Consider the following 57,671-nt stretch of genomic DNA (forward strand, 5'->3'; position numbering starts at 1 on the left):
AAGAATTGGGCTGCAGTTTTGTAAGACAATTTTAAATCTGACTTTAAAACAAAAAAAAATCCATAGAGAGAATTAAAAAAGGTACTTTCTATGGAATTCTATTATTATAAATCTACTAAAACGTTCAGCGCTCCGGGCAGTATTTTAATGTTTAATTTATTTGTTTTTAAATTATGCTGTTCTCCGTCAATTTGAGAATCGATAAAGATTTTTGACGGCATTTCAATTTGAATTTCTTTTACTAAAAAGTGTTGTGCTTTTTTGAATTTTTCAATTGAATTTCGAAGAACATTAAACCCCAGCATTATTTTTTCTAAAAAAGATAATTTCGGAATTACAATCATATCCAATAGTCCATCCTGAAGACTTGCTTTTGGTGTAAGGCTCATATTGTAACCCATCTCATTAGAATTGGATATAAACAACATCAGCGGATTTATTTCTAGAGTTTTATTGTCAAAATGTACAATCGTTTTTTGGGGTTTAAATTCTAAACTCGAAGACATTGCTGCTTTGATATAAGCCGGAAGTGTTCTTTTTCCTGCTCGTTCGTATTTTTTGATAATAAGCGCATCGATGCCAATTCCCATATTGCTAAAAAAGTATTTGTCATTTACTTGCCCCACATCCATTGCTGTCGCATGCCCTTTTTTAATAATAGCAATTGCTTTGTCAAAATCTCTTGGAATATTCAAATTAGAGGCTAATCCGTTTCCTGAACCTACAGGAACAATTCCTAATTTTATGGAAGTTCCTATAAGCGAAGAAGCGACTTCATTTATAGTTCCGTCACCGCCGCATGCAATTATATAATCCGGGTTTTGTGCAATAGCCGCTTTTGTGAGTTCTATTGCGTGTTTTTTTTGATTTGTATAATCAACCTCAATTTTATATTTATTTTTAGGAAATTGACTTAAAATATAAGACGCAGACAAATTGTGTTTGCCGCTTCCGGAAATGGGGTTGATTATAAAATGAATGTAAATCATTATTGTAAAAGTTTATTGGTAAAAAGGAAATCGGCGGTTTGATACCACGAAATTGTTTCTTCTAAAAAAGACTGATCTATCGGAAGTGATTTCAAACTATTGTCTTCTTTATTCCAGGAATAAAACGCCTGTTTTTTCTGATCAGATAAAATCATTACTTTATCTTTTTTCATCAAAACTAATTTTCGATAAGTTCCCATTAAAGCACGTTGTTCAAATTGAGAATCCAAAACATTTTTTCCAAAAAAATCAGATTCGTAATCCCAATGAAACAGCGAAAAAAGCGTAGGCCATAAATCAATTTGAGAGCATTGCTGCGCAATTTTCTGATTTTGATTTTCGGGAAAGTTAACAATAAAGGCAGGAATATGATAGTTGGCCACATCAATTTCATCTTTTCCGGCACTGCTCGCACAATGATCTGCAATTATTACAAAAACAGTATTTTTAAACCAAGGTTTTATCTGGGCTTTTCTGAATAATTCTTTCAGTGCAAAATCAGTATATTTTACAGCACCTTCACGACTTGTTCCAGAAGGAATATCAATTTTTCCCGAAGGATAAGTAAATGGTCTGTGATTAGATGTTGTCATTACAAAATTGAAAAACGGTTTTCCGGTTTTGTATTGTGAATCGGCTACCTTTAGCATTTTATTAAAAATGTCTTCGTCGCAAATTCCCCACGCATTTTCAAAAGTTACTTCATTATCGTTGATATTATTACGAACCGTTTTAATCTCATCACTCAATACACTGCCGCGTCCGCGATCGTAAATATTAAAACCGTTTCCTCCAAAATACGCATTCATATTATCAAAATAACCGTCGCCGCCGTAGAAAAAATTACAATCGTATTTTCTGGATTTGAAAACGCTGCAAACCGTATACAAATTTTGATTATCAGGTCTTTTTACAATACTTTGACCCGGCGTAGGCGGAATACACAAAGTCACGGCTTCCATTCCTCTAACAGTTCTGGTTCCTGTGGCATATAAATTTTCAAAGAAGATACTCTTTTGAGCAAGACTGTCCAGAAAAGGAGTGATGTTTTCTTTATTTCCAAATTCTTTCAAAAAACTTCCGCTCAGACTTTCTACCAAAACAAAGACAACATTTTTATTTTCAAGAGAAGGAATACGGTCTGTAATTTTTCTATGAATAGAATAATCGTTTCTGGAATAAACAGAATTAGGACTGGTTAATTTTTTTCTAATAATACCAAAAGCTTTATCATTAGGAATCGAAGTATAGAAATCAACATATTTCATTTGGTTGTTTCTAAAGGCTGCAAAAAAGGAATAAATACCGGATTTTGATATTTCTGAATTGTATCTGTTTTGAGACCATTCTGCCTGATTATTGGTAATAAAGAAACCAAAAAATAAGGCAATGCCAATAGTAGATAACAAAACTGAAAGTCTCGTTTTTAAATTTGCTTTAGACGAAAAAGTAGTTGTAAAAGCGCCTCTTTTATAAAAAATAAACAGAAATACAAAAGTAAGCAGTAATACACCGCCAATTAAAATGGGCAGGGGATAGGACTGTTGAATGTTAGCTACAACTTCATGCGTATATATAAGATAATCAACGGCTATGAAATTAAATCTGGTTTTAAATTCATCCCAAAATGTCAATTCGGCAAAAAAGGTAAAAACAAGAATAAAAACGGTTAAGGATGTAAAAAAGTAAATTAAGATTTTATCTAAAAAAGAACCTACCCATTTATTTGGCATTACAGTATAATATAATACACTGCAAATGGAAATGAATGCAACGGTACCAAAATCAAAGAAAAGACCTGTTAGCAGGGTTCTTAAAAGATCGATAATATTCCACGAAACTTCGCTATACTGCCAAAGGAAAAAGGAAATTCTTAAAAATTGAGATAGTATTAAAAACCAAAAAATAAAATGCATCAACAGTGAATATCTGCCGAACTTTGAAGATAATTTGTTCATAATTATTATTTAACATTCGTTTGCAAATTTTATAATGCAATTCTGAATTAATTTTGAATTTCATTTTGAATTTCATTTTAGGTTTCCTTAAAACTTGTAGCTGTACCCAAAACGAACGACTTGTGTTTCATAATAATCCTTGCTCGTATAGCGGAATCCTTCGCCTTGAATTTCTTTTTTGATTACCAGCGTATTGAAGATGTCTGTGGCATTTAAAAAGATTTCGCCTTTTCCTTTTTGGACGATCTTTTTTACACCCAAATCTGTAGAAAAGCGTGAATCCATTTTTCCCTGCGGAATTATATCGGGTGCGAGATATACCATAGAAACCTGCCCGGAAAGTGTTTTATTGAACAAAAAGGTATTGTTCCATTTTACATTTCCCGAAGTTATTTCCTGAAGACTGCTCGTATAAGTTGATGGAACTGGATATAAATTGGTGACCGTAAAGGCGTCTATTGTATTTTTATATATGTTTCCATTGATGTTGAAAGAGTACCACGAATTGATTTCTTTTGCGTACACAATCTCGACACCAAAAGAGGAACTTTCCAGAGCATTTTGAAATACGTTATAAATCAACGAACTGCCGGGAACTGTAGTCGCAATTCTGGTAATAGTTCCGTTGATAACGCGGTAATACAAAGAAGTTAAAAAATAGCCTTTATTAAAATCGGTTTTATAACCAACTTCAAAGGCACTTGTGTATTGAGGGCGAAGGGCAGGGTTTCCTACTTTAATAATTTCGGCATCATCGTATTTCGGAAAAATTCGGATATCGACTTCATTTGGCCTGTCGACACGGCGGTTATAAAAAGCAGTGAATTTGTTTTTATCATCGATTTTATAAGCCAGTTTAACGCTTGGAAAAGGTTCTGTATAATTATATCCGTTGCTTTTATAAGTAGGATGATTTGGATTGACATCGTACTTAAGATCAACATATTCATAACGAAGTCCCAGTTCTGCTTCAATTCTTTCACTTTCATAAATATAACTGCCGTAAACAGCCGGAATTATTTCTTTATAAGTAGCCCAGCCTCCGGCATTTGCATCTATTGGAGAGTTTTCTCCCGGAAAAAACTGCATATTGGTCGGAATCTCTCTGTTTCTAAATTTAATTCCGGTTTCAAAGCGTCCATATTTTAATGGCTGTACGTAATCTAAATTAAGGTCGATTACTTTTTCATCAGAAAGCAGTTTAAAAGCGTCCCTTCCTGTAGAGGCTGGAAGGATATTATCAAAGAAATATTTTTCATCTTCCTGATGATACGTATAATTAATTCCGGCATTTAATTTACGTCCAGCCTGTTTGAATTTATGCTGATAAGAACCGCTTACCATAACGGTTGTTTTAAGCTCGTCTTCTAAAAACTGCCACAAACGCAAACGCTCCGAATTATCCTGATTAAAGAAGGGTTCGTCTCCGTGATCGATAATTTTTTCACGGCCATAAAGACCAGAAAAAGAAAAAGTATTTCGGTCATTATAATTCCAGTCAATTCCGGTTTTAAGCGTAGTAAAATGCGTATCCCGATTTCGCTTTGTCTGCTGATTGATTACGTTGCCGTCATCATAAGTTCTGGTAACAAATTCATTTTTGTTAAGTGTTTCTGTATAAAGATAATCGGCTTGTAAATAAGCATTTATTTTATCTTTTCTGTAGTTTAGCGAAAGGCTCGGATTAATTTTAGGCGTCACTTTATATTGAGGTCTTATCGTTGGCAAATTCGCCTGACGCTCCCATAAAGCTCCGTATCCCGAACTAATTCCTATTTTTCCGTTTAATCCGTCTTGTTTGTTTTTTTTGTAAATAATATTGATGATTCCGGCATTTCCGTTTGCATCATATTTAGAAGATGGATTGTTTATAATTTCAATTTTTTCGATAGCAGAAGCCGGAATGTTATCGAGTCCGGACTGATTTCCAAATCCGGTCAAAGCGGTTTGTTTGCCGTCAATTAAAATGGTTACTTTATCATTTCCTCTTAATTGTACTTTTCCGTTTTGAACGGTAACGCCCGGTAAATTTTGCATGGATTGCAAAACAGAGCCTCCACTTTGCGTAATATTATCAGCAACAGCAAAAACTTTTTTATCTAATGTTACGGGATTTTGCTGTGTTTTTGAACTCACAACGACTTCAGATAAAGTATTGATATCTTCCTGAATTTCGATGTTTCCAAGATCTAAATAATCAGAAAGACTGCCTACAAATAAGTTTTGTGATTTGTTTTTAAAACCAATAACGCTTACTTCTAAAATGTAGTTTCCAGAATTGACAGCTGCAATTGTAAAACGACCATCTTCGCCGCTTACAGTGCCAAAGAAAATTTTAGAATCTTTAGAAGACTTTAAAACCACGTTAGCATAAGGTATTGCAGTTTTAGAATTACTGTCTTTTACGGTTCCGGAAATGGTTACCGATTTTTTTTGGGCGGATAACTGCAGTACCATTATCAATAGAAAAGATAATAGCAGTATTGTTTTTGATTTCATTTGTACTATTTAAAAAAAGAATAGCACAAAGCTCATAACCGATTCTGTAGGAAGTTTGAATTTTTAAAATTTCACCTCGAAAATATGCAGATTATCATTAAAAAAATAATGAATTTCCCAGTGATTGATTTCGCATATCTTTTTAATGATCGCCAATCCGAGTCCATTTCCCTGCGAAGAAGGATTTACTTTAGAAAAACGATTGAAAATATTTTCTGCTGCTAAGGCTGTTTCCTGACCTGTGTTTGTGAATCGAAGTGTATTGTTTTCTATTTGAATTTCTATTCTGCCATCCTTTTTATTATGACGAATAGCATTTAGAAATAAATTATTTAATAACACTTCTGCTAATGCGGTATTTCCCTGAACGCTTAAATCCTGTTTAAAATCAGTTTGAATGGTTAGGTTTTTAGCTTTGGCTTGCTCTGTGAAAAAGTCAAGATGTTTCTCAAAATACTCATTTAAACTAATCGTATTTTTTTCGAGATAACTTTCATTGTCAATTTTAGAAAGTAATAAAAGGTTTTTATTCAATCTGTTAAGCCTGGATACATCTTTATTTAGAGAACCAACTAAAGTTGATTGTTCTTCGTTTAATTCTAATTGCTGCAGGATGTCAATTTTGGTTTGAAATAATGCCAATGGAGTTTGAAGTTCATGCGCTGCATTTTCTACAAATTCGCGCTGGCTTTTATAAATGGCCGTATTTTTTTCGATTAAACTTTCGAGACTTTTATTTAATCGCGCAAATTCGTCGATATCGGTTGGAATAAAATGAGGCGGATTATTTTTATCAATTTCAAAATCTTCTATCTGACTTAATGTGTTGTAAAAAGGTTTCCAGATTATTTTTGCTGATCTTTTTGAAATCCAGATTATTCCGGTAAGTAAAATGATGATGATAAACAGAAACATAACGGCTACACTAAAAACCATTCCTTCCATTTCAACCAAATTTCGCTTTTCTATATAGGTGTATCTTTTTCCGTTTATATCAACCGGAGCATACAATATTCTAAACGGTTCTTTTTCATTGGCTAAAGCTTCAAAGATCATTTTGCCCACAATAGAATCTTTTGTTACACCCATATCTTTAACAATAGATATATTAGGATTGTATTTGTTCCAGGCGGCAATATCATTAGCAGTGTAATTGTTGTGGCTTTCGTTTACAAAAGCGCCTTTATGAAAAAGCAGTACTTCATCGGTTTCATAAACATACAGCCACTGACAGATATAATAAAATACCGGTGCAGCTATCAATAGTATGATAACGGCATATAAAAGAAAGCTGTTTGTTGTTTTGCGAAGTAGTTTTTTGTTATTCATTTTCCCATTTATAACCTAAACCGTACACTGTTTTGATATAATCGCCACTTCCGGCCTGTGTGAGTTTCTTTTTTAGGTTTTTAATATGTGCATATATAAAATCATGATTGTCAAGCATGTCTGCCATATCGCCAGAAAGATGTTCTGCAATTGACGATTTAGATAATACCTTATTTTCGTTGCCAATTAAAAAGAGGAGTAAATCCAGTTCTTTTTTGGTAATATCCAGTTTTATATCATTTACAAAAACGGTCTTTGAGAAAATTTCGATGACAATTTCATTGAATGTGATACTGTTACTTCCTTTAAAATTCTTGCGGCGAATAAGCGCCTGCATTCTCACCAAAAGTTCAGCAAGATGAAAAGGTTTGGTAAGATAATCATCTGCGCCGAGATTAAATCCTTCTAAACGTGTTTCCAGATTTTCTTTTGCCGAAATGATAATAACACCTTCTGTTTTATTCTTCGCTTTTAGTTCTTTTAATATATCAAATCCGTCACCATCAGTCAGCATTAAATCCAGCAGAATACAATCGTAATCATAGCTGTCGATTTTGCTGAGTGCCAAATCATAATTTTCGGCTGTTTCGCATTGAACGCCATTCGTTTTAAAGTACTCTTTGATACTTTGTGCAATTTCTTGCTCATCTTCAATAATAAGAATTTTCATGCCGCAATTTACAAATGAATTTTGAAGAAAATCTGAATATTAGTATCCTGTATACCTAAAATGTTTTGAAATAGCAGATTGTCAAATTTCTGCCATCATAAGATGGAGTTATAAAAGACATTGATTTTTTGTGTTCACCATGCCATAATTTTCTTGTAATATAGGGATTTACCCAATAGGCGATTTTGGTACTCAAAATTCCAATTCCGGCACCTGCGGCAACATCTGTAAGCCAGTGTCTGTTATTGTACATACGAAATATTCCGGTTCCAGTTGCAATGGCATAACCGGCAACGCCGTACCATATTGATTTGTCTTTATATTCCTGATATAAAAATTCTGCGCCTGCAAAAGCAATTGCGGTATGACCTGAAGGAAATGAATTGTTTGAAGTTCCATCCGGACGCTCCACATTACTGAGTGATTTTAAAGCAAAAACAGTTCCCACATTTATAATCGTTGAAGTGATTAAAATTACTGAACGGTCGCGCATATTATTTTTTCCTTCAACACCAAACGCGTTGAGTGCGTAAACAGAAACTGCAGGAACATATCGAGAAAAATCATCTATCGAAACTTTACGGTCAATATCCTCTGTAAATTCGTCGCGTATTTGATTATTGAAACTTTTTATCTGTCCGCTTTCATTTCCCCAAAACCCATATCCAATTAAAATTCCGGGAATGATAAGCTGTTTGTAATTGAAACGAATGTTTTTTACGGTGTCAGTTATTATAGAATCCTTTGGCGCAGTATTTTGCCCAAAGACAGAACAAGTCAAAAACGGCAACAGAACTAAAAGAATAATTTTCCTCATTAAAATGATTTATTTAGGATTATTATAAAGATAATGTTTCGGTTTTATTGAAAATTTGGATATTCTTTTAGGCTCTCTAATGTTTTCCAATCAATATATTTAATGTCTTTTGCTTTTTGCTTAAGATTTTCGATTCCCAGATTTTCGATCCAATTTTCAATTTTTTCTTCAATTTCAGAATAATTTAAATCTATTGTTTCTATTAAATCTTCTTTAGTTCGGATTCCGATTGCAGGATATTTTTGCCCTAAAAAATTAGAAAAAGAGACTAAAAAAACGTCAATGTTATCGCTATCAATATTTAAAATGGTTGGAATCTCAGTTCGAATATATTCTAAACAAGATACAATACAATCATAATCCCAATTTAATTGATCATAAATATCTGGTTCAATTGGTGTATAACCTTTTATGTTGTTTTCATTTAATTCCATAATCTCTGTTTTTAACTCAATTTCCCTTCAATAAATTAATACTAACTGTAGCAATATCAGCTTCCGGAAAACGCTTGAAAATGGCTTTATCGGGAAATAATCCGGCTTCTGAAGCAACATCATTAAAAACATCAATTTCAATAATATATTGATCCGAAAAACCATGAGTCGCGTCGTAAGCTGTTGCAGGCGTTTTTCCTAAATTTTGGGCTGCCAGTTTTGTATTTATGGTATGTAATTCAATCAAAAGCAAACCAAATTTGCGTACATAAGGTGACCACTTTTGTAAATGTTCCAGGAGATTATCTTCGACTAAATTGTTGCTGATTCTTTTTCCTCTGTAAGCAAATGCTCCGGTAGATTTACTGACTCTGTTTTCGTCAACGTGCTGCGGATCTTTCCAAATTCGGTTGTGATCTAAAAAAGTCCTTACGTTAAGTAAATCTTTTAAATCGATATTGTAATTCTCTCTTAAATCATCCGAAAGAACATCAGGGCGTCCAATATCTCCCCAAATTACTTTTGCCCAAATATCTGCTTTTATAAGATTGGCTCTCGTGACTTTCAGTGCAGCCTGATTATAATCGGCACCAACAAGAAATAGGGGATATTCATCGAGCATTTCGCCTCGTAAAGTCTGTCTGTCGATTACTTCAAAAATATGTTCTAAGAAAGCACCATTACCGCAGCCCATATCAAGAATTCCTTTTGGCTGCTGTTCAATTGGCAGGTTAAAAAGTTTAATGATAATCTCATCAACGACTTTAAAATACGTGTCGTGAGCGCCGCCGCTTCCCCAAACATTCATTTCACGATCCACATGAATTTCATTTTCGCCATCGGCAATCATTCTTAAAACGGCCGGGTCGCCAAAAATTAATTCTTCAATTTTGGCAAATGTCGGCAGGTAAGAAACCGTAACGCCGTAAGCGCTGGCTCTTTTTGCAAAAAACAAACCTGTTTCGGTAAATTGATAATTTCCGTTTTTTTCCAGAAACCATCCAAGATGCACAAAAAAGTCTAATATTTTTTTGAAATTTTCAGGAGATTTATGAAACTCTTCGGGCCTGAAAGAAGTCTCCATAAAATATTTATGAAACATTCCGTTCATCGCCAAACGCACAATTGTCGGTCCGATTAAATAGCCTTCAACATGTTTTAAAATTTGTTCCTGAATACTATTTTTCAACGGATTATCAGAAGATTCGATTCCGTAATTCTTTTTATACTTTTCAAAAATAAGATTGAGTTTTTCAAACGGTACATCTTCAAAAAGACGGGGATGAAACTGAATGGAAAACTGAAGCAGATCGACAACATCTTCATAAAGATAAAACAGCGAAAAAGCGGTTTCGGTTTTTTCATTTACAGCAATTGTAATTTCCTGCGTTTTATTATCGACATCATAATCCAGAAATCCCTGAGAAGCTAAAATTCTCAACCCCACATTTAAATATCCTTCATTTGCTTTAAAAACAGTTACCAATTCTGATAACTGAACTTGTTTTTTATTTAAGATAAATTCCAAAACTGCATGATTTTTTAATGCTATTGCTACCGGAGCAGTCGCTAATCCGTCGAGATGTCTGAAAATGGAGCTTCGAAGTTGTGCTTTATCGATCATAGTACAAGTGTAAATGTGTACTAAAAATAGTGATTTTTTTTAACTGTTAACTCATCGTCATAATAGTAAAAAAATAAAACAAAGATATCAGCTAGTCTTGCTGCTTGACCTGTTCCTGCAATTGTTGAGTTTACAAGCCTTATGAAAATGGATTTCCTGATTGTACATTAAAATATGCATTTGAAAAAAAAGCATTGAATTTTTATTACTATTTGATTGTTTAGTAAAACGGTTTAGCTTTTTCAGGTTTAAAAACGCAATTATGTAAACAATGGTTAAATTAATTTAGAAAAAATCTTACACGGTAAAAAAATACGGTTAGCTATTAACTATCTTGTTTTTAGGTGTTTAAAAATATAGTAAAATATAATTAACATTTTTTTTGCAAAAAGAACAGTTAAAATTTTTGATTTAAAATTTTTAATTTACTTTTGTTCTATCGAATTAGTAGAGTTTATTGTATTTGCTGATGTTACAAATATTTTCATCTCAAATTAGCAGAAATTTTCTATAAGATGAAACCTAAGAGGTTGAACCAAAATACGATACAGGCCAATTAAAATAATAATAATCAAAAAAAAAATAAAAATGAAAAAACGAATGCGTTGCAGATAAAAAAAACCATCTCTGTTGCAGCAGAAATGGTGAAGCTTAAAGAAATTGTACATCTCTATAAGGAAGCGAAAGCGGAATAAATCTGTTTTCGGCTCGCCTTATTTTTTAAACCAAAACAAAGTAATGAAAAAAAAATTAAATAGATATACATGGATATGTATTTTGTTGATTTCCATAGGGATTAAGGCTCAGGAAACGAAACCTTTAATCCAGTCAAAACTTGAAGGAACAGTAATAGATGCTGTTACAAAGGAGCCTGTTATTGGGGCTTCAGTAAATATTAAAGGTACTACACACGGTGTTTTGACAGATTTTGATGGGAAGTTTTTTTTCCAAACCGGACAAAAATTTCCTTATACGTTAGTAGTAAGTTTCCTTGGATATAAAAAGGCAGAAACTGTAGTTACTCAAAACGCAGTTGTAATTGGTCTTGAACAAGAACAAAATCAATTATCTGAAGTTGTAGTTACCGCTTTAGGTATTTCTAAAGAAAAAAAATCTTTAGGATATACTACTCAATCCCTTAAAAACAAGGAAATTGTAGATACTAAAGAAACTAACTTTTTAAATAATCTTACGGGTAAACTGGCAGGTGTGCGTATCACCAATTCACAAGGAGATATGGGATCTTCACGTATTATTATTCGTGGAGAAACTTCTATTGCAGGAAATAACCAGCCCTTATTTGTGGTAGATGGAGTTCCGGTAGACAACTCTCAGTTAGGAAGTGTTGGTGGAGCAACCCGTGATTTCAAAAATGCAATTGCCGATTTAAATCCGCAGGATATTGAATCATTAACAGTATTGAAAGGTCCAAATGCTGCGGCACTTTACGGATCTCGTGCGGCGCATGGTGTCGTACTTATCACAACAAAATCTGGTAAAAACCAAAAAGGACTTGGTATCAGCTTTAGTACTGGTATCACAATTTCTCAGGTGACTACTTTGCCTCGTTTTCAAAATTCATTTGGACAAGGTTCAAACGGAAGATTTAGCTTTGTAGATGGTAAAGGAGGCGGAATCAATGATGGTGTTGACGAAAGCTGGGGACCAAGACTAGACGGACGTCTTATTCCTCAATTTTATTCAAATGGAGAAGCAGTACCTTTTGTAGCTCATCCTGATAACGTTAAAGATTTCTTTAATACGGGTGTTACTTATGATAACAGTGTTTCGGTAGCAAAATCAGATGAAAAATCAGATTTCCGTTTGGGAGTAAACAACCAAAAACAATTAGGAACAGTACCTAACAGTGAAGTAAATAAAACAAACGTTAGTATTAATTCTAATTACCAAATTTCTAAAGGTATAAAAGTAGGAGTAACGGGTAACTATATCGTTACAGATGCTCCGGCTTTACCGGGAGGTCCATCTGGAAACCGTGCTGCGGGTGTAATGCTTCAGTTTATCTGGTTCGGACGTCAGGTTGATATCAATCAGCTTCAAAATAACAGAAACGTAAACTGGAATAACAGTTACTACAGCAACCCGTATTGGAATGCTTATTATAATACTACAAGTCAGCAGCGTAATCGTATAATTGGAGATATCCATTTAGATGCAAAACTTGCAGAAGGACTTAATTTTAGATTCCGTACCGGAATTGATTACTATAATGATCGTAGAAAATACAAGATTAAATATGGTACAAACGGAACTCCTTTTGGATCGTATGCTGAAGATGCTTACACGGTAAGCGAACAAAATACAGAAGGTATTTTTACTTATACTAAAAAACTAAGTGATGACTTTACTGTAGATGCTCTTGGAGGATTCAACGTTCGTACACACAGTGATGCAAATAATTATCAAAAAGCACCGCGTTTAGCTGTACCGGATTTATATACTATAACAAACTCAAGAGATCCGTTGACTGCATCAAACTCTTATTCAAGATTGAAAGTATATAGTGCTTATGCATCGGCTCAGTTTGGTTATAAAAACTATGCTTATTTAAACCTTACAGCTCGTAATGACTGGTCATCTACATTACCAAGCAGTAACCGTTCTTATTTTTATCCTTCTGTTAACGGAAGTTTGATTTTATCTGAAGCTTTAAATTTGAAAAGCAATACACTTGATTTCTTAAAAGTACGCGGAGGCTGGTCTGAAGTAGGTAACGATGCAGATCCGTATCAATTGTCTACCGTTTACAATTTCCAAACTGCATTTGACGGAAATCCAATTCAAACTTCTTCACAGAAAAAATTGAATGAGAACCTGAAACCGGAAACTACTCGTTCAACAGAAGTTGGTTTAGAAGCTTCTTTCTGGAAAAACAGACTTCATTTTGATGCGGCTTATTATAATACAAATAGTTTTGACCAGATTTTAGAAATCAAAACTACAGCTTCAAGCGGATATAATTCACAATTAATCAATGCAGGGAAAATAAACAACCGTGGTATTGAACTTCAATTAGATGGAAATCCAATTCAAACTGAAAATTTCAAATGGAATGTAGCTTTAAATTATTCTAAGAATAAAAGTGAAGTAAAGATTTTGGATTACGACAGACAAATTCAAAACTATACCATTGGTACTTCAGGAGGTGTTGATGTATTGGCTTCTGTTGGACAAGCTTACGGAGCACTTTATGGAACTGCTTATTTACGTGACGCAAACGGAAATATTGTAGTAGGTGCAAACGGATTACCAAAAGCAGATCCGCAAAAGAGAGTGTTAGGACACTATACTCCAGACTGGATTGGTGGTATTACGAATACAATTACTTATAAAAACCTTGAATTATCTTTCTTAGTTGATGCAAGTGTAGGAGGAGAGCTTTTCTCAGGAACTAACAGAACTGGTAACTATACAGGGGTATTAGCTCAAACGCTTCCGGGTCGTGGTGCTGAAAATGGTGGTTTAAATTACTATTTGGCAGGTACTACAAAAACCTTATTGCCAGCAGGTGCAAGTGCACCAGGTGGAGCTACGGTATACGATGATGGTATGATTTTTAACGGTGTTTATGCTGATGGAACTCCAAATACTCAGGTACTTAGTGCACAGGAATATTACAAAGCATCATACAATATCAGCGAAGCATACATTTACAGCTCAACTTTTGTAAAATTAAGAGAAGTAAAACTGACTTACAATGTAGATAAAAAACTGGCTAGAAAAATTGGATTTGATGGAGCAAGCATTACTGCTGCAGGTCGTAACTTGTTCTTTATTTACAAAGATGCACCAAATATTGATCCTGAAACGGCTTTCAATACAGGAAATGCTCAGGGATTGGAGAGTTTAGCGCTGCCAACAACCAGAAATTTCAGCCTTAATTTAAATCTTAAATTTTAAAAACACGAAATCATGCTAAAAAGAATAGCTTATATAACTCTATTTGCATTGACACTGACCTCATGCAGTGATGATTTGGATGAGATTAACAAAAATCCAAATGCAACAGAAACTCCATTAGCGCCTTACTTATTAACGGGAACATTAAAACAAGGAGCTGACTTATACTGGGGATCAACAAATAACTTTGATTCGTCTTTGTTATATGTACAGCATTGGGCTAAAATCCAATATACAGAACCAGACAGATATGATGTGTCTAATGCTTCTTTCACTTCTTTGTGGAACACAGGATATGCAACTTTAATTACAGATTTGAACACTATTTTGAATTTCCCGGCAGATCAGGCCAATTCAAATTATAAAGGAATTGCTTTGACTTTACGTTCATGGACTTTTTTATTGTTGACAGATGCTTACGGAAGTATTCCTTATAAAGAGGCAGGTCAAAAAGTAACTCCGGCATATGATACACAAAAAGACGTATACACAGGATTACTAGCAGATTTGAAACAAGCACAGACTTTGCTAAATACAGCAAACGGAACTGTAACGGGTGACTTGGTTTACAAAGGTGACATTACAAAATGGAAAAAACTGGTAAATTCACTTCGTTTGCGTATTGCATTGAGAATTTCAGACAGAGAACCTGCTTTGGCAAAACAAACTGCAATTGATGCCACAAGCGATGCTGCAGGAGTTTTAAGCAGTAACAGCGATACTTTTAAGTTTACTTATACAAGTTCGCCTCAGCAAAATCCGGCTTCGGCTTGGTTTGAAACTCGTGATGATTACCGTATTTCAAAAACATTGGTTGATAAATTAAATGAATTAGCAGATCCGCGTTTGCCAGTTTATGCTCAATTACCATCAGATGCAACTGTAGGTAAATATGTTGGAGGTGCTAACGGATTATCAAATAGTGATGCTAATAGTCAGGGTTTTGCTAAAACATCAAAACCGGGAACTTACTTCCTGACATCTTCATCTCCGGCAGTAATTGCTTCTTATTCTGAAACATTATTTAATCTTGCCGAAGCTGTAGCTCGCGGTTATATTTCCGGAAATGCAGAACAACTTTATAATGATGCTATTACAGCTTCGTTCAACCAATTTGGTATTACAAATGCAGCGACTATTTCTACTTACCTTAATCAGGCAGTTGTAAAATATGATGCATCAAATTATGCTAAATCGATAGGTACACAAAAATGGATCGCATTCTACGGACAAGGTCTTGATGCTTTTACAGAGTGGAGAAGATTGGATTTCCCAGTATTAACGGCTGGTCCTGCTACGGTTTTAGACGGAAAAATTCCTTCTCGTTTCTTCTATCCCGGAACAGAGCAATCGCTAAATGGTGCTAGTTACCAAGCGGCAATTGCGGTACAAGGGAAAGACTTATTGACTACGAAACTTTGGTTTGATGTGAAGTAAGCAGGATTATTGATATTCAATTAAATAAAAAAAGCTAAATCGGAAGATTTAGCTTTTTTAATGTTCATTTTTAATTTCTTTTTCTTAAACAAATGATTTGTTAGAAGTGTACTAGTATTTGCTAAAACTTAAAATTTAAAAGATTCTGAGATATTTGCTTTTTTTCATTGGTAATTTCTTTTCAAGCATTTTTTTTTCGATTACATTTTGATCCTTGTTCAGTTTAAAGCATTCATATATATAGCAGCTTCCAACAGTTGAATACGAAAAACTATACAATTCCAAAACTATTATTGAATAATTTCCCTTTTTAAATGCAATCAGTTTATTTGGGATTAAATTTCTAAAATTAGTAATAGTTAAACCATCAATATAATGATCATTTATTTCAATAATCGGATTCTGATTTAAATTGATTTTTTTAACGAAATCTTTTGCAAGATTATTATCAAGACATTTTTTTGCAATAGTATTTTCAGTTTTAAGAATTATTTTAATTTCATTATTGTATAAGTTATAATTTATATTATATATGCTAAGTGTATCGTTAATAGGAATTCTACATGCTTGTATTTCTTTTTCAATAAAATACGAGCTATTGTTTTTAACTTGAGAATAAGAGAAACTATGTAGAAGGCAAAAAAAGAAAATGTATTTTTTCATAAATTTCCAATAGAACTGTTTTTTAAACTAAATTTAGTTGATTTATAAATTATCTCATCATTTTATTTAAACCTATTTGCATCTATCATATATCCTTTTAGATAGTCCTGCATATCTTCTTCTAAATAATATTCTTCATTATTATGATATGATGTTTTATCTTGAATAAGCTTTAGATATGTTGTTTTTAATTTTTTATTGTTAATTGAATATAAACAAGTGCATTTAACTTTTTTTCTTGTTGTTTGCAATATTTTGTATTGTTTTTCAAGTGCATTTTTTTCAATTAATCGCGGAAATGGATAGAAGGAATTGAATAATTTTAAATATTTTTATGTAAACAAATCATTAATTTTTGAGGCATAAATTTTTGTACAATAAATTTTACCTAACTCAACATATTGTTCGTAAGCTTTTTTATCATCTTTTAGTTTTAAAATTACTAAATCAAATGTTTTGCTATCTTGAGCACATAAGTAACCCGAAAAATGCATAATTAATATTGTAAAAAAAATCTTCATAATAATATTATTTTAGTTCCCAAAAATAAACAGTTCCACCATAATCGATATAATTATGTCCTCCAATAACATTTTTATTATTTCCAATCAAAAAAAGAGTCGCATGTCCTTAATAAAAATAAAGAATAGCTGCTTTTTTTCAAACCAAATTTTAATAAATACTTGTTTGTTGTTATAATTTGCATTACTTTTTTTTACGACTACTTTCTTTTATTAATTTTTTTACAAAAAAATCTAATTCTTTTGAATCATAAAATTCAAGACACATACTAGTAATTGTATTACTATTACCGCTTTCAGAGTAGTAAGGACTTTCGATAGAGTAAAAATTTTCAGTCAGTTTTTCTGTAAAATCTCTAATTTTTTCACTATCATAATCTGAAATTTTACTCAATTCAATAAATTCATTACTTGATTTATCACTTATACGAAACTTATCGTTTAAGTATTTTTCGTCTAATTTTAAATTGTTTATGTATACGCAACCACAGTAAGCATATCGTTTAATAAATTTTATTTTAGTATCAGTTATTTGAGAATAACTCGTGATACTAAATAAAAAAACAACTACAAAAAAAGATGACTTAATTACTTTAATTCCCATATCTTTTTTAAATATTCTTCAACAAATTAATTCACCAATCTTACTAATCAATCTAAAGTTTCACCTGAACAAGTTTTATCCTTTACATTTTTTATTTTAAATTTTTTAAATTTTAATATTTTATTTACTTCTTCGTCTTCAAAATAATCCATATTTTTTTTTATCATGGGTATTGGTTTAATTTCAATTAAAATACCTAATTCATACCATATATACGGACCGTTATAGCCATCATAATGCGGATAAATATACAGGTACTCTCTATTGTTGACTGTAAAGTATAATAATGATTCATAATATATAATATTCTTAAAGCAATGCAGTAATTGTTTCCCCATGAATATCTTATCATCGATAAAATACAACTTCAATTTTTGTTTATTTTTAAAAAAAAGGGTATCTAATGGAAAATACTTTATTGTTGTTATACCATCAATAACCTTTTTTTATTAACCAATAATTTGTTAGAGGTAGTAGTATATTTAATAACTTCATTTTTTTTTTGCGAAAAAGAATTAGTATGAAGAAACATTAATAAAAATAAAAAATAACTACTTTTTTTCAAACCAAATTTTAGTGTATGAATCTATTTCAAACTTTTGTATAACATTTTCTTAATAATTTATTCGTTATATATACTTTTTTGATAACCTTTAATTAATTAAAGATCCATCAGCACAGAAGATTTTAGTTGTTAAATTTTTTACTTTAAATTTTTTAAATTTCATCATTCGATCAATTTCATAATCCTCAAAATAATCCATATTTTCTTGAATAATTGGTTTAGGTTTTATTTCAATTAAAATCCCTAATTCATTCCAAACATACGGACCAACACGACCATAATAGTGGGGATAAATAAATAAATATTCTTTATTATTAAAATTGAAAAACAACAATGATTCATAATATTGAACATTCTTAAAGCAATAAATCAACTGATTATTTAGAAAAACTTTATCATCAAAAAAAGAACATTTCAAATTAAATTTGCTCTTAAAAAAAACTTTTTTAGATATACCATATCCTACAATTGTATCTCCTTCAATAATTTTTTCTTTGTACAAAAATGATTTTTCATTTTTAATTGAATATTTAATTGTTGCATTTTTTTTCTGTGCTATAGAAGCAGAATGCATAAGTATTAATATAATTATTAAATAGCTATACTTTTTCATTCCAAATTTTAATAAATGAATGTCTTCTATATTTTGAACCAATAGATTCCCAAAAATGATCTTTTTGGCTACAAATAAAACCATATACTTTACCATCTTTTCTGCTTAATTTATCTTTAGTAATTACACCACTTTTTTTATTTTCTATTTCTTTTTCACTTTCACTATACAATTGGTCACCAGACCCTCTCCAAGCAACATAACCTTCATTTTTATTTTCTTTTAAAAATGAATTTATTACAGCTTCTATTGCTATATTCATTTTGTTATTTTTATTCAAATCTGTTGGATCGCGTTTTGCTAAAGCGAAAGCCTGTGCATTAGCACCTTTGTAAGTACCATTTAAATAATTAGGATATAAAGTCTTGGGAGGATTTCCATGTGACATTGTCTTTGTATACATCTCTTCGTCAGAAGTAAAGGGTTTAGGACCATAACCTGAACGACCTGCTAGTTTGAGATTTTTTATCGTCATTGCATATCTGTCTGCAAAAGCGCCGCCACCTTCTCCAAATACCCAATTTGCTCTATTCAGAAATCTTTCATTATTTAATTCTGATTTCTCTGTAAAATAAATAATCTTTTCTTTCTCAACATTTTTCCCTTTTTCCAATTCATTAAATGTTGATTTATCTGTAATGTAAACATTGTTATCGGAACCAATTTTTCCAAGGTAAATTCCTTGTTTAGTATAAAAATATCCATTTACATATACAATAGATTCTAAGCTAGGCACCGGCGCACCAGTCGTATCAATTTTTTCAATTACATTTCGCTGTCCGCAATCTGTGATTTTTATATCTGTGCCTCCATATTCACATTTTATGGTACTTCGCAAAAGAAGCGGAGACTCATCCTGAAAATATACAGTTCCTACATTTTTCCAGTCTGCAAGTTTCATTACAGAGGCACATGGGCTGGAACTATTAGGGCTTTTTTTGCACTTGCCATTAAAAATTAAGCTTGAATTGTCTTTTTCTACAATCGTAGCTACTCGTTTATCTTGAATACTTGGGGTATCGTAATTTACTTTTAGATCACCAACGGGAACGGTACATAAATCGCATTGGAGTTTAGCTCCGTCAATGACGAATTTTAAACCATCCTCTGCGTCTTCTTTTTCCTCGCGCTCTTTTCGTTTTGTAGTAATATTTGGTTTTGCCATTTAGGAGGATGTTTTATAAATATTATATAATATCGTCGATTTTTCTTTTTCTATTTCTAATACTGCCAATTCTATTTGATTTTCTCTATATTCGATAATACCATGATATTTTATAAAATCAGTATCTCCAACATTTTCAACAGGCATTCCTGTTATTAGATAAGTATCGAATTTTTCATCTTTTGAGTAAAAACGTTCTTTTATCAAAGTGTTGCCACAATCTATTATTTTTCTTTGTTTTTCTACAACAAATGAGTTTCTATATAAACTTGAAAAATATAAACCAAACATTTTATAATCAGAAAAAAAGGATATTAAGGTTTGTTCTTCTTTTAAAGAATTAGTGATGCTCTGCATATATGATTCGACAACATAACCGATATTATCTATAGCAAGTTTTGCACGAATAATTTCCCATCGTTTCCCTAGTTCTTCAAAATTTAATATTTTGATGATTTTGCCATAATCGTTTATTTCTAATTCAATTTCGTCAAAAGCTGTTCCTATTTTTTTTAGAAAAAAGATGTTTTCTATTGATACATTACTTTTAATCTCTATATCAGAAAGAAATAAATGAAACAACAAATCATTTCCATTGTTTTTATATCGGGTAATTTCAATTTTTCTTAAGTAACTTATTTTTTTTAGATTAGAAAAATCATTGGTTATTGTTTCAAATAAAAAACCATACGTTTTGTCCAGCTCAGGCAGCGTAATAGGGGAGTCTAAATACTTCATGTTTAATGTATCTGTCTTTTCCTGCCTTCATTGGGCTGCATACCAAACCAGTCTCTGGTTGACGACCAGTGCAAATATTCATTCCTTAATTTGCGCAGCATATTTTGAGAATTGTGCGCCATAACAACAATCTCAGGTAGTTCTATAATTGGTAATTCGGGTTTTTCAGGAATGACTTCCTGAGGTATTTTAAGTGTGTCAAAATCTACTTTAAATTTATATGGACCAATCCTTAACTTGTCGATTGCTTTTTTTGCAGCTTCATATTCATTAGTATGATTGTTTAGTTTTTTCTGTATCTTTTTTATTTCATTTTCTAATTCACGCTTTTCCCTTCTTTCTTTCATTTTCTGCTCAATTTCTTCATCACTAATAAAATCCCATTCTTTAATTTCATTGGTTTCATCAAGGGCATAAGCTGTTAAATAATTCTCTACATTTATTAAAAAATCATCTAGTGGAAATTTTAAACTTGTTTCCTCTTTAATATTTTCTTTCATTTCGGTACTCCTGGCATAAGTTTCCATAAAGTGCAGCGGAATATAACTGTACTCTTTTTTTACTCCCTCATACTTATCATCGGTTCCTTCTATCTTTTTACCACGGGTTCCGGTTAGTTTATGATAAGGTAAGAGCAGCCATTGTACTTTTACTTCTATTTGATCTTCCTTATACCAATATTGTCTTATTAAATCTTCTCTAAGAAGATCAAGTCCGTCTATGTGTCGGGACAAAAAACTTTTTTTAGGAAAAACAGAAACATAGTCCCTGTCTTTATATGAAGTTCCTATTTCATCTATAACCTCTTTCTCTGTCATATATGCCCCTCCAATATCGCAATGTACCCCTGGAAAGTTTTTTTCAATATATTTTCCAGGAATTTGATTAATACGGGTCAGTGCAAAATTTTCACGATGTTCATCTTTAGCTGTAAAGTGCACTAATTTTTGGCAGTATAAATCATTAAGATGTAGTTCCTCAATATCATCATTAAAGTGTGTTGACCAGGCTTCTTTTAATAATTTACCTCCTTCGTCTTTTAGTTTTCCATAATCATCATAATGATCGCGAACATCATTTTGCTCAAAATAAGACGAAACAGTATCATAAATACCCACAAACCTTACAATTATTTCTATGTCTTTTAAATCATTAAAGTCAAGATTGGTTTTCTTAAGTAAACTGTATCCCAAATGCCCCATTTTGGGTAATTGATTATCTACTAAATAAGTGTTGTCTATCTCGTAATTATCAACATCTACAAAGCCCTTACGTACTTTTTTCACTGCTATAGAACCTCCTTTTCTAGAGGCAGATTCACGGTATTCCACCCCGTTAGGAATTTCTTTTTGCACTGCTTTTGCATAACCACAATCTAGGTTTACCTCATAAACCAGATTTCTTGCCGTAGCAGCACCACGACTAAAACCAAAAACATCGAGTGTAATTTGGGCAATTTTGATCTCTGTTTTAGGATTATTTTTTATTTTTTCAAATACCTTATCTGCTATTTGCTCACAAGCATTACGTACTCTGGCACGTATGCCCGTTTGCCCGGAACCAAAAGCAAAGCCATCCTGACTGTCACGCATAAGGTTATCTGTACCCATGCCTGGTACATATATTGCGTATTTTTTTTGCTCACAGCATTGCCACATACGTGCCACATTGGTATAATCGTTGCTATAGCTGTTGTCTGTACCCATACGGTCCAGACCAAATTCGTTTAAAGGTACTCTATACGAAGCTACCAGATATTTGTCTCTTTCCTCAATAGCTTTAAACTCAGCTTCCTCAGCAGGTGTTTTATCTTTTTTAGAAAGAAGTTCTTCTATTCGGCTTTTATTCTTTATATTTTTATACTTTTCTTTATCTTCCTTTTCCAGTTCATCATTCCCTTTCGAATAATCAATTTTACCATCTACCGTACGACTGTGTACTGTACGCATGTCGGTATTGTTTTTATTGTTCAGTGTTCCGTCTATAAATATTCCAAAAATAAGTTGTAGTTCATCCTGTTTTTCTTCGTCTTTACTTGTTCCTGTATTGTATACAAATGTTTTTCCCATAGTTTATTCTGTTTTACATTTTTACTTTACGGCATTACTTCCAATCGTCCGCTATAAATTTTATGGGTATTTCTTTTCCATTGCCTTTAAGAGTAATGCTGAAAGAATGAGGAGTCTTGCCCGTTTTGATTTCCATTTCCAAGGGAGCACCAGGGTTGAGTTTATCAAGGTTTTTAAAGGTTTGGGCAATTTCAACTTCCTCAAATATTAGATTTGTAGCACCTATGAAACTATCCCGTTCATAGTAATTAAAAACTATCATAGAGGGAGATGAATTTTGTTGAAACGATATATTTGTATATGCTTTGTCTTTAAGAACCTCTTGCAAAGTCCTACGTCTAATGTCAATATTATCTGGTATTTTTGCACCTTCAGCAAATACAAAAACAGGACGCCAATTGTATCTGTATTCTTTTGTTAATGAACGTGATTCGTAAACCTCTGTTTTACTTTTCTTTAATGATATAGCATTAATTTCATTTTTTAGCGTTGCTCCTAAATATGTACTGCCAGGGTTTAGCTTAACTTCTAAATCGATACTTGCTTCTGGATTTTTTTTATATAATTCTTTAAAAGCTGCAAAAATTTCTTTTTCATCAAAAATAAATGAACCGCTATAACCTTGTCCATTTTTATCCCAGTAACCAAGACCCAAACTTTTAGGAATTGCTCTTTCTTGATATTCATTTTTATTAAATTCTTCGCCTAACAACGTTTCTCGTTCTCCATTAAACAAAGTAAACGATAATTCATCCTGTACTTTTCCTTCCCTTACAAATATAGATACAGGCCGCCAGCAATATTTTATGCGATAGCTATCCCAAAGTCCATAAGGGATCGGTTTGTTTTTATTTGCCTCCTGTACCTCCGGAGCTATAATTTTAGGGTTTTTTAAAGTACGTTCTCTATCGACAGGATCAAATAGCAAACGTTCATGACTATCCAACGAGGCTATTTCTTTGGGACTTATTACTATTTTATTTCCCTGATAACGCCCTATTTCTACAATTTTTTGACCTTCTTGAAGCCATACCACAACGACACCTCCTGGGGCAAAACCTATTGTAATATGATTATAAGTAATCATTACTTTTCCTCTTTTTCGATTACTGTCTTGAAAACCTTCATTGAACAATTTAACCATTTTGGGGTAGTCTAGCTCAGTATCTATTTCGTACATAATATCTTCTACATACGAGTACCAAGTACAGTTTAGCCTTTGTGGTATGGGTTTTTCGCCCTGACTCATACCAGAGGAGTTTTCACCCCAATTTCCTATACCCGTAGTAGTACCAAAACCAGATATACTTGTTATACTATTAGGTTTTTCGTTTACTCCATTTGATACTAGTGGGCCTTCAAGCCATCCTCTGTATACTTGTATTGGGTATCCTTCTGGACAGCTTAAACCTTCCTGCCATTTAAAACTTGTTTTTATATTAGTGAGGGTATCTTGCACGGTAATTTTATTGATGTGGTTATTAATTTCTTTTTTTTCCTGACAAGAACCAGCTAAGGTGCTAGCTGTAAGAAATATGAGTAAATAAAGGGCTGTTTTTTTCATGTTTTTTTAGTTTTAAGCAGGAATGTTATTTCTTTTTAGCATCAAAATAATTTTCTACTAAATCATTGTATTTGTTTTTACAGAATTTTTTATTATATATAACTTATAGGGCTCATCGGTAAATAATTGGTATTGAATTTTTGGGTTACTATAATAGTAATAAGGTACATTCTTTAAGATCTTAAATAATGAATCTCTAACAGCTTTTCCATTAATTTTTATATTCTCATTAGTTCCATTATTATTTATAAAAAAAGCTTTCTTAATTTTTAAGGTATCATTACCAATAACAATGTTAGTATATAAAAAACCATCCCAAAACTCTCCTCCAGAATCATAGCGTCCCAACTTTGTTTTTTGAAAATATTCGTACTGAATATTTTCGATATAATGTGTCCTCAATATATTTGCTTCTGCTGGATCATTTGCAAAGAAATGATTGCTTACTGTACCTTTACTTTCAATAATTTGATGAATTTTTCTATCGTCATAAAACGCATTCCATTTATTTTTCTCCCAAAATATTATTTTTCGAAATTTTTTAAGAGATGTGTTCGTAGTCTTATAACAATCAGTTGAAAATAAAAAATTTGCTTTTTTTGATATATTTTTAACAAAATCAGTTTGTTTTATTGTATCTAAACTAAAATTTTCATTGTATGTTTCAATTTTTCGTTTTAAGGTATCCCCATCTAGAGCCCAAGTTCTATAATAGTTTTCATCAACATTAATCAGATAACCTTCAAAAATAACCTCCTCACTTTCAGATGGTTTATATTTAGCTATAATATTACCGAGACTATCAAATTTGTAATATATTTTCCCTAATATTCGTTCACTATTAACTAGCATGCAATCAGAAGCCTCCACTATCAAATTATTTCTCACAGTCATATACTGTTTCAGAGGATCATCACAACCGTCAAATAAAGACCTCATTTCTTTGTTCTTAAACTGTAAAACAGTTTGATCTTTTAAATCTTGATATTCATTATATTCCTTAGGTAATGATGTGTTATTAAATAAATTTCTCAAATAAATATCAAGATCACAATTTGCTATAACAATCATAAATCCAAAAACAGCAATACCACCAAAAAGCCACGTTAGTTTTTGGATGGATCTAAAAAATATATAAAAGAAATAAAAAATAATGCTTCCGAAAAAGAGACTCCCAAAAACGAATAAAGCGACATATTCGGCATACAGATCTTTGAATGCAGCAAGTACAAATACAGCACCAGCCAGAGCAACACCTATTGCAATTAAAATTGCAATTAGTAAATGTTCTGAAAAATTTTTCCGTTTTTCATTTTCTTTTTTAATTGTATTCATTTTTGTAATTTTGCTTTTTAACGATATTGTTGTGATTGTTAATTTCAGAGTTTGAATAGAAGAGAGTAAATTCCATTTTTCTTCATTTTAACTAATATTGACATTGCACCAAATATTTTATCCTTTATTCACTTTAGCATCAATAGCTCCCAATACTTTTGAAATACCTGAACTTTTTATTAAAATATCTCCACCTATAGCTTTGTGTGTTGTTGTTGCTGTAACTTTATTTAAATCACCATTTATTTTTACGGTTTTGTCTGCTGCTACTTTTTCCTCATACATATGAGTAATAAGTTTATGGAGTTCTGTTATTTCAATCGTATTGTTTTTTCTAACGGTTAAACTATTATTGCCGTCAATAGTTGTTTTTTTGTTACCGCCTACAGCTGCAGTCATATTTTTGCCAACGGTAATATCAAGGTTATCTCCAACATTTATGGTCATGTTTTTTGGTGCATTTACAGTAATATTTCCTTCACCATCCATATAAATACTATTATCAGATGGATCTTTTATAAGAATACTTTTTTGAGTATCATCAAAAGTTATGGTACTGCCGCAGCGTGTAAAAAAGCTTTTAATATGATTGTCAAGTTTTCCGCCTTCTGCTGTTTTTCCGTTAAAAATGCTTCCCAGAACATAAGGTCTGTTAGGATCATTGTATCTAAAACCAATCATAACATGATCTCCAACCTCGGGAATGGTAACCCAGCCGCGGTTTTTTTCTACAACATCGCTTGTGCCTGCATTAGGCGTTAATACATAAAGCCATGGAGTTCGTGATTGTTCCTTTTTTTGCCAAAGCAGCTGTACACGAATTCTTCCATTTCCATTTGGATCATCGTTAGCCAGAACTACTGCTCTTTGTTCTTGTGCCACAGGCATGGTTACGTCAGGTTCAGGAAGTTTTTTTATTTTAGCAGGAAGTGCTTTAAAACTGTTTTCATATTCACCAATATCTGTGGCTTTATGATGGATTTCAGTAATAATATAAGTACCTATTTCATTAAAATCATAATGTGTTTTTGTTACATCTAATTCTTTTTTAATAACATCGGATTTATCCAGTATTTGTTGAGATCTGATATTTATAACAGAACCAATACCAAGTTTTGGGTTTCTGCTTGTAGCCGTAATATAATTTCCATCGGCAGCTGTACTTTGTTGCTTCCTTTTTAAAATAGATTCAAAATAGATATCGTCGCCAATACTAAATTCACCATATTGATAAGAAGGGGTTTCATATAGCTTTCGTGAAGCTTCAAATGCATCTTTTCCTAATTTTGGCAAGCCTCTTGCAATAGTATCATCTGTATGGGCCTGATAAAGCTGGTCATTGTTTTCGTTATAGGTATAGCCGCTATATTGATTTGGTTTTGCTTGTACAGCTATATTTAAATTGTATAGGTCTTTATTGTAGATTAATTGTATAGAAGTTTTTTCTGTTTTAGGTTTTCCAAAAAAAAGTTTTTCGCCATCATAAAACAGCCATTCATTATATTGCTTTGCCAATCGCTGGATGTATCTAAAATCTGATTCTAAATACTGTGTTTGATATTCTACTTTTGAAGTAAATTCAGGGTTGATTTCATGTTGTAATTCTTCGCCGGCAGCGATTTGTATTACATCATGTACCATGTCTTTTAAATTGAAATTTTCCCAGGAATGCAGCTTTTCACCAGATTCTAACAAAATAGTTTTAGAGTATCCTGAAATAACAATCTGACTGCCTGTATGTCCTAACTCTTGCTTATAGGATATGTTTGTTATAATTCCTAAAAAACTATTTGATGGACTTAGTTTAATGTGCAATACTTTGGTAAGCCATTCTTGTGCATTTTCCATAGTATATGATCTGTGACGTTCTATAACAGAATGAGGAATACTGATTGAAAATTCATGGTGTGTATTGATAGTTTGTTTTAAATCGATTTTGGTAAAATGAGAAATTTCTTTGCCGTCTATACCAAAGATTATTTTAGGAATGACCATAACGCAGTTCTTTTTAAGTTTGATTGATTAAATTTTAACTTAAAAGAGATTATATAAAGTACTTTATACCGAATTCGATTTAAGCTAAAAAAATATCATGTTTGAAAATAGGAGTGATGTATTCAACCTTTTAGAGAAAAGATTGAATAAAAAAACAGGAAGCGATACGGGTACCGCTCCTTGTTAAAAGAAAAATTAGATTTTGGCCCAATTGTTGTCTAAAGTTGCATTTCCTAATGAGATTTTTTCTGCAGAGAATGTAATTTCTGTAGTCATAGGAGTTTCTGCTAATGCATCTAATACTTCGCTAAAGAATACGATATAGGCGTTCTCAAATGAAAGTTCTTTCATTACCTGCTCAGAATCTGCTTTAAAGAATTTTACTTTTCCGCTTACTGGTTTGTGCTGGCTGTTTACCGCCTGCTCGATTACTGTAGTATTATCTGTAGATTTTACTCTAAGGTTTAATCTGCCTCCTTTAATTTCTGAAGAAACTGCCCCTTTACCGTCAGTATGTCTTAACATATCAACTTTTGAAAATAATACTTGGTAATCGTTTCCTTCAAATTCTAAAATTGCTTTGAATGCCATGATAAAAAAATTTAATTGTTAAAAAATATTTTGATTAGGATCCTTTGTATGTTGTGACTAGTATAAACAAAAAAAGGCATCCTAAACAGATCTTTAAACACACCTTGTTGTATAGAAAAAGGTATATTTTAGTATCTATTTTGTACGAAAATACAAATAAAAAATAGAACTTAAACGTTTGAGTTGTAATATTTTTCATAAAAAAAAATATATTTTTTTATGTATATGAGAAATTTAAGATAGTGATGAGTTGGCAAGCAAGTATTAACTGCTGGTCCTGCTACGGTTTTAGACGGAAAAATCCCTTCTCGTTTCTTCTATCCCGGAACAGAACAATCGTTGAATGGTGCTAGTTACCAAGCGGCAATTGCGGTACAAGGAAAAGACTTATTGACTACGAAACTTTGGTTTGACGTAAAATAAGCGGAATGAATTACGGAAAATGATTCTTTAAAATAAATTTTCCAATAAAAATTTAAAAAAATTAAAACGGTTGTAAAGAAAAACTTTACAACCGTTTTTTATTTTTTAGTAATATAAAAAAGCAGTTAAAACCAGTAAAAACGGGAGGTTTGGAAAAAAATAAGCTTGCTAAAACATTACTTTTAGGAATTATTTTTCTAAAATATTTTATGATAAGTATCATTATTTCAGATATTTATAATATATTTAACATTAGAAACATGGGAATTATATAAAATTTGTACATAATTTTGCAAGGTCAAAGATCAAAAGGAAGAATAAAATTTTTGGCAACTCAAATCCCAAATTTGCTGTTAAACTAACTTTATTGCTATTTATGAGAATATTTTTTGTAGCACTTCTTCTTTCATTAAGTTCCTTTACTACCTACAACGTAACGGATAAGAAAGACATTTTAAGTGAGGTTGAATTAGTAAGGCTAAATGACCATGTAAAGGAAGTTAAATCTTTTACAGCTTCGAACTATGGCTACAGCAGGAAAATAGCTTTCCTGGTAGACATGAAAATCAAATCCGGAAAAAACAGATTCTTTGTTTATGATCTTGAAAATGAAAGAATCATTGATCAGGGACTTGTTGCACACGGTTCTGGTTCAGAAACCGGAATTAAAGGCGATATACTGCAATTTAGTAATATGCCAAATTCTAACTGTACTTCACTTGGACGCTATTCTGTAGAGAAGTCTTATAAAGGAGTTTTTGGAAAAGCCTTTAGACTTGCGGGTTTAGATGACACTAACAGTAACGCTTTAAAAAGAGCTATTGTACTGCACTGCTATAAAGAAGTTCCAGATGAAGAAAAAGAATATTACATTATAAACAGCCACGGCTGCCCAATGGTAAGCGAAGTTTTCTTTAAAAGACTTGAAAAAATAATAGACAGTTCTGATTCTAAAATCATGCTTTCTGTTTACTATTAATCAAAGAATTCAAAATAATTTAGCTGCATAGCTGTAGTGCGTTAATAAACGATAAACACAAAAAGAGCTTTTTAAAAGCTCTTTTTGTTTCTATATCTCACTAATTAAAGCGCAGGAGCCGCAGGAAAATCAATTGGGATTTCTGTTAATGTATAAACATAATTCGTAAATGTACGTACAGTTATTATACCAATAAGATCAATCAAAGCAGCTTCGGTATAACCTGCATCAAAAAAAGCATCTTTTAAAGAAGGATCGGCAGCACCTTTATTTTCTGCAATTGATTTTGCAAGGTTTAATGCAGTTTGAAATTTGCTGTTTGTAGAAATACCTTTTCTTAATTCTATAATTTCTTCACTGCTAATTCCTTTAAGTCCGGCAAGCATAGTATGAGCAGCAAGACAGTAATCACAATTATTAATTTGAGAAACAAGAAGATTTATGCCTTCACGTTCTTTTGCCGTAAAAGTGGTATGAGCAAAAGCTTCATCAAATTCTAATATTCCTTTAAGTGCATTTGCAGAATAACCTATCGTAGCATAAAGGTTAGGTACTTTACCCATTTTTCCTTTAATAGCATCAAATATTTGTTGAGATTGTTCGCTTACCTGATCTTTTGATGGTACATTAATTGTTTTCATGATGTAATATTTTTAATATTTATATTTAAAATTTTAATTAAAGTTTTGGATGATTATTGTTGGCATTCTTTAAATAGATTTGTGCTGTTTGGCTTAAGGTTATTAAAGCCCCGCCCAGAATTACTATATCTTTTAGAACAAGTCTGCCGCGACCGGATAAAAAAGGAAAGCCATAATCAGAATCGCCAAGATTGGGAACCCAGCTTTCGGGCGTTGTTATCAAAAAAGAAAGTGTTCCTAAAGTCATAATAATGATCAGAATACTTCCTGCCATACTCCATAAAGGCACAACTTTATATAATGCTAAAAGAATACCAAGAGCAATTAAAAAAGCACCTAAACCTTCTGAAAATCCATAAGTGTTATTTTGAACGTGCCATTCGTAATTGGCAGTGATTAATTCACCTTCTTTATTTTGATGAGTTTTATACTCACTTGGAGTATTATAAAAGAAGCTCATAAACGGACTATCGGCTACAAAAGGCACAATACCGTCTGCTTCATATGTGAAGAATTTTAGCGTCCCTATCCAGATAAAAACTACTACGATACCAAAACGGGTTATAGTTTTGGCTAAATTTTCTAATTGTGCAAACTGTTGAATGATTGAATGTTTCATGATGTAATTTGTTTTTTTGTTAAGACAAAGTTACATCTGGCATGGAAGCCGAAACATGGATAAAAAAGGATATTACCTGTACAAATCTGCTACGATAGAAATGCCTGTTTTATCCCTGAAAGATTGTGGAGATTCATTAGTAAATTTTTTAAAGACACGGCTAAAATAGAATTCATCTTTAAAATTGAGTGCAAAAGCAATTTCTTTAATACTCTTTCGGGTTAAGTGCAATTGTTTTTTTGCTTCCAGCATTATTCTTTCGGTAATAAGCTGCGAAGGTGTTTTTTTGAAGTATTTAGAACAGCGTTTCGTAAAGTTATTGTTTGACATTCTCAAAAGATCTGCATAATCAGATGGTTTGTGAAGTGTCAGGAAATTAGTGTCCAATAAATTTTTGAAACGTTCCATTTCATCATCCCGAATTTGAGAATCCGTATTTTTCTCCAGTTCACGTGTTTTTATCTGACTGGATTTTGCTAAAAAAAGCTGCAGTAATGATTTCAAAACAATATCAGAAGGAGCGGGGTTAGCGAGTTCCTCCGTAATTTGATCTTTGAGATTTTCAAATACAGCCTGATCAATAAGTTCCAATTTAAGCGATGGTTCGATATATACATTATTAAAAAGCAAACCGTTGCAGGCTACTTCTTCACGGTGATATTCAATGCAGTAAAAATCACCGTGAAATTGTAATATATCATATTCAATTGTATTAATCTCTTTAATGTAAATCAATTGCAGCGGAGTGGCAAAAAGCATCATCGGCCCTTTAAACGGAAATGTTCCAAAATCAGAATAAAAGATTCCTTCGCCTTCTTTTATGATAATGATAGTATATTCATTGAATTGTACAGGCGTGCTTAAAATGTTTTGCTGTACTTTTTGAAGACTTATTAAATTGGTGCCTGACTGCGATTTTAATTGTGTCATAAAAATGTCTATTGTTTTTTCTGAAAACAGTTAAAACAAAACGATATGTTACAGATTAGATTTCTTTTTAGATCAATACTAAAGTTCGTTATAAAAAAGTACCAAACCTTTCAAAATGACAAGTGTACCCATTAGGATTTTTTACCAAATAATCCTGATGATATTCTTCTGCAGGCCAGAATTTTGTGAAAGGTTCAAGCGTAGTAACGACTTTTCCCTGCCATCTTCCAGAATCCTCAACTACTTTAATAATGTCTTTAGCCGTTTCTTCTTCCTCTTTGTCCTGAATAAATATAGCAGATCTGTAACTTTCTCCAATATCATTACCCTGACGATTCATAGTTCTGGGATCATGCACTCTGTAAAAATAATCTAAAAGTTCACTGTATGATGTTTCCGCTGGATCGTATACAATTTCCAGACCTTCTGCATGTCCGGGATGATTAGCGTATGTTGGATTTTCATTACTTCCTCCTAAATAGCCAACCTGAGTATCTTTAACGCCGGGACGTACTCGGAATAAATCTTCCATTCCCCAAAAACATCCTCCAGCGATGTAGGCTTTTTTTAAATTTTCCATATTTTATATATCAAATAATGTGTTATTAGTCTGTGCGGTTATTTCTCTTTAAAAATGAAGCTAAAGATAAACCACTAATTCCAGATAAAGTTACTAAATATGATACTAAAATTGAAATCCAAAAGATAAATTCAATCAGGAAGCTCCTCGGTTAAAACCTATCGTATCTCTGTAAATTTGAGGAGAGATATCGGTTTTACCTTTAAAAACCCTGCTGAAATAATATTCATCATCGTAACCCAGTTCGTAGGCAATTTCTTTAACGGTTTTGTTTGTGAGATATAATTCCCTTTTTGCTTCAACGATAATTCGTTCCGTAATCAAATCGGAGAGCGTCATGTTAAAATGATTTTTTGCAGTTCTTGCCAAAACAGTTGGGGTTACATGCAGCATATCAGCGTAATCGCTTGCAGAATGTTTGGTTCTAAAATTATCTTCAATCGCATTTCTTAAGTTCTGAATAATAAGCGTTTGTTTTTCATTGCCATTTACATTCTCAATAGATTGCTGTTCGAGTTTTATTCTCGTTGCCAGCACTAAAAATATTTTCAAATAAGAAACCAAAACCTCGTCTTTTCTCAAAGCATCAACTTTCAATTCATTGACAATTTCTCTCACGATATTCATCAATGTCTGTTTATTATTTTGATCCAGAAGAATAAAAGGCTGCTGATAAATATTGTTGAATAAGATTCCGTTTGCGGCAATCTCTTTATGATGCCTGTAAATACAGAAAAAATCATGATGAAACTGAATGGAAATACCAGTTAGTGTTCCTTCAGAAGCCAGCATAAAAGGCTGATAAGGATAAAAAGCAAACAAAGTATTTTCCTGAAACGCATATTCACAAAGATCAACTTTCGCTAATCCTTCTCCAGAAGTAATAATAATAACTGTAAAATAATTATTTCGCTGAATATGATCAAAATAACTGCTGTTATCAAACTCAAATACCTTGAATGATAAATTTCCATTTTGCTGGTTAACAAGCGTATATACAGATTGTGAAAGCATGGTATTTTATTTTTTGCTTAATAAATCTAAAAATTGAGCATTAAGGGCATTACATTCTTCAACACAAACATCTCCTATAATTTTAGGTTTATTTCCCCATTTTGGAATATCCTCAGTAGAAAGTATACTAAATTGAGAAGTTAATCCACCAATATAAGGAACTGCCGTACCGTATACAATTTCAGCAATTTTATGATGGCGAATCATATACGAACACATAATGCAAGGTTCGTGCGTCGTGTACATTGATGTTAGTTGTAGTTTATCTAAATAACCATTTTTTATAGCAGATCTGATTGCCATTATTTCTGCATGATTGGTAATATCTCCAGTCGATTTTCCAGATTCAATTCCGCTACCAATTATTTCTCCATCTAATACAATAACAGCACCAACCGGCGGATTTCCTTCTGCTAAAGCAGTTTTAGCAAGATCTAAACATTGATGCATATAATATTGAAAATCCTCTTGCATAATTTTATAACTTAAATTTTTGATTTTATAGATGTATTTCCAGCAATGCTAAATTACTTAAAAGCAAGCATTGTTTGATAACATTTTGTATTTGTAAAAAATTAAAACTGCCCTCTATCAAAATATGAGGGCAGTTTATAAGGTATTTTAGAAAATCAAAAGATCGTAACCTTCGTTTCTAAGATTAAGGAAACTTGGCAGACCAGGAGTTCCAGGAACTTCATTGTCATTTAATAGATCATAACCAGATATTTCGGTACCGAATACAGCCACACAACCTTTAGAAAGGCCATGAACATGATCTTTTACTTCTTTATAAAGTCCATAAACAGGATGATCTTCTTTTTCAAGTTGTTCAGGCCATCTTATACCTGCACCCTGAAAAATAATTTTTACATCTTCATTTGCATGTTTGAATTCATATGCTGATGCTAAAGCATTGAATACACGTCCTAGAGCTTCTTCTGAACCAGCTTTGGGATCAGATAGAATAATAATTGCTGTTTTTTTCATTTTGAATAAATTTTATTAACAAGGCAAAGATCTGACGACAATGCCTGCTAAAGAATGGAGAAAATTTACTTTATAATGGAGAATTTTTCTCCTGTAAATTCTCTTAAAGTCTAGGTTTAAAACGTCCATTATAAAGTAAAAATCATCCATTTTTCTCCATTGATTATCTCGGCAACTTTGCATCGATAATAACTCACATAGTAGAACTTTAAAAAATAAACAATATGTCTGTTTCTGATTTATTTAAACCTCTTACGTTGCTGCATGGCCCGGCAATGAGAAACCGTTTCATGCTTGCACCATTAACAAGTCAGCAAAGTGAATTTGATGGCACAGCATCTGAATTCGATCAATATTGGATGGAACAATTGGCTCAAAGTGGCTATGGACTTATTCAAACTAGTGCTTCTACAGTAGAAGCAGGAGGAATCGCTTTTGAACGCCAATTAGGTATTCACAGCGATCACCATTTACCTGGATTGACAAAAATGGCATCGGCTATTCGAGATGGCGGTGCGTTGTCGGCAGTACAATTACATCATGCAGGACATCGTGCTAAGCCTTCAATTGGAGGAATCCCTGCTCCGGCTTCAGGAAAAACAGTAGAAGGAATTAAAGCAATTACAACCGAAGAAGTCGAAAGAATTCGTGACAGTTTCATTGCTGCAGCAAAAAGAGCGCAATTGGCAGGATTTGACGGAATCTCCGTTCACGGAGCTTTTGGCTGGATTCTTTCAGAGTTCATGTCTCCAAATTTGAACGACAGAACAGATAAATACGGAGGAAGTTTAGAAAATCGTGCACGCTTTACGATTGAAGTTATTGAAGGAATTCGTAAAGCCTGCGGTCCAGATTTCCAAATTGGATGGCGATTGTCGATTGAACGTTACGGATTGCTTTTGGAAGAATTAAGAGAAGTTACCGCCGATATTTTTGATCGTGAATTAATCGATTATTTAGATTTAGCATTGTGGGATTCGGCACAAATAGTTCGAGAGGGAACTTTTCAAGGAAAAACCATGCTAAGTGTTTTTACAGAACTTCCGCGAAAAGGAGTTCGTTTAGGCGCAGCAGGAAAAATTATGAGTGCGCAGCGTGCAGGAGAACTTCTGGATGAAGGCTGTGACTTTGTATTGATTGCACGTGCTGCAATTTTGCAGCGAGATTTTCCGCTTCAGGTAAAAGCAAATCCAATGTATGATAGTCCGCAGCTGCCTGTAATGGCTGATTACCTTCGTCAAGGCGGATTGAGCGAACGGTTTATTGAAACGATGCGTGGATGGCAGACTTTTGTAAAGGCGGGTTCGTTGTAAAAGATTAATAACTAATGATATGCTATCATGAATCATCTTAACTGCAATACAATTATAAAAGAAAGCCCAGATGTTTTATCTTGGAATGAAGACATTTATCTATTTCATTACAAACAAAAAGAAGAAATAAAAAGAGCCAATATGTGTGTACATATGAATTTGGTTAGTATTGTGGTGGAAGGAACAAAAGAAATTCTCGATCACGGTAGTAAAATTATTGTTCCGGCAGGTTCTGGTATTTTTATGAAAAAAGGCTCTTATTTAGTAACTGATAAAGTTGATCATCCAGATAAAGGCTATGAATCTATTATCATTTTCTTTTCAGATTTCTGGTTACGTTCTCAGGCTCAGAGTATATTGGCATGCTCAGGTATTGCACAATCCGATAATTCAAATGAAATTCGGCGCGATATGTCTTTGCTTCCCGAGGATGATTTAATGTCTATACTGACACGGCAGCTTATTTCTTTTTTTGCAGTTAAAACAGATCTTCAACGTTTAAAATCATTCTTGCCTGCAAAGATTCGGGAATTACTCCAAATTTTAATTTCCGGGCCGGGAGGTCATCATTTTGAAGCACAATTGCGAAGTCTAGATACACACTTAAATCCCGATTTGGTGCAGTTAATGCAAAGCCATTACAAGGAAAATATTTCTATGGAACAATATGCGTTTCTGGCTAATTGCAGTTTGTCAACCTTTAAACGCAAATTCAGTCAGACTTTTAAAATGAATCCCGGAAAATGGATTATGGAAAGAAGACTGGAAGAAGCCTATAATTTACTGCGATCTGAAATGAACATTACAGAAATTGCATATGAAGTTGGTTTTGAAACTCCTGCACATTTTATAGCTTCCTTCAAACAAAAATATAGAAATACTCCAAAAGCTTCAGCAAAAACTTTAATTTTTTTGATTCTAAACTTTACAGGATATTTTTTGAACTTCTGATGAAATAGGCAACTGTAATATCCAGCTAATTTTGGCTTAGAAAAACAAAATATTTATTAATTGCATAATTTCAATTTAAAATGAAAAAGACATTGATTATCGTTACACACCCTGATATAAATAACTCAGTGATAAACAAAAAATGGGTTAACGAATTAGAAAAATTTCCTGAGAAGTTTCATATTCACCAATTGCATCAAGTTTATCCTGATCAGCAATTTGATATAGTGGCAGAGCAAAAGCTCGTTGAAGAACATGATCATATCATTTTTCAGTTCCCATATTATTGGTATTATGGTCCTGCATTATTAAAAAAATGGTTAGACGAAGTTCTTACACACGGTTGGGCATATGGCAGTTCAAGCGGCTTTAAATTTAGAGGAAAGAAAGTGGCATTGGCTATTTCGTTAGGATTAAAAGAAGAACATTTACAACGCGGAACGCCCTTAAAGTTTAATATTAAGGATTTAACCACTCCCTATGAAGCACTATTTGATTGGATAAAAGCCGATTACCAACCACTTTTTGCTTACTACGGAATGACTTTTGAACCTTCAGAAGAATGGATAGAAAGGAGTATTCCCTTGTATCTTGATTTTCTGGATCGCTTTAATTCTGAGAATAATGACAGAAATGTATAATTAGTTTTAATTAAACAAGGGAGTGACTAAAAATATGGCACTCCCTTTTTTTATTATCCGGTCACTTTTAGATGCTGAATTTGTCCATCAACAATTTCAAAATGAAATTGTAATACAATTGGACTTCCTTCAAATGTACCTGAACACTCAGCAGATAAAACACTTGCATTTCCGTTTTCGGTATATTCAAGAGGTTTCATTACTGATTTGTATTTTTTGTTTGATTCTTCTATCCAGCTTTTTATTTGAGTTTTACCTGTATGGTTTTTGCCCTCATCAAATGCAATTGCAGTTTCTGAAAAGCAATTGGCATAAGCCGTGCTGTCAAAATTGTTCTGGGCGTTTACTAAGTCTTTTATTACTTCTGGTAAGTTCATAATGTATCTTTTTTATTGTTCATAATTCTTTTGAAAAATTAAATTGTTGGGACTGTTCCTCCATCGATAACAAATTCAGTTCCTGTTAAATAATTGGCTCTTGGTGAAACAAGAAAACCAACTAATTCAGCTACTTCTTCCGGTTCGGCAGGTCTGCCGTAAGGTATTCCTCCAAGTGCATCCATAACACCTTGTTGAGCTTGTTCTACAGTAATATTTGAGTTTCTTGCAATCTCACCCAGCCAGGCTGTCGATGCGGATGTATTTATCCATCCCGGTGAAACAGTCAGTACGCGGACACCTTTTGGGGTAACTTCATTTGATAAACTTTTACTGTAATTTATCAATCCGGCTTTTGTAGCGGCATAAGGTAAAGTAGAATCATAAAGGGGCAGTTTGCCTTGAATAGAAGCGATATGAATAATAACACCACTTTTTTGATCTATCATCTGCGGTAAAAATCCTCTGTCTAATCTCACGGGAGCCAGCAAATTTGCCTGCAAGGTTGATTCCCAATCTTCATCAGTTAATGCGCTGTAACCTCCAGCGGGTGTTGAAGAAGATCCAAGGTTGTTCACAAGAATATCCAGTCTCCCGTAAGCGGATAGCACTGCGTTAATTACTTTTTGTGTTCCTTCTGCCTTACTTAAATCCGAAGCAATGAAATGCAGCTTGCTGTTTTCTTTTTCGGGTGCATTTCTTGCACTTATGATAACTGTTGCACCGGCTTGAAGTAGTCTTTCTGCAATGGCTTTTCCAGCTCCTTTTGTTCCTCCTGTTACCAAGGCAATTTTGCCTGATAGTTCGTTCTGATAATCGAATTGTTGTTTCATAGTGATTTCTTTTGTACAAATTTCAGAAGTATGTAACTTTCTCACAAGTACGGAATTACGATTCAGATAGGGATAAATTTTTCCCCTATTGTACAAATCAGAACATAGGTTTACTTTTGTAATATGTATGAAAGAAAAACAATCCCGAATTTAAACTGCGGACTCGACCTGATTGGTGAAGTGCTTTATGGCAAATGGAAGATACGTTTGCTTTGGTTTATTAATGAAGGCCATAAAAGACCAAGCGAATTACAGCGTAAAATACCTGATGCTTCGCGCAGGGTTTTGAATATTCAGTTAAACGAATTGGAAGAACATGAACTTGTTGTCAGGAAAATATATCCCGTAGTACCGCCAAAAGTAGAATACAGCCTCACTGAATTTGGAAAAACCCTGATTCCTGTAATAGGCGCTTTAGGAGGCTGGGGAGATGAAAATCAGGAACGGTTAAGGAAGTTAATTATTAAAAAATTCTCTAATTTAACCGATCCCGAAGAATAATAAGATTTTTTCTAAAAATATAAACGGACTTTATTTTTAAGGCGTTTCTGCCAAACGTTTAGATAGTATTAAAGCTATTCTTTTGTTTTCATCATTAGAAGCAACTTTTTTTAGCGGATGTCCGGCATACAATTCATATTTAGGAACAGCATTTCCGGTAAATTGTACTTTTTCAACACTAATAATCTGATCGGGGATATTAGCGCCATACCATAATGAATCTGCTTTTTGTTTCCAGTTAACTTCATATAAAACAGCTCCATTAGGATAAGAACTGTCTGCTTTTGATTTTGCGTGCTGAAAAGCAATTTTATTTCCATATAAAGTAGACATAGCAGCTTTATTTGGATTAATGGAAAATGTAATAGGAGATAATAACAAAGGATTTTCCGGCAGTGCATCTAATGCTGATACTGAAGCTTTTTCATTAAGATTATCTTTACTATTTCCGTTACATCCGGAAAGTATAATGATAAGCGCGATTATGATAGAATGAAGTGGTTTCATAATTATTTGGTTTTATTGTAAATATTAAATTTATTGATATCAAGATGCAGCGGAGTCGTAAAAACGTAATCATTGTTTTTGACTGGATTATGACATGAAATACATTCCTGATCAAAGTTGGCAGTATCGCCGTACGGTTTTAAATCATTTCCTTTCCATCTTGCCCATCCCCAACCTTTTGTCGCTTCATATTTTTTTGCATCTTTTATCATAAATTCAACCTGAATAAATGCTCCGGCAGATATAGTTCCATCGGCTTCTGTTTTTTGTTTCCAGGCCGTTTTGGCAAAAATAGCGCCATCGGGCCACGGATTAGTTTGATGTTCTGCTATAGCTTTTACGGCAATTTCATTTCCATAAATAATACGCATACTGCCGTTGTCAAAACGATCTGATGTACTAACCGCTTTCCAGTTTCTAAAATCGGGTATGTATGAAATATTATTTTGTGTCGGTTTAACTTTAGAGTAATCTGTTATTTTTTTATTCGGAAGTATTTTTTCAACATCTTTTGGAGCAGCAACAGGCGGTATTTCCTGATTTGGTTTTCGGACTGCTATTGTTGCTAAATAATTTTTTAAAACAGCAATAGAACGATCATCTAATTTGGCAGAAGGATGAAGGGCAGTATAACTTTTAAGCGGCATTTCGCCCGATAGTATTTTATTGAAAGCATAAAAAAGTGTAGCATTTTGTTTTGGCTTTTCTAATTTATCCCAATCAGAAAAATTCAGCGCTTTTCGGCCATCCGTAATATGAGAAGCGACTATGAAATTTGCAGGCGTTATTTTGTCAAACCAGGCCAGATTTACAGTATTAGAATGACAGTCAAAACAAGAGTTTCTTAAAATAGTATTTACTTCTGCAGGAACGTTTCTTAAGTCCTTTGTTGGTGTACTATATTCAATTTCTTCAGGTTTCCAAAATTGTAAAGCAATAAATGCAACCAGTAAAATTGTGAAGATTTTAAGTCCTTTTTTCATTTGTTTTATTTTTTAGATGAAATAAATAATCAATTCAAAATTAGGCCTAATCCCAGTGTTTAAAAGATTTAATTGGCTCAAAGGGGATTTTTTGACCTTGAAGCCGAAATAGTGTAAGCTAAATAAATTGCTTATTTTAGCCTAAACAAAATTTTCTAAACGGATTTCATTTTAAGGACTATAAATTTACATGAAAAAAGCACGCCTTTATACTTTGACACTTACAGGCATTAGTATTGTTGTTCTAATTATTAGTTTGATTTCTTCCAGTTATCTTTATTTGTCTGCCAAAGAAAAGTTGTGCAATAGTAAATTAGAATCGGGCGAGAGGGAAGTTCGGGAAATTTCGCGTCTTTTGGAACAACAGCTTCGCAGCGGATTATCTAAAGATCAGGTAATTCATAATCTGCAGATAAGTATTGAAAATACAGATATAAAAAGTGATTTTATCTGTATGTACAATCAAAAAGGAATTGAACTCTGCCATCCTAATCCGGCGTTAATTGGGCTTAAAATTCAAGAGAATAATTCTCAGGTAAATGGAATAGGCAATCAAGAGTTTAAACCTTTAAGTACCGTTTTAGAGCAGGGAGAAAAAATAGGAGGGATGCGAACATTTCCTAATGACCCAAAAAGAAAATCGGAAATAATAAATATAAATCCTGTTGCAGGAACGGACTGGATGGTAGCTTCACATGCTAACTTGGCTGTTCTAGAAGAAGAATTATCAGATTTGTATCTGCAGTTTGTTGTGAGTCTGTTTTTAAGTACAGTATTCATAAGTGTATGCTGCTACTTAATGATACGACTTATTTATCGAAAATATGAACGAGTTTTTGATCTTGAAAAAGAGGATTTAAATTACAGGGTAAATGAGCTTCAAATCCTGAATTTACAGTTGAATTCAAATCAGCAGAAATTACAAAATGTGACAGATGATACTATTCAAAATGATACATCAAAAGAGTCTGAAATTCCAAAGAAAAGAATCCTTACGTATCATAAAGATGAACTGATAAAATTAGATATACAAGAGATTGCCTATATTTTATTGGATACCGGAATTACGTATATTTATACTTTTGACAATCGCCAATATAACAGCAATAACAGCCTTGATGAGGTGATGAAATGGCTTGATCCAACTATTTTTTACAGAGCAAACAGGCAGTTTATTATTAACATAAATTCTATTAGCAGTATATTACTTTATGGGAAAAATCAGTTGAAACTAATTATAAAACCAGATCCCAAAATCGATATTATTATCAGTAAAAATAAAGTAGCTGAATTTAAGAGCTGGCTTGACCAGTAAAAATGCATAAATAACACATAAAAAAGCGCAGTCGTATTCTATAATTGCTACGCTTTTTTTAGATGCTTAAAATTATAAAGAACCGTTATGAGCTTTAATAACAATAACATATAAATAAAAAATTGTCCATTTAAAAAAGATAAGAAAGGAAATAAAAACAAAAAAACTGTATTATTTTGATTTTAAAATATACTTTTTAGTATATTTGTGCTCAATATTTTAAGTGTGATGTTAACAAAAGCAGAAAAGACCAAGCAATTTATTTTAGAAACAGCAGTACCTCTTTATAATGAAAAAGGTATTTCTGGTGTACATATAGACGATGTGCTGGCTGCTACAAAGCTTACAAAAGGCTGCTTATATGGTCATTTTGAAAATAAAGATGATCTTTCGGAACAGGTTATTGACCTGGCGCTTAAAATGACTTCAGACAAAGTTAGAGCGGCAGTTTATAAAGGGAAAACGGCAAAAGGTAAAATATTTGCATTTATGGATTTTTATAAAAATCCGATTGATACACAAATCCCGGGAGGATGTCCAATATTTAATAATGCCGTAGAATCTGATGATAATTATCCTCTTGTAAAGAAGAAAATTGCCCAAATATTTAGAGCCGGTCAGGAAGAACTTACTGCATTGCTTCAACAAGGAATTGCTTCGGGAGAGTTTTCCAATGAACTAGACGCAGGTGTTTTTGCTTTTAAAATGGTAGCAGCAATTGAAGGAGGAGTCGTTATGTGCAGGGTTATGGATACAGCAAAGCCTCTGCAAGGTTTGATTAAAAGCCTAAAGTCTGAATTAGAACAATACTCAATTTAATTTTTTTTGCTTTAGAATAAACTAAAAAGTATATTTTAAAATAGACTAAAAAGTATATTTTAAAATAGACTAAAAAGTATATTTTTTTAAATTTAATTACAAGCGATACAAGAATAAATAATTTAAACTAAAATTTAAAATTAACATGGATGTAAAAGGTAAAACAATATTAATTACCGGAGGAGCTTCCGGAATTGGGCTTGAATCTGCCAGACAGTTTTTAGCTGAAGGAGCAAGTGTAATTATTACGGGGAGAAATCAGGCTAAATTAGATGCTGCTAAAAAAATGTTTCCGGCATTAACAGTTATAAAAAGTGATGTTGAAAATGAAAATGATGCCGTATCGCTGTTTGAAAAAGTAACTTCTTTGGGCGGAATTGATATTTTGTATAATAATGCAGGCGTTGGAACTCCGGCTCTTAATCTTGGTATTGCGGATGATCAAATTTTAAAGAATGCCGTTTACGAAATGAATGTAAATTATTTTGGTGTTTTAAGACTCAATAATCTTTTTATCGATATGTTGAAATCGAGAAAAGAAAGCGCTATTATTAATACCACCTCTATTTTAAGTCTGGTACCAGCCTTAGAAGAGCCAACTTATTCGGCAACAAAAACGGCCTTAAGTTTTTATACAAAACTGCTTAGAAAGAATCTGGAAATAATAAACAGTACTGTAAAAGTATTTGAATTACTGCCTCCTGTTGTTGCAACAGAAATGACTGCAAAAAGAACGGATAAAAAAATGGCTCCTGAAGAACTGGTAAAAACACTTATTAACGGAATAAAAAAAGATCAGTTTACTATTCGTGCCGGAGACACAAAAGCGTTGTATATCGTAAGCAGGTTTTTTCCAAAAATAGCTTTTAATTTAGTGAACCCTAAAAAGATTTATCCGAATTTAAAGTCATCCCTAAAATTATAAACTAAATAAGATGAAAGCATTTATAATTAATAAGTACAATAAAAAAGGAAGTCTGCAGTCTGCCGAAATGCCGATACCAAAACTAAAGGACAATGATATTTTGGTTGAAGTTCATGCAGCGGGAATTAATCTTTTAGATTCTAAAATAAAATCAGGAGAATTTAAACTTATTCTGCCTTATAAACTGCCATTAATTTTAGGGCATGATGCTGCTGGAGTAGTGGTACAGGCAGGTAAAAATGTAAAGAAGTTTAAAGTTGGCGATGAGGTTTATGCCAGACCTTCAGATTATCGTATAGGTACATTTGCAGAGTTTATTGCCATAGACGAAAAAGATGCGGCACTTAAACCTAAAAACATTTCGATGGAAGCAGCAGCTTCTATTCCTTTAGTAGCGCTTACGGCATGGCAGGTTTTGATTGAAAAGGCTCAAGTTAAAGCAGGACAAAAAGTGTTTATTCAGGCCGGTTCTGGAGGTGTAGGAACTATTGCAATTCAGCTGGCTAAACATTTAGGAGCTGTAACTGCTTCTACGGCAAGTGCAAAAAGTTTCGATTTGCTTAAAGATTTGGGTACTGATGTTATTATTGATTACCAGAATAGTGATTTTGAAAACATTTTGAGTGATTATGATGTGGTATTAAACACTCAGGATCAAAAAACGCTCGAAAAATCACTTAAAATAGTAAAACCGGGAGGAAAACTTATTTCTATTTCCGGGCCGCCGACTCCTGATTTTGCAAAAGAAATTGGAGCTCCCTGGTTTATCAAAATGATTCTTTCTTTACTAAGTTCAGGGATTCGCAAAAAAGCAAAAAATAAAAATGTCGATTATTCTTTTTTATTTATGAAGGCAGACGGACAGCAGTTAAAAGAAATCGCAGCGCTGATTGAAGCAGATATAATTAAACCTGTAATAGATAAAATTTTTCCATTTGATAAAACCAATGAAGCATTATCGTATGTAGAAAGCGGGCGTGCGAAGGGCAAAGTAGTGGTTAAAATAAAATAATATTCTTCTTTTAAATATGTAAATCAACATTTTTCAATTTAAAACGAGCACCTAAATTACAGCATAGTTATAAATGATTTTTCATTTATTGTAGCCCTATAAAGTAGTTTTAACGAAGATTATTTATAATCTAAATTCGGGGATGGAATTTAACTGATTTAAGCCAAAACCGAATGCTTGTTTTAAATTAAAAATGCTGTATCCATTGAGTTTTAAAGCTAAACTTTAGAGCTTTTTATTTTCTCTTTTGTTTTTAAAATAGCTTTTATCAGCAATGTAAATTTTTTTGCGAACCTCACAATATGTGATCGATTTATCTTTGTTTGTAAGCAATGTAGTTTTTACAATTTCTAATTCATTCTGTTGCTTAATCTTATCCTTAATTTCGCCCAGTTCTTCTAGAGTAAAAATGAAATCGGCATATAAATTCTCTTTTGCAGGTCTTTTAAAATAAATTTCGGCTGCTTTATCCCATACTACAAAATTTTCATCTAAAAGATTTATCAATTGTACCATCGGAATTGGATCTACTGTAGCAAACATGCTTCCTCCAAAAATAGAGTTTACATAATTTTTGTTTTTATAACTTATAGGAAGCCTTATTTGAATTTGCAATAAATCCTGCGATACATTTACAATTCTGGCAGTACTTCTTCGGTACATTGAGACAGATTAAATCCGTACTTAAAAAGTTTTGGTTTCCCGATATACTTCGAACCTACTGCTGCTATTTTTTGATATACCGACATTTAAATTTGATTTGAGTGTTATTTTTTAATGAATTGATTGGAGAAGATTTGCAAATTTTCACAATCGATTTATTCTTTCATAAATTTTAGGATCGTGTTTTCTAACTTTAATTTTTACATATTTTGAGGCTGGCATGTTACTATCCTTAACCACATTATTTACGGAAACCAAAACGTTTGTTTCTGGAAAATAAGTAACTGTGTTTTTCTCCGGAATTTGATAGGAAACAATAACAAACAAAGGCGCGATTCTTTCGATATTATCATCATAATTAAATAAATCGACTTTATCGCCAGCTTTAAATCCTCCTTGTTCAATATCTTTTTCGTTCATAAATATTACCCTGCGTTCATTTTTTACACCGCGATAACGATCATCAAGACCATAAATTGTGGTATTAAACTGGTCGTGCGTTCGGGTGCTTGCCATCATATATTCATCTGGAGCAAGTTCGTTTTTTGGAATTTCCGTTAATGTAAATGGTGCACGGTCTCCAAAATCTTTAGTAATAAATTTTCCATCGCGTGCTGCATTTGGTAAATGAAAACCTCCTTTTTGGCGTACTTTTTCATTATAATTTTCAAAACCGGGAATACATTTTTCAATGGCATCTCTCACATCATCATAGCTGTCATGATAACGCTTCCAGTCAATAACCGATTTATTTCCCAGCGTTGCCATGGCCAATTTACATACAATCTGAGTTTCATTAATAAGATTATCAGATACAGGTTTGAGCATTCCTTTTGACGACTGTACAACGCCCATTGAGTTTTCGGTAGTTATAAATTGCGCTTCGCCATTTACAATATCAATATCGCTTCGGGATAAAGTTGGTAATATAATGGCTTCTTGTCCGTGAATCAAGTGACTGCGATTCAGTTTTGTAGATACATTTACGGTTAAATTTAGTTTTCTTAACGCACTTGCCGTGTAAGTTGTGTCTGGTGTTGCCGATAAAAAATTACCTCCCATACAGAATAATAATTTTACTTTTTCTTCCTTCATGGCTTTAATGGCTCTCACAACATCATATCCGTGTTTGCGAGGCGGATTAAAACCAAAATAAGCCTGAAGACGATCCAGTTGTTCGTTAGTAGGTTTTTCATCAATCATCATCGTTCTGTTTCCCTGAACGTTACTATGACCACGAACGGGGCAAACGCCTGCGCCGGGTTTACCAATACTTCCTTTAAGCAATAAAATATTAAGAATTTCTCTAATCATTTCTACGCCGTTTGGCTGCTGCGTAAGTCCCATTCCCCAGCAAACAATGATTCGTTTTTTGAAGGCGATGATTTCTGCAGCTTCATAAAGTGCTTCTTTAGAAACGCCTGAAAGTTGTACAAGTTCATCTAAATTATAATTATCAAACTGTTTTAGGAAAGCTTCATATCCGGTAGTTTTTTCTTTGATGAAATCATAATCAAAGACTTTTCCGGGATTTTTATTTTCCAATTCCAATAATATAATTTCAAGGGCTTTTAAAAGCGCCATATCGCCATTTATTTTTACCGGAAGAAAAAGATCGGCTAGTTTGACACCGTTTCCAATAATTCCGTTGATTTCCTGCGGATTATGAAATCCCATTAAACCCACTTCCGGCAACGGATTAACAGCGATAATTTTTGCTCCGTTTTTTTTACCTTTTGCCAATGCAGTCAGCATTCTTGGAGCATTTGTTCCGGGATTTTGACCAATAATTACAATTACATCAGTATCATAAAAATCATCTAATGTTACAGTTCCTTTTCCAATTCCGATTGTAGTTCTTAAAGCCGATCCTGATGTTTCATGGCACATATTAGAACAGTCGGGCATATTGTTGGTACCGAATTCTTTTGCAAAAAGCTGATAAAGAAATGATGTTTCATTGCTTGTTCTTCCTGAGGTATAAAAAGCAGCTTCGTCTGGCGATTCTAATGCGTTGAGATGTTCTGCTATTTTTGTGAACGCGTTATCCCAGCTTATAGGTTCGTAGTGCGTTCCATTTTTAGGAAGATACATAGGCTCTGTCAATCTTCCCATTTTTCCAATTTGATAATCATCTAATTGGGCAAGATCGTAGACAGAATTTTGTTTGAAAAAATCAGCTGTAACTTTTTTGGTCGTCGCTTCTTCCGCTAAAGCTTTAACTCCGTTTTCGCAGTATTCTCCCAAAGGCGATCGCTCATCATCGGGATCAGGCCATGCACAGCTCGGACAGTCAAAACCACCTTTTTGGTTCATCTTAAATAAAGCTTTTGTCCCGCGAACAAGTGTTTTTTCTTCAATAAGATCACTAAAAGCGGAGATAACAGCAGGAACTCCGGCAGCCCATTTCCCTGTTTTTGTCAGCTTAAGGTCTAAAAGTTTATATGGATTTTCGGCATTTGGTTCTTTTGTAATTTTATCGTTGATGTCTTTTGGAGATTTATCTTCTTTCATGACTTTTGCATTTAATTGGCTTATTCGCAGAAATTGGAATAATTATGATTTTAATTCAGTTATAGAAATAATTTTTATACCTGTTGGGTTTAATTGTTTTAACACATAGAAACATAGAATTATTGAACTCAAGAAAGGCGTTTCACTTGCATTAACAAATCCCGATAGCTATCGGGACTATGTGTGAGAAACGAGTTTCTTTTTAATTGACTTTTTCAAAAACATAAAATCTATGTCTCTATGTGTTTAATTATTATTTTTTATGCATTATACCCAACGGGTTAGCTTTTATTTTAATTTTATTAGAAGTTGATTACAACCTGATCACTGGAATTATAGATATTGAATCTATCTTCTTTAATAAAACCAAAAAGAGTAATATTAAATTCTCTAGCCAATTCTACAGCAAGACTCGACGGAGCACCAATGGCAACTACTACTGATATTCCTGCCATAGCCGCTTTTTGAATTAACTCAAAACTGGCTCTTCCACTAAGAAGTAAAATGTGTTTATTTAATGGAAGTAAATTATTTGCTAAAGCACTGCCAATTAGTTTATCCAATGCATTATGTCGTCCAACATCTTCCTGTAAAAAAACTAAATCGCCTTCAATTGTAAAAAGACCCGACGCATGAATACCACCAGTAACTGCAAAACTACTTTGAGCTGCTTTTAATTTGTTTGATAATTGGTAAAGTACTTCTGCAGCGATATCTAGTTTTGGATTGTCTAAAGGATTAAAAGTGCTAACCGTTTTGATAGATTGTATGGAACTTTTTCCGCAAACGCCACAGCTAGACGTGGTATAAAAATTCCGATCTGACGACATCAAATGCGGAATGAAATTTTCGACTAAATCTACCTGAACAATATTTTTCTTTTGAAACGAACATTCTGTATTGGTATGATATACTTTTTTGACGTCCTGATAAGATGTTATAATGCCTTCGGTAAATAAAAAACCAATGGCAAGATCAAAATCATTGCCTGGCGTACGCATTGTTACCGAGATATTTTTGTGTGTTTTTTCGGCTTCAGGGCCGTAAGAAATTCTTATTTCAAGCGGTTCTTCTACAGAAAGAATGTCTAATATAGATGTACTTTCAAATCCGTTCACTTTTGTAATGCAAACCTCTTTAATGGAAACTAATTCCAAATCATTCATTTCCATGTAAATTCATTAAATGTTGATACGTAAAATTAATAAAAAATGATTTATAAGAAGATTTTTCTCCTTGTAATTAAACCGTTTTTAAGGAATTAAATTACTATAATTTATGCCATTTTAATTGAAATTAGGAATTTGGATAAAAACAAAAAAAGATATGCAGACAAGAAAAACAATTTAGCTTCTTGTCTGCATATTTAAATTAAAAAATCAGTTTATATCACGCTGATTTTTATAGAACTAGCTTTATCATTAAAACCTCCTAAACAACTATTGTTTCCTGTTACAACAACAGATTCTCCTCCAAAATTATCGTTTTGGTAGAATGTAATTTTATATCCATTATCTAAACGAACAGACGATAAATCATCATTTACAATACCATATGATTTTAGCTGAGCCAATGTATAATCACCCGCAGGCAAAGCAACTGCATAACCTGTATAGCTGCAATTTTGGTAAACTGTAACAACGCCTCCGGCAGAACTATTGTATTTATTATCAGTATAGGTACGTGACAAATTACCTACACCATCAAAATAATTATCAGCTAATTTTGCAGGATCTGTTGCAAATTCCCCGCCTTGTACGATACCATCATTCCCATCATTCCATGCCCACGGAGCATTAGCACCGCCAGTTTTAAAATCATTTCCTTTAAATCCTCCGCCCGGGCTTGAAAACAATTCAGTATTAAATCGTTGATCCCATAATCCTCCGGTTTCAAAAATATCAACAAGTTTGTATTCCACGTAAGTGTCATAATTATCAGATGGTATTTGTGCAGTTCCCGTTGCCGAAGGATAGTAGATAATTCCGTCTCCATCAATATCGTGCTGCGGCCACGCTTTAAGGCTGTGTCCTTTAGAATCCTGCGCTGTAATAGGATGCAATTCTCCGTTATAATCTCTCATTTGCAATGTTCCGTCAACACTTTCCAGTCCGCTTACAAAAGAACTTCCGGATGGTACATAAGAGAAAAAATCTGAATGACTTACAGTAACCGCTCCTTTTAAAGAACCATAAGTTGAACCATCTTTTTCTACAATCATCAATATACCTTCTAAATCATTTTCATGCTGATCTAAATTGTATAAAAATGGATTATCTGTCCAATCGCGTGGAGAGAAAAAAGCATAAGTAATAAACCAATGTGTATTTGATTCTACCACTGAATAGTAGCAATGTGCCGCTAAAGAGTTGGCATAAGCAGGAAGATTGTTCCAGTTGTTTTCGGCATTCCAGTCGTTGTCGTAGTTAATGGCAGTAAGATAATCTGATTTTCCTCCTTCGGCATAAGTTCCTGTAGCGTCTACATCTTTGTAATGAATAGGAGCCCATCTTCTTGCCAAATTAGAACTTGCTGAAATACTCATTTTTTTGAAATTTTGCTGCTCTTTTGCAACAGCAGAATTTTCGCTTTCTTCTAATGTCGTATCCTGACATGAGAATGTAAGGGCCGACAGCATAATAATTAAGGCTCTACTTAATACCTTTTTTGGATTCTGTTTTTTCATAATTCTAGTTTTAATGGTTTATAGCATATTTAAATTCAATGATTTTTATAAATTATTTGATAGTAATAACCAACTGAGAAATAAAAAGTAATCAGCTTTGTTTTCTGTAAATTTTGTCGATAGAACGGATTGTTTTTGAATTATAATTCTTACTACTTGTAAGTACCTTAAAAGAGAAATCGTACTATCGAGGCAGTATTATAATACGGTTAACAAAAAGTTAACAGGATTAAGATTATTTATTGTTTTTGAAATCAATAAAAAGAAGAGAGTATTTAGCATATAACAACGTAATAATGAGATTTCGATATAAGCTATAACAATGATATTATGCGGATTAAGTTATGTTACCAATAAATTAAATTATGGTTAACAGCCTATTTGTATTTATATTTTAAAATAATTAATGCTGAAATTTACAAGTATCAATAAAAGTATAAACCAATTTTTTACGTGCAAAACCATCTTATACCTTCAGAAATTTCGTGGCTCTCTTTCAATAACTGTATTTTGGATGAAGCCGAAGACTCCAATAATTTGTTATATGAAAGAATTAAATTTTTAGCCATTCATTCTTCTAATTTAGATGAATTTTTCAGGGTTAAAATCAGAAAACTGCTGACTAAAAATTCAAAAAAGAACACAGAATTACTCAATAAAATTTTAGACGAAGTAAATCTCCAGCAAAACAGATTCGGAGCAATTTGGAAGAAATCAATACTGCCAGAATTAGCTGCGAATAATATTGTTTACTATGAAAATCAAGAGCTTCTTGAAGAGCATCTTGAGGAGATTGAGTATTATTTTAAAAGCATCATTCTTTCTTATATTCAGGTTATTTATATTTCAATAAATCAGCCTAAAACGTATTTTTTAAACAATCGCAGTTTATACTTTTTGGTCAAGTTAAAAGATACTTCGGGTAACTTTAATTATGCTTATTTGAATATTCCTTCGGATAAACTGGATCGATTTAAACAACTGCAAAGTCAGGGCGATACGCATTATATTATTTCGATTGATACTATTATAAAGAATTGTTTATCGCTTATATTTCCTTCGGGAAAAGTGGTTTCCTGTAATGCTATAAAATTAAACCGGGATGAAAATTATTTGATTGAAGATGAAAATTCAGGAGATTTAATAGCGAAAATTGAAGCCAAAATCGAAGAACGAAAACGCGGTTCATCGACAAGATTTCTGTATGATTCTAATATGGATGCTGAAACACTTTCGGTATGTAAAAAGACTTTTCGCCTTAAAAAAGATGAAATGATAAAAGGCGGAAGCCATCATAATTTGTATGATTTATTCAAGTTTCCAAATCCTGTAAAACCCAATCTTCAGGGAGCAAATTATCCGGGTCTCAAACATTTGCCATTTGAAAGCAAAAAGTCGATTTTTGAAATTATTGACAAACAAAATCAATTATTGCACTTTCCGTATCAATCGTATTATTATGTACTTCAGTTTTTTAATCAGGCGGCAATTAACAGAAACGTTCTGGAAATAAAAATTACTTTATACCGAATTTCATCGCAGTCGTTAATTGCAAATGCTTTGATAAGTGCCGCTAAAAACGGCAAAAAAGTAACTGTTTTTGTAGAAGTAAAAGCACGTTTTGATGAATACAATAATTTATTCTGGTCCCGAGAAATGAAAAATGCCGGAATAAAAATCATTCAAAGCATGCCGAATTTAAAGGTTCATGCAAAAGTGGCAATGGTAACCATGAAAGACAAATACGGAAATAAGAAATATTATAATTATTTATCGACGGGAAATTTTAATGAAAGCACAGCCAATATTTATTCTGATTTCGGATTTTTCACTTCAGAAAAAAAATATACAGATGATATAAAAAAGGTCTTTGCATTTTTAAAAACCAAGAAAAAGACAGGCGCACCAAAACATATTCTGGCCGCAGGCTTTAACATGAAAGAGAGATTACTAGAGTTAATAGATACCGAAATAGAAAATAAAAAAGCCGGAAGAGAAGCGGCGGTATTTTTAAAAGTAAACGGAGTTGATGAAAAAGATATTATCGACAAACTTATTGAAGCAAGCAGGGCAGGTGTTGAAGTAACATTAATTGTCCGCGGCATTTGCACCTTATTGCCGGGAATAAAATATGCAACCGAGAATATAAAAATCTATAGGATTGTAGATATGTTTTTAGAACATTCCAGAATTTACAAATTTGCAAATAATGGAGAGGAAAAAATCTATTTATCATCAGCCGATATGTTAAGCCGAAATTTAAACAGAAGAATAGAAGTTGCTTATCCGTTGTATGATGAAAAACATATTGAAGAAATTAATACAATTATTCAATTGCAGCTGGAAGATAATACGAAAAGGAGAATGATAAATAGTGAAGGAAATAATGAAATGGAGATTCTAAGTATCGATGAACCAAGACGCGCGCAAACTGAAATTTATGATTGGCTTGGGGAGTGTAATGTGGAATAATGTTTATGTGAAGTTATTATTTTTATAGAGAAAAAGCCTAACTGTAAAGTTGGGCTTTTTGTTTTAAGTTAGAGACTTTTGAAACGTTTACGTTTTTTAAATATATTTGTTTTTAGTAGCGCAAAGTCAGAGACATTTGCGGAGCATGTTACATAATAAAGAACACTTTGCAGAGCGTGGCAAATCCAGATTGTCTAACATTAACAAAGAAATGTCTAAAATAAAAAAAATGTCAGCTGGAATTCAAAAATTTTACAATAGATATATTAATTATTATAATAACCAAATAGAACAATCAGAAGAAGAACAAGATGAAATTACTAATAGATATGGAAAGTAAAAAAATAATTTTCTTGATTATAATATCTTTTTTTCTTAAAAGTTGTTTTCGCTTTGAAGGAAAAAAAATAGAACTAAACTATAAAAATAAAACAATAAAAGTATTGTCAAATGATTATGTTATTGAGTCAGTATTAATGAAAAAAAATCAAACAAAATATTATTTTTTAAAATTGAAAGATACTCTAAAAGGAGATAATATCATTAATTTTAAAGTCAAACCTACTGGTTATGATTTAATTGTAGATAGTTTGGATTATTATTGTTCTAAAAACCCAGAAATGAAACCTCAAGGATTGTGGATAAAAATTAGAAAGAAGGGCTTTTCAAGTAATAAAAAAGATGGAATTTATGATGAAATCCAATATTTTAATTCAAGTATATTGTTTTGTAATTCATCCTTGATAGATACAATTGTAGCAGATAATCCTTATAAGTAGAATAGGTAAATATAGCCTCTACCTCCGCTGGCGCGAGCATCTTGCTCGTGAGCGCAAAGATGTCTCGTCCTAAAAAAAGTTTACATATTAAGTAATGTGTCAACAACTGATTTTTTGTTATTGCATTCCCATAAAAACTATTGACAGTATTATCACAGCCTAAAATAAAGCAGCCTTCGGGTTGCTTTTTCATTTAATACTATTTCAAATTGATAAAAAGAATCTAAATCTTACAAGTAGAAATAAATTTACATTTCCTTCATAATTAGCATATTAATAACCTTAACTGATAAGTTTTTTCCTCGTACTTATTAATAATTCGTTGAAACAATTATAATAATATTATAATTGAAATTTTTAAGATAAACGAATAACATCAGATAACTTTAATGTTTTTAAACATTATCTACAAATGAAAACAATCCAATTCAGAACCGATGATTTAACCCAGTACACCGTTAATATTTCCCAAATTACCTGCATGTTTACAGCAGATGAATCTTTGGGAACCTGGATTTATTTGAGCTGTGGAACCAGACTAAAAGCCCTTTTAGTTATTGATATTGTTTTAGAAATGATCAGCAAAGCCGAAAGGAGTAATTAAGAATTGTACAAAAACAAAAAAACAGCTCAAAAAGCTGTTTAGAAGATTTTGTTGGGACAAAAAAGGGGATTTATAGGCTAAAAGCAGGAATTTGATATAGACTTTCGTTTAATTGTAGTGTTTTCTCTTTTTTAGCTGTAACTTTAATCTGGTGTTTTGCAACTTTTCCATTTTCTATTATCTCTAAGAAATAAATTCCAGATGGATAACCTTGTAAACTAATAGTTTTTGATATTTCAAACTTGTTTATTTCAGGTTCTCCGGAGTAAATTAAATTGCGATTTTCATCACATATAGTAAAAGATGCGTTTTCAGCACCATCTAGAATAAAGCTTTCCACTTTTCCGTTTCCGGTATCGATCATCAAAATGTAGTCTCCTTTTTCTTCATCAGCATAAGTGTAAAGTGATGATAGTAATAAGGTATCAGTTAAAACTGTTTTACTAAATTTTGTCATTTTTAATTGCTTGATTGTCAAAGATTATTGTGGCGCAAAATTAGAAAAGAAATTCAGTTTTATTCAAAAAAAACTTATTTTTTATTGTGTAAATTGCTGAATTACAGATGTTTTAGTGTTTTTGCTAAAATATGTGTTAAAAATGCAACCCTTCAATGTTCTTTTTGTATATCTTAAAAAAAAATCGGCTGATTATCAGTTTATTAATTTTTTTTAAAAATGCAATAAATAAGAAAATATCCTATTATTGACTTTTCTAAGATTTAAAATCTGATCAGTTGATCCTCTGGTTCAGTAAATTATCTCTCAAATTGAAACAATTCTCCAACTGCTATTTTGCAAACATCGCCTTCCACATAAATTTCACTTTCTTCCACATTAGTTCCATTTACTATTATTTTCATTTTACTGGGCCTTCCTAAAAAGCTTCCTTGATTTAGTATAATTTCCGTATCGATATTTACCAATTGATTCTGAACTAAATAAGCGCCCGCGGGCCCCGCCGCACTTCCTGTGGCAATATCTTCGACCAAACCAAAATTATCCCACGTTCTTCCTTCCAGATTTTCAGTATCCAAAACATAAAAAAACTTCGCATTTACTTCTTGCAGTTTTTCTTCTAAATCCGGTATTGTCACTTTTACTTTCGCTAAAGATTTTGATTTTACAGGAATTATCAAATAGGGAAGTCCTGTCGATATTACCTGCAAAGGCAAATGATCGTATTTATCTTCGGGTAAAAGATTGAAATATCTTAAAAAAGTTTCTTCCTGTTCTTTACTTAGAATATTTCTGAATTCTGGTTTACCCTGATTCATTTGAGCGGAATAATGATTATTATGTTTTACCGTTTTTACCGTAACTAATTTTTCATTTAGCTGAAAATTGACTTTGCTTTCTGACGCATCCTTAGCATATAAATCATGAACAATTGCAGTAGCTCCAATTATAGGATGTCCCGCAAAATCCAATTCTTCTTCCATTGTAAAAATACGGGCGCGAAAAGTATCTGAGTTTATTGGGTTTAAAAAGATACTTTCAAATTGTCTCATTTCCTGCGTAATAGTCTGCATAAGAGATTTATCCAGAGGATTTTCATTTATAAAAATAGTCAATCCATTTCCTGAAAATGGTTTATCTGAAAAAACGTCAACATGATGATATTTCATTTTATGTCTTTTTAAATTAAGATACCCTAACAACAATTTTTCCCGCAGTAGTTCCGCTTTCAACCTGCGTGTGTGCGGCCTGAATGTCTTCAAAATCGAATATTTTTGAAACGTGCGCTTTTACAATTCCTTGTTCTAAAAGCGATGCGATACTTTTCATGTCTTCAGGATCAGAAAAAACAAGCATCATAAAATTGACATTTATGCCTTTTTTTAAAGCTTTTTCTTTTATTTCTTCAGATAATCCAGATGGTAAATTGATAATAGTTCCAGTTGGTTTTACAACATCAACAGAACGTCCAAAGTTATCATAACCAATAGTTTCCAAAACAAAATCAATATCAGAAACTACATCTTCAAACCTGGCGTTTTTATAATCGATATGTTCATCGGCTCCTAATTCTAAAACAAAATTTTTATTTTTTTCTGAAGAAGTTCCTATAACATACGCACCAAAATGTTTGGCAATTTGAACCGCATAATGTCCTACACCGCCAGCTGCCGCATGAATTAAAACTTTGTCGTTCTTTTTTAATTTTCCAAAAAAGGTAAAAGCCTGCCACGCCGTTAATGCTGCCAAAGTACTGGCCGCGGCTTCTTCATGACTTATGTTGGCAGGTTTAATCGCTAAATGTCCGGCGGGTGCCACAACATATTCGGCGTAAGCATTTCCAACTCCCGGAAAATTGATCATTCCAAAAACTTCGTCTCCTACTTTAAAATTGGTCACTTCAGAACCTACTTCTTCCACAATTCCCGAAACGTCCCAGCCTAATATTACAGGCGGATTTTTAGCTAATTCACTCGCAAGTGAAGCTCCTTTTCGGGTTTTAATATCAACAGGATTAATGCTGAACGCTTTTACTTTTAGTAATACTTCTTTTTCGCGGATTTGAGGACGGGGAATTTCTTTAATTTGAAAATTGTCAACTTCTCCAAAACCGTCTAATACTATTGCTTTCATGTTTTTAAATTTTATTTATTTTATAAATGGTTGCTGCTGAATGTCAAAATTGGCCATGTATTTTGACCAGTTATGCAGCAAATCACTTTCTGTAATTTTAAGAGATTGAAGTATTTCAGATTTTTTGCTGAAAACTAAAAGTGCTTTCAGTTTTTTTCTTCCATACTTAGTATCAATATACATAACCATCGATCCGGATAAACCATATTTCATTTTTCCTGTCCAAAAACTATCCAGATTATTGGGCGTTTTGTTTTCAGCAATAAGTTTTTTTATTTCAGCTATTCGTGCTGCATCACATTGTCCCGAAGCATAAGTTGCCAAACCTTCGACAAACCAGTCAATTCCTTCAACGTTACTAAAATCAGGACTTGCATTTAATTGTCCGTGAAATACATGAAAAAGTTCATGTGTAATAAGCTGCTGTGTTTTAATAGTTTCAGAATAAGAATGCTCGCAGGTTTCTTTGTCCCATAATTTGGGAGAAATGATATTCAGTTTTGCTGCATCTCCGCTGGCAGCCACCCAGCATTCTGATTTAAAATCGGTCATTTTCCAATCCTTTTGCCAAACGCTGTCAATAGATTGTCTGTTGGGATGAACATAAATATCAAAATGATTTTTAAAAGGTTTCTCCCAAAAACGTTCTACAGATTGCACGCCTTTTTCAAAAAGATTCAAATATGCTGTATGATTTGATTCGTCAAATGGAGTATAATAAACGGTATAACTTTTCTGTTCAACATTCTTCCATTTGGGTTCGATTTTCGCAAATCCCGCCAGAAACACCAATACCGAAATTATGGCATATGTTTTCATTATTAATTTCAATTTTTGCTTTGTGTTATTTTCTTTTTCTGATGATTAAAAATTCTTACCATTTTTATTCCGTTTGGGTCTTCGGAAGTTTCA

Annotated in this window: 54 protein-coding genes (2 of these 54 cut by a window edge); 15 read left to right on the plus strand and 39 right to left on the minus strand. The window is 32.6% G+C overall.

Features of this window, described 5'->3' with window-relative positions:
• Positions 1-35: the 3' portion of a phosphatase PAP2 family protein gene (locus tag APR43_RS00500; protein WP_053470394.1), read on the plus strand. 724 nt of this gene lie to the left of the window's left edge; the window shows 35 of its 759 coding nt (coding positions 725-759); the start codon falls outside the window, past its left edge; its stop codon occupies positions 33-35.
• Between the two features lie 69 nt (positions 36-104).
• On the opposite strand, the gene APR43_RS00505 is transcribed toward APR43_RS00500, so the two are convergent.
• The 8 genes from APR43_RS00505 to APR43_RS00540 all read right to left on the minus strand — a co-directional run bounded on the left by APR43_RS00505 (position 105) and on the right by APR43_RS00540 (position 10,320).
• Positions 105-989, minus strand: a complete 885-nt coding sequence (locus APR43_RS00505) for a diacylglycerol/lipid kinase family protein (RefSeq protein ID WP_053470395.1) — start codon at positions 987-989, stop codon at positions 105-107.
• Positions 989-2,947 (minus strand): LTA synthase family protein, encoded by a 1,959-nt coding sequence (locus APR43_RS00510; RefSeq protein WP_053470396.1) that lies wholly within the window; start codon positions 2,945-2,947, stop codon positions 989-991. The genes APR43_RS00505 and APR43_RS00510 overlap by 1 nt, the downstream gene beginning before the upstream one ends.
• An 87-nt stretch (positions 2,948-3,034) precedes the next feature.
• A complete protein-coding gene (locus tag APR43_RS00515; RefSeq protein ID WP_053470397.1) occupies positions 3,035-5,446 on the minus strand; it encodes a TonB-dependent receptor domain-containing protein in 2,412 nt (803 codons plus the stop codon).
• Between the two features lie 63 nt (positions 5,447-5,509).
• On the minus strand, positions 5,510-6,775 hold the full coding sequence (locus APR43_RS00520; protein WP_053470398.1) for a sensor histidine kinase: 1,266 nt from the start codon (positions 6,773-6,775) through the stop codon (positions 5,510-5,512).
• Entirely contained in the window at positions 6,768-7,445 is a 678-nt protein-coding gene (locus APR43_RS00525; RefSeq protein WP_053470399.1) for a response regulator transcription factor, read from the minus strand. The genes APR43_RS00520 and APR43_RS00525 overlap by 8 nt, the downstream gene beginning before the upstream one ends.
• Positions 7,446-7,500: 55 nt before the next feature.
• Positions 7,501-8,262 carry a phosphatase PAP2 family protein gene (locus tag APR43_RS00530; RefSeq protein WP_053470400.1) on the minus strand — a complete coding sequence of 254 codons (762 nt, stop codon included), beginning with the start codon at positions 8,260-8,262 and terminating at the stop codon, positions 7,501-7,503.
• 44 nt (positions 8,263-8,306) lie between these two features.
• Positions 8,307-8,696, minus strand: a complete 390-nt coding sequence (locus APR43_RS00535; RefSeq protein ID WP_053470401.1) for a hypothetical protein — start codon at positions 8,694-8,696, stop codon at positions 8,307-8,309.
• Between the two features lie 16 nt (positions 8,697-8,712).
• Entirely contained in the window at positions 8,713-10,320 is a 1,608-nt protein-coding gene (locus tag APR43_RS00540; RefSeq protein ID WP_053470402.1) for a class I SAM-dependent methyltransferase, read from the minus strand.
• A 738-nt stretch (positions 10,321-11,058) separates the two neighbouring features.
• On the opposite strand from APR43_RS00540, the gene APR43_RS00545 reads away from it, so the two are divergent.
• Positions 11,059-14,241, plus strand: a complete 3,183-nt coding sequence (locus APR43_RS00545; protein ID WP_053470403.1) for a SusC/RagA family TonB-linked outer membrane protein — start codon at positions 11,059-11,061, stop codon at positions 14,239-14,241.
• A 12-nt stretch (positions 14,242-14,253) separates the two neighbouring features.
• A complete protein-coding gene (locus tag APR43_RS00550; protein WP_053470404.1) occupies positions 14,254-15,678 on the plus strand; it encodes a SusD/RagB family nutrient-binding outer membrane lipoprotein in 1,425 nt (474 codons plus the stop codon).
• Between the two features lie 135 nt (positions 15,679-15,813).
• Here the strand turns inward: APR43_RS00550 and APR43_RS00555 are convergent, their stop codons facing one another.
• From APR43_RS00555 to tssD, 11 genes are all read right to left on the minus strand, one after another.
• Positions 15,814-16,341 (minus strand): hypothetical protein, encoded by a 528-nt coding sequence (locus APR43_RS00555; protein ID WP_053470405.1) that lies wholly within the window; start codon positions 16,339-16,341, stop codon positions 15,814-15,816.
• 332 nt (positions 16,342-16,673) lie between these two features.
• The gene (locus APR43_RS00565) at positions 16,674-16,862 is read right to left on the minus strand and encodes a hypothetical protein (protein ID WP_053470407.1); all 189 of its coding nucleotides are present in this window, start codon (positions 16,860-16,862) and stop codon (positions 16,674-16,676) included.
• A 184-nt stretch (positions 16,863-17,046) separates the two neighbouring features.
• Positions 17,047-17,466: a hypothetical protein gene (locus tag APR43_RS00570; protein WP_053470408.1), complete on the minus strand. Its 420-nt coding sequence runs from the start codon at positions 17,464-17,466 to the stop codon at positions 17,047-17,049.
• A gap of 653 nt (positions 17,467-18,119) precedes the next feature.
• Entirely contained in the window at positions 18,120-18,644 is a 525-nt protein-coding gene (locus tag APR43_RS00575; protein WP_123959087.1) for a hypothetical protein, read from the minus strand.
• A complete protein-coding gene (locus APR43_RS00580; RefSeq protein WP_053470411.1) occupies positions 18,631-19,809 on the minus strand; it encodes a DUF4280 domain-containing protein in 1,179 nt (392 codons plus the stop codon). Before APR43_RS00580 ends, APR43_RS00575 begins: the two co-directional genes overlap by 14 nt.
• Entirely contained in the window at positions 19,810-20,547 is a 738-nt protein-coding gene (locus APR43_RS00585; RefSeq protein ID WP_053470412.1) for a hypothetical protein, read from the minus strand. It abuts the gene before it with no gap.
• A 2-nt stretch (positions 20,548-20,549) separates the two neighbouring features.
• On the minus strand, positions 20,550-22,616 hold the full coding sequence (locus tag APR43_RS00590) for a phospholipase effector Tle1 domain-containing protein (protein WP_053470413.1): 2,067 nt from the start codon (positions 22,614-22,616) through the stop codon (positions 20,550-20,552).
• Positions 22,617-22,650: 34 nt separating this feature from the next.
• Positions 22,651-24,180, minus strand: coding sequence for a DUF2931 family protein (locus APR43_RS00595; protein ID WP_053470414.1), 1,530 nt, complete (start codon positions 24,178-24,180; stop codon positions 22,651-22,653).
• Between the two features lie 57 nt (positions 24,181-24,237).
• The gene (locus APR43_RS00600) at positions 24,238-25,515 is read right to left on the minus strand and encodes a hypothetical protein (RefSeq protein WP_053470415.1); all 1,278 of its coding nucleotides are present in this window, start codon (positions 25,513-25,515) and stop codon (positions 24,238-24,240) included.
• 117 nt (positions 25,516-25,632) lie between these two features.
• Positions 25,633-27,510, minus strand: coding sequence for a type VI secretion system Vgr family protein (locus APR43_RS00605; RefSeq protein ID WP_053470416.1), 1,878 nt, complete (start codon positions 27,508-27,510; stop codon positions 25,633-25,635).
• A gap of 195 nt (positions 27,511-27,705) precedes the next feature.
• Entirely contained in the window at positions 27,706-28,101 is a 396-nt protein-coding gene (tssD, locus tag APR43_RS00610; RefSeq protein ID WP_082356355.1) for a type VI secretion system tube protein TssD, read from the minus strand.
• A gap of 799 nt (positions 28,102-28,900) precedes the next feature.
• Between tssD and APR43_RS00615 the strand changes: the two genes are divergently transcribed.
• Complete coding sequence (locus tag APR43_RS00615) at positions 28,901-29,503, plus strand: murein L,D-transpeptidase catalytic domain-containing protein (RefSeq protein WP_053470418.1); 603 nt, start codon at positions 28,901-28,903, stop codon at positions 29,501-29,503.
• A 104-nt stretch (positions 29,504-29,607) separates the two neighbouring features.
• Here APR43_RS00615 and APR43_RS00620 read toward each other — a convergent pair whose 3' ends face one another.
• From APR43_RS00620 to APR43_RS00650, 7 genes are all read right to left on the minus strand, one after another.
• The gene (locus APR43_RS00620) at positions 29,608-30,144 is read right to left on the minus strand and encodes a carboxymuconolactone decarboxylase family protein (protein WP_053470419.1); all 537 of its coding nucleotides are present in this window, start codon (positions 30,142-30,144) and stop codon (positions 29,608-29,610) included.
• Between the two features lie 37 nt (positions 30,145-30,181).
• On the minus strand, positions 30,182-30,763 hold the full coding sequence (locus APR43_RS00625; RefSeq protein WP_053470420.1) for a DUF417 family protein: 582 nt from the start codon (positions 30,761-30,763) through the stop codon (positions 30,182-30,184).
• Positions 30,764-30,835: 72 nt separating this feature from the next.
• On the minus strand, positions 30,836-31,693 hold the full coding sequence (locus APR43_RS00630; RefSeq protein ID WP_053470421.1) for a helix-turn-helix domain-containing protein: 858 nt from the start codon (positions 31,691-31,693) through the stop codon (positions 30,836-30,838).
• Positions 31,694-31,781: 88 nt separating this feature from the next.
• Entirely contained in the window at positions 31,782-32,273 is a 492-nt protein-coding gene (gene msrA / locus APR43_RS00635) for a peptide-methionine (S)-S-oxide reductase MsrA (protein ID WP_053470422.1), read from the minus strand.
• Positions 32,274-32,408: 135 nt separating this feature from the next.
• A complete protein-coding gene (locus APR43_RS00640) occupies positions 32,409-33,287 on the minus strand; it encodes a helix-turn-helix domain-containing protein (protein WP_053470423.1) in 879 nt (292 codons plus the stop codon).
• A gap of 6 nt (positions 33,288-33,293) precedes the next feature.
• The gene (locus APR43_RS00645) at positions 33,294-33,761 is read right to left on the minus strand and encodes a nucleoside deaminase (RefSeq protein WP_082356356.1); all 468 of its coding nucleotides are present in this window, start codon (positions 33,759-33,761) and stop codon (positions 33,294-33,296) included.
• A gap of 147 nt (positions 33,762-33,908) precedes the next feature.
• Entirely contained in the window at positions 33,909-34,274 is a 366-nt protein-coding gene (locus APR43_RS00650; protein WP_053470424.1) for a DsrE family protein, read from the minus strand.
• Between the two features lie 224 nt (positions 34,275-34,498).
• Between APR43_RS00650 and APR43_RS00655 the strand changes: the two genes are divergently transcribed.
• From APR43_RS00655 to APR43_RS00665, 3 genes are all read left to right on the plus strand, one after another.
• Positions 34,499-35,587, plus strand: a complete 1,089-nt coding sequence (locus tag APR43_RS00655) for an NADH:flavin oxidoreductase (protein WP_082356357.1) — start codon at positions 34,499-34,501, stop codon at positions 35,585-35,587.
• A gap of 27 nt (positions 35,588-35,614) precedes the next feature.
• A complete protein-coding gene (locus APR43_RS00660; RefSeq protein ID WP_053470425.1) occupies positions 35,615-36,538 on the plus strand; it encodes a helix-turn-helix transcriptional regulator in 924 nt (307 codons plus the stop codon).
• 80 nt (positions 36,539-36,618) lie between these two features.
• Positions 36,619-37,179 carry an NAD(P)H-dependent oxidoreductase gene (locus APR43_RS00665; RefSeq protein WP_053470426.1) on the plus strand — a complete coding sequence of 187 codons (561 nt, stop codon included), beginning with the start codon at positions 36,619-36,621 and terminating at the stop codon, positions 37,177-37,179.
• A 53-nt stretch (positions 37,180-37,232) separates the two neighbouring features.
• Here APR43_RS00665 and APR43_RS00670 read toward each other — a convergent pair whose 3' ends face one another.
• Both APR43_RS00670 and APR43_RS00675 read right to left on the minus strand, forming a co-directional pair.
• Positions 37,233-37,556, minus strand: a complete 324-nt coding sequence (locus APR43_RS00670; protein ID WP_053470427.1) for a nuclear transport factor 2 family protein — start codon at positions 37,554-37,556, stop codon at positions 37,233-37,235.
• Positions 37,557-37,594: 38 nt separating this feature from the next.
• On the minus strand, positions 37,595-38,389 hold the full coding sequence (locus APR43_RS00675) for an SDR family oxidoreductase (protein ID WP_053470428.1): 795 nt from the start codon (positions 38,387-38,389) through the stop codon (positions 37,595-37,597).
• 123 nt (positions 38,390-38,512) lie between these two features.
• Between APR43_RS00675 and APR43_RS00680 the strand changes: the two genes are divergently transcribed.
• Positions 38,513-38,890 carry a winged helix-turn-helix transcriptional regulator gene (locus APR43_RS00680; protein WP_053470429.1) on the plus strand — a complete coding sequence of 126 codons (378 nt, stop codon included), beginning with the start codon at positions 38,513-38,515 and terminating at the stop codon, positions 38,888-38,890.
• A 36-nt stretch (positions 38,891-38,926) separates the two neighbouring features.
• Here the strand turns inward: APR43_RS00680 and APR43_RS00685 are convergent, their stop codons facing one another.
• On the minus strand, positions 38,927-39,397 hold the full coding sequence (locus tag APR43_RS00685) for a hypothetical protein (protein WP_053470430.1): 471 nt from the start codon (positions 39,395-39,397) through the stop codon (positions 38,927-38,929).
• Positions 39,398-39,399: 2 nt separating this feature from the next.
• Positions 39,400-40,380, minus strand: coding sequence for a cytochrome P460 family protein (locus APR43_RS00690; RefSeq protein ID WP_053470431.1), 981 nt, complete (start codon positions 40,378-40,380; stop codon positions 39,400-39,402).
• A 190-nt stretch (positions 40,381-40,570) separates the two neighbouring features.
• On the opposite strand from APR43_RS00690, the gene APR43_RS00695 reads away from it, so the two are divergent.
• The 4 genes from APR43_RS00695 (at position 40,571) to APR43_RS00710 (ending at position 44,451) form a co-directional block, all read left to right on the plus strand.
• Positions 40,571-41,695, plus strand: coding sequence for a LytTR family DNA-binding domain-containing protein (locus APR43_RS00695; RefSeq protein WP_053470432.1), 1,125 nt, complete (start codon positions 40,571-40,573; stop codon positions 41,693-41,695).
• A 228-nt stretch (positions 41,696-41,923) separates the two neighbouring features.
• A complete protein-coding gene (locus APR43_RS00700) occupies positions 41,924-42,514 on the plus strand; it encodes a TetR/AcrR family transcriptional regulator (RefSeq protein WP_053470433.1) in 591 nt (196 codons plus the stop codon).
• A 145-nt stretch (positions 42,515-42,659) separates the two neighbouring features.
• The gene (locus tag APR43_RS00705; protein WP_053470434.1) at positions 42,660-43,439 is read left to right on the plus strand and encodes an SDR family oxidoreductase; all 780 of its coding nucleotides are present in this window, start codon (positions 42,660-42,662) and stop codon (positions 43,437-43,439) included.
• A 10-nt stretch (positions 43,440-43,449) separates the two neighbouring features.
• Positions 43,450-44,451 carry an NADP-dependent oxidoreductase gene (locus APR43_RS00710; protein ID WP_053470435.1) on the plus strand — a complete coding sequence of 334 codons (1,002 nt, stop codon included), beginning with the start codon at positions 43,450-43,452 and terminating at the stop codon, positions 44,449-44,451.
• 225 nt (positions 44,452-44,676) lie between these two features.
• Here APR43_RS00710 and APR43_RS00715 read toward each other — a convergent pair whose 3' ends face one another.
• From APR43_RS00715 to APR43_RS00730, 4 genes are all read right to left on the minus strand, one after another.
• On the minus strand, positions 44,677-45,114 hold the full coding sequence (locus APR43_RS00715) for a DUF4442 domain-containing protein (RefSeq protein WP_317044720.1): 438 nt from the start codon (positions 45,112-45,114) through the stop codon (positions 44,677-44,679).
• A gap of 144 nt (positions 45,115-45,258) precedes the next feature.
• Positions 45,259-47,628 (minus strand): FdhF/YdeP family oxidoreductase, encoded by a 2,370-nt coding sequence (locus APR43_RS00720; protein WP_053470436.1) that lies wholly within the window; start codon positions 47,626-47,628, stop codon positions 45,259-45,261.
• A gap of 302 nt (positions 47,629-47,930) precedes the next feature.
• Complete coding sequence (fdhD, locus tag APR43_RS00725; RefSeq protein ID WP_053470437.1) at positions 47,931-48,800, minus strand: formate dehydrogenase accessory sulfurtransferase FdhD; 870 nt, start codon at positions 48,798-48,800, stop codon at positions 47,931-47,933.
• A 212-nt stretch (positions 48,801-49,012) separates the two neighbouring features.
• Positions 49,013-50,314, minus strand: coding sequence for a crystallin (locus tag APR43_RS00730; RefSeq protein WP_053470438.1), 1,302 nt, complete (start codon positions 50,312-50,314; stop codon positions 49,013-49,015).
• A gap of 453 nt (positions 50,315-50,767) precedes the next feature.
• Between APR43_RS00730 and ppk1 the strand changes: the two genes are divergently transcribed.
• The 3 genes from ppk1 (at position 50,768) to APR43_RS00750 (ending at position 54,169) form a co-directional block, all read left to right on the plus strand.
• Positions 50,768-52,786, plus strand: a complete 2,019-nt coding sequence (ppk1, locus tag APR43_RS00735) for a polyphosphate kinase 1 (RefSeq protein WP_053470439.1) — start codon at positions 50,768-50,770, stop codon at positions 52,784-52,786.
• A gap of 311 nt (positions 52,787-53,097) precedes the next feature.
• Positions 53,098-53,565: a hypothetical protein gene (locus tag APR43_RS00745; protein ID WP_053470441.1), complete on the plus strand. Its 468-nt coding sequence runs from the start codon at positions 53,098-53,100 to the stop codon at positions 53,563-53,565.
• A 412-nt stretch (positions 53,566-53,977) separates the two neighbouring features.
• On the plus strand, positions 53,978-54,169 hold the full coding sequence (locus APR43_RS00750; protein WP_053470442.1) for a hypothetical protein: 192 nt from the start codon (positions 53,978-53,980) through the stop codon (positions 54,167-54,169).
• A 70-nt stretch (positions 54,170-54,239) separates the two neighbouring features.
• Here APR43_RS00750 and APR43_RS00755 read toward each other — a convergent pair whose 3' ends face one another.
• The 5 genes from APR43_RS00755 to APR43_RS00775 all read right to left on the minus strand — a co-directional run.
• Entirely contained in the window at positions 54,240-54,626 is a 387-nt protein-coding gene (locus APR43_RS00755) for a hypothetical protein (protein WP_053470443.1), read from the minus strand.
• 299 nt (positions 54,627-54,925) lie between these two features.
• Positions 54,926-55,795, minus strand: a complete 870-nt coding sequence (locus tag APR43_RS00760; RefSeq protein ID WP_053470444.1) for a PhzF family phenazine biosynthesis protein — start codon at positions 55,793-55,795, stop codon at positions 54,926-54,928.
• A 16-nt stretch (positions 55,796-55,811) separates the two neighbouring features.
• Positions 55,812-56,759 carry an NADP-dependent oxidoreductase gene (locus tag APR43_RS00765; protein WP_053470445.1) on the minus strand — a complete coding sequence of 316 codons (948 nt, stop codon included), beginning with the start codon at positions 56,757-56,759 and terminating at the stop codon, positions 55,812-55,814.
• A 15-nt stretch (positions 56,760-56,774) separates the two neighbouring features.
• Entirely contained in the window at positions 56,775-57,578 is an 804-nt protein-coding gene (locus tag APR43_RS00770; RefSeq protein WP_123924609.1) for a hypothetical protein, read from the minus strand.
• Positions 57,579-57,586: 8 nt separating this feature from the next.
• Positions 57,587-57,671: the end of a hypothetical protein gene (locus tag APR43_RS00775; protein WP_053470447.1), read on the minus strand. It continues 239 nt past the right edge of the window; 85 of the gene's 324 nt are visible here — the last part of the coding sequence; its start codon lies beyond the right edge, outside the window; it ends in the stop codon at positions 57,587-57,589.

It is taken from the genome of Flavobacterium sp. NLM (genome assembly GCF_002210235.1).
In the GTDB taxonomy this organism is placed as follows: Bacteria; Bacteroidota; Bacteroidia; order Flavobacteriales; family Flavobacteriaceae; genus Flavobacterium; species Flavobacterium panici.

What these genes read in the sequence shown, in the direction of transcription:
- APR43_RS00505 (WP_053470395.1), bottom strand. Translation starts at nt 989, where the DNA reads ATGATTTACATTCATTTTATAATCAACCCCATTTCCGGAAGCGGCAAA.
- APR43_RS00510 (WP_053470396.1), bottom strand. Translation starts at nt 2,947, where the DNA reads ATGAACAAATTATCTTCAAAGTTCGGCAGATATTCACTGTTGATGCAT.
- APR43_RS00515 (WP_053470397.1), bottom strand. Translation starts at nt 5,446, where the DNA reads ATGAAATCAAAAACAATACTGCTATTATCTTTTCTATTGATAATGGTA.
- APR43_RS00520 (WP_053470398.1), bottom strand. Translation starts at nt 6,775, where the DNA reads ATGAATAACAAAAAACTACTTCGCAAAACAACAAACAGCTTTCTTTTA.
- APR43_RS00525 (WP_053470399.1), bottom strand. Translation starts at nt 7,445, where the DNA reads ATGAAAATTCTTATTATTGAAGATGAGCAAGAAATTGCACAAAGTATC.
- APR43_RS00530 (WP_053470400.1), bottom strand. Translation starts at nt 8,262, where the DNA reads ATGAGGAAAATTATTCTTTTAGTTCTGTTGCCGTTTTTGACTTGTTCT.
- APR43_RS00535 (WP_053470401.1), bottom strand. Translation starts at nt 8,696, where the DNA reads ATGGAATTAAATGAAAACAACATAAAAGGTTATACACCAATTGAACCA.
- APR43_RS00540 (WP_053470402.1), bottom strand. Translation starts at nt 10,320, where the DNA reads ATGATCGATAAAGCACAACTTCGAAGCTCCATTTTCAGACATCTCGAC.
- APR43_RS00545 (WP_053470403.1), top strand. Translation starts at nt 11,059, where the DNA reads ATGAAAAAAAAATTAAATAGATATACATGGATATGTATTTTGTTGATT.
- APR43_RS00550 (WP_053470404.1), top strand. Translation starts at nt 14,254, where the DNA reads ATGCTAAAAAGAATAGCTTATATAACTCTATTTGCATTGACACTGACC.
- APR43_RS00555 (WP_053470405.1), bottom strand. Translation starts at nt 16,341, where the DNA reads ATGAAAAAATACATTTTCTTTTTTTGCCTTCTACATAGTTTCTCTTAT.
- APR43_RS00565 (WP_053470407.1), bottom strand. Translation starts at nt 16,862, where the DNA reads ATGAAGATTTTTTTTACAATATTAATTATGCATTTTTCGGGTTACTTA.
- APR43_RS00570 (WP_053470408.1), bottom strand. Translation starts at nt 17,466, where the DNA reads ATGGGAATTAAAGTAATTAAGTCATCTTTTTTTGTAGTTGTTTTTTTA.
- APR43_RS00575 (WP_123959087.1), bottom strand. Translation starts at nt 18,644, where the DNA reads ATGAAAAAGTATAGCTATTTAATAATTATATTAATACTTATGCATTCT.
- APR43_RS00580 (WP_053470411.1), bottom strand. Translation starts at nt 19,809, where the DNA reads ATGGCAAAACCAAATATTACTACAAAACGAAAAGAGCGCGAGGAAAAA.
- APR43_RS00585 (WP_053470412.1), bottom strand. Translation starts at nt 20,547, where the DNA reads ATGAAGTATTTAGACTCCCCTATTACGCTGCCTGAGCTGGACAAAACG.
- APR43_RS00590 (WP_053470413.1), bottom strand. Translation starts at nt 22,616, where the DNA reads ATGGGAAAAACATTTGTATACAATACAGGAACAAGTAAAGACGAAGAA.
- APR43_RS00595 (WP_053470414.1), bottom strand. Translation starts at nt 24,180, where the DNA reads ATGAAAAAAACAGCCCTTTATTTACTCATATTTCTTACAGCTAGCACC.
- APR43_RS00600 (WP_053470415.1), bottom strand. Translation starts at nt 25,515, where the DNA reads ATGAATACAATTAAAAAAGAAAATGAAAAACGGAAAAATTTTTCAGAA.
- APR43_RS00605 (WP_053470416.1), bottom strand. Translation starts at nt 27,510, where the DNA reads ATGGTCATTCCTAAAATAATCTTTGGTATAGACGGCAAAGAAATTTCT.
- tssD (WP_082356355.1), bottom strand. Translation starts at nt 28,101, where the DNA reads ATGGCATTCAAAGCAATTTTAGAATTTGAAGGAAACGATTACCAAGTA.
- APR43_RS00615 (WP_053470418.1), top strand. Translation starts at nt 28,901, where the DNA reads ATGAGAATATTTTTTGTAGCACTTCTTCTTTCATTAAGTTCCTTTACT.
- APR43_RS00620 (WP_053470419.1), bottom strand. Translation starts at nt 30,144, where the DNA reads ATGAAAACAATTAATGTACCATCAAAAGATCAGGTAAGCGAACAATCT.
- APR43_RS00625 (WP_053470420.1), bottom strand. Translation starts at nt 30,763, where the DNA reads ATGAAACATTCAATCATTCAACAGTTTGCACAATTAGAAAATTTAGCC.
- APR43_RS00630 (WP_053470421.1), bottom strand. Translation starts at nt 31,693, where the DNA reads ATGACACAATTAAAATCGCAGTCAGGCACCAATTTAATAAGTCTTCAA.
- msrA (WP_053470422.1), bottom strand. Translation starts at nt 32,273, where the DNA reads ATGGAAAATTTAAAAAAAGCCTACATCGCTGGAGGATGTTTTTGGGGA.
- APR43_RS00640 (WP_053470423.1), bottom strand. Translation starts at nt 33,287, where the DNA reads ATGCTTTCACAATCTGTATATACGCTTGTTAACCAGCAAAATGGAAAT.
- APR43_RS00645 (WP_082356356.1), bottom strand. Translation starts at nt 33,761, where the DNA reads ATGCAAGAGGATTTTCAATATTATATGCATCAATGTTTAGATCTTGCT.
- APR43_RS00650 (WP_053470424.1), bottom strand. Translation starts at nt 34,274, where the DNA reads ATGAAAAAAACAGCAATTATTATTCTATCTGATCCCAAAGCTGGTTCA.
- APR43_RS00655 (WP_082356357.1), top strand. Translation starts at nt 34,499, where the DNA reads ATGTCTGTTTCTGATTTATTTAAACCTCTTACGTTGCTGCATGGCCCG.
- APR43_RS00660 (WP_053470425.1), top strand. Translation starts at nt 35,615, where the DNA reads ATGAATCATCTTAACTGCAATACAATTATAAAAGAAAGCCCAGATGTT.
- APR43_RS00665 (WP_053470426.1), top strand. Translation starts at nt 36,619, where the DNA reads ATGAAAAAGACATTGATTATCGTTACACACCCTGATATAAATAACTCA.
- APR43_RS00670 (WP_053470427.1), bottom strand. Translation starts at nt 37,556, where the DNA reads ATGAACTTACCAGAAGTAATAAAAGACTTAGTAAACGCCCAGAACAAT.
- APR43_RS00675 (WP_053470428.1), bottom strand. Translation starts at nt 38,389, where the DNA reads ATGAAACAACAATTCGATTATCAGAACGAACTATCAGGCAAAATTGCC.
- APR43_RS00680 (WP_053470429.1), top strand. Translation starts at nt 38,513, where the DNA reads ATGTATGAAAGAAAAACAATCCCGAATTTAAACTGCGGACTCGACCTG.
- APR43_RS00685 (WP_053470430.1), bottom strand. Translation starts at nt 39,397, where the DNA reads ATGAAACCACTTCATTCTATCATAATCGCGCTTATCATTATACTTTCC.
- APR43_RS00690 (WP_053470431.1), bottom strand. Translation starts at nt 40,380, where the DNA reads ATGAAAAAAGGACTTAAAATCTTCACAATTTTACTGGTTGCATTTATT.
- APR43_RS00695 (WP_053470432.1), top strand. Translation starts at nt 40,571, where the DNA reads ATGAAAAAAGCACGCCTTTATACTTTGACACTTACAGGCATTAGTATT.
- APR43_RS00700 (WP_053470433.1), top strand. Translation starts at nt 41,924, where the DNA reads ATGTTAACAAAAGCAGAAAAGACCAAGCAATTTATTTTAGAAACAGCA.
- APR43_RS00705 (WP_053470434.1), top strand. Translation starts at nt 42,660, where the DNA reads ATGGATGTAAAAGGTAAAACAATATTAATTACCGGAGGAGCTTCCGGA.
- APR43_RS00710 (WP_053470435.1), top strand. Translation starts at nt 43,450, where the DNA reads ATGAAAGCATTTATAATTAATAAGTACAATAAAAAAGGAAGTCTGCAG.
- APR43_RS00715 (WP_317044720.1), bottom strand. Translation starts at nt 45,114, where the DNA reads ATGTACCGAAGAAGTACTGCCAGAATTGTAAATGTATCGCAGGATTTA.
- APR43_RS00720 (WP_053470436.1), bottom strand. Translation starts at nt 47,628, where the DNA reads ATGAAAGAAGATAAATCTCCAAAAGACATCAACGATAAAATTACAAAA.
- fdhD (WP_053470437.1), bottom strand. Translation starts at nt 48,800, where the DNA reads ATGGAAATGAATGATTTGGAATTAGTTTCCATTAAAGAGGTTTGCATT.
- APR43_RS00730 (WP_053470438.1), bottom strand. Translation starts at nt 50,314, where the DNA reads ATGAAAAAACAGAATCCAAAAAAGGTATTAAGTAGAGCCTTAATTATT.
- APR43_RS00745 (WP_053470441.1), top strand. Translation starts at nt 53,098, where the DNA reads ATGAAATTACTAATAGATATGGAAAGTAAAAAAATAATTTTCTTGATT.
- APR43_RS00750 (WP_053470442.1), top strand. Translation starts at nt 53,978, where the DNA reads ATGAAAACAATCCAATTCAGAACCGATGATTTAACCCAGTACACCGTT.
- APR43_RS00755 (WP_053470443.1), bottom strand. Translation starts at nt 54,626, where the DNA reads ATGACAAAATTTAGTAAAACAGTTTTAACTGATACCTTATTACTATCA.
- APR43_RS00760 (WP_053470444.1), bottom strand. Translation starts at nt 55,795, where the DNA reads ATGAAATATCATCATGTTGACGTTTTTTCAGATAAACCATTTTCAGGA.
- APR43_RS00765 (WP_053470445.1), bottom strand. Translation starts at nt 56,759, where the DNA reads ATGAAAGCAATAGTATTAGACGGTTTTGGAGAAGTTGACAATTTTCAA.
- APR43_RS00770 (WP_123924609.1), bottom strand. Translation starts at nt 57,578, where the DNA reads ATGAAAACATATGCCATAATTTCGGTATTGGTGTTTCTGGCGGGATTT.